Here is a 55631-nt window from a genome sequence, read left to right as displayed (position 1 = left end):
CAGACAACATCCGCTACGGCCCGCAGGGAACGCCGGTGGAATGGGTCGAGGAGGAGAGCTATTTCTTCCGCCTTTCCGCCTATCAGGACAAGCTGCTGGCGCTTTACGACAACCAGCCCGACTTCATCGGCCCCAACGAGCGCCGCAACGAGGTTGCGAGCTTCGTTCGCTCGGGGCTCAAGGACCTGTCGATCTCGCGCACGACCTTCGACTGGGGCGTGCCGGTGCCCGGCGACGACAAGCATGTGATGTATGTCTGGGTCGACGCGCTGACCAACTACATCACCGCCCTTGGCTATCCCGACACGAGCGCAGAGAAGTGGGCCTACTGGCCTGCCGTGCACATTATCGGCAAGGACATCGTGCGTTTCCATGCCGTCTACTGGCCGGCCTTCCTGATGTCCGCGGGTATCGAGCTGCCCAAGCGGGTGTTCGGCCACGGCTTCCTGTTCAACCGCGGCGAGAAGATGTCGAAGTCGCTCGGCAACGTCGTCGATCCGTTCACCATGGTCGAGCATTACGGCCTCGACCAGGTGCGCTACTTCCTGCTGCGCGAAGTGCCGTTCGGCCAGGACGGCAGCTACAGCCATGAGGCGATCGTCAACCGCACCAATGCCGATCTCGCCAACGACCTCGGCAACCTGGCGCAGCGCTCGCTGTCGATGATCGCCAAGAACTGCAACGGCGTGGTGCCGCAGCGTGGCGAACTGGCCGATGCCGACAAGGCGATCCTCGACCAGGCCACCGCTGCACTGGCCACCGCTCGCAAGGCAATGGCGGAGCAGGGGATCCACCACGCGCTGGCGGCGATCTTCGCCGTGGTCGCGGAAGCCAACCGCTACTTTGCCGCTCAGGAGCCCTGGGCGCTGAAGAAGACCGATCCGGCGCGCATGGAAACGGTGCTGTGGACGACCGCCGAGGTGATCCGGCGCGTCGGCATCATGTGCCAGCCCTTCATCCCGGGTTCGGCCTCGAAGCTGCTCGACCTGCTTGCCGTGACCGAGCGGGATTTTGTCCACGTCGATGCCGCGCATGCGCTGGTGTCGGGTGCGCCTCTGCCGGCGCCGCAGCCGGTGTTCCCGCGCTATGTAGAGCAGGCGGCGGAAAGCTGAGGCTGTCGAAAAATGCTGGTCGACAGTCACTGCCACCTCGATTTTCCCGACTTCGCCGAGGAGCGCGCGGAGATCATCGCGCGCGCCAAGGCGGCAGGCGTCGAACGCATGGTCACCATCTCGACGCGTGTCAGGAAGTTCGATCAAGTCCTTGCAATTGCTAAGGAATATGATGAAGTCTATTGCTCGGTCGGGACCCATCCGCACAATGCCGCCGAAGAACTCGACGTAACCGCAGCCGATCTCATCCGGCTGTCGGCGCATCCGAAAGTCGTGGCCATCGGCGAGGCGGGTCTCGATTACCACTACGACAAGTCGCCGCGTGATGCCCAGGCAAAGGGCCTGCGGGTCCATATCGCGGCTGCGCGCGAGACCGGCTTGCCGCTGGTGGTCCACGCTCGCAGCGCCGACGAGGACATGGCGGCGATCCTCAGGGAAGAATCAGGGAAGGGCGCGTTCCCCTTCATCCTGCATTGCTTTTCCTCGGGCGCCGAGCTTGCACGCATTGGCGTCGAGCTTGGCGGCTACGTCTCGTTCTCGGGCATCGTGACCTTCAAGAATTCCGGCGAGTTGCGCGACATCGCCAAGGAGGTGCCGCGCGACCGGCTATTGGTCGAAACGGATGCGCCGTATCTTGCGCCGATCCCGCATCGCGGCAAGCGCAACGAACCGGCCTACGTCGCCAACACCGCCGCCGTGCTTGCCGAGACCATCGGCGTGAGCGCTGCCGAGATCGCCGACATCACCACGGCCAATTTCTTCAGGCTGTTCACCAAGATGCCGAAGCCGGTCTGATGCCGGATACGCTGCGCCTCACCATCCTGGGCTGCGGCTCGTCGCCAGGCACGCCGCGCATCACCGGCGACTGGGGCGCCTGCGATCCGGCAAACCCGAAGAACCGGCGCATGCGCGCGGCGGCCATGGTCGAGCGCATTTCGGCTTCCGGCACGACGCGCGTGATCATCGATACGGGACCGGATTTCCGCACCCAGATGCTGGCCGCCGGCGTCAGCCGCATCGATGCCGTGGTCTACACGCATCCGCATGCCGACCACATCCACGGCATCGACGATCTCCGGGGCTACGTGCTCGAGCGCGGCAGGCTGATCGACATCCATGCCGACGACTTCACGCTCGGGCGGCTGAAACTGGCCTTCGGCTATTGCATCGAAACGCCGCCGGGAAGCTCGTATCCGCCCATCGTGCGGCCGAGCGTGATCGAACACGACAAGCCGTTCACGATAGCGGGAGAGGGGGGCCCCCTCACCTTTTTGCCGCTGCCGCAGGTCCATGGCGACATCGTTTCGCTCGGTTTCCGCGTCGGGACGATCGCCTATTGCTCGGATGTCAGCGACTTCCCGGAAGCCACGGTGGCGCGCATGGACGGCCTGGATCTCCTGGTCGTCGACGCGCTGCAATACAAGCCGCATGTCAGCCATCTGTCGCTGTCGGAGGCGCTGCAATGGATCGAGCGGCTGAAGCCCAGGCGCGCGGTGTTGACTCACATGCACGTGCCGCTGGACTATGCGACTGTCATGTCGGCAACGCCGGCACATGTCGAGCCCGCATATGATGGCATGGCGATGGAAGTTACATATATTTCAAAGTGATATTGATGAACGATAAGGCCGCTCGGAAGAGGCTCGCGCGTGGGCTCTTCATTGCCATCGCACTGCTGATTGTTACCTTCGACTATGTCTGGAACCAGCCCCACGCGGCACTCGTCGCGGCATGGCTGGTAATGGCGTTGGTGCCGCTGCTGGCGGTTGCGTATCAGTGCTCTCGGCTTTGTGCGCGCACTTGGCTCACCCAAGGCAGACGGGAGCCTCGATACAGTCTTCTGGATCGTCTTTCTCGCTGTTCCGTCGGTTCTTTGGGGCGTCTATTGGGTGTGCTCGTATTTGCGGTACTTACTGACCGGTCATATGCTTTAGTTCCATAATCTATCTTATGCGATCATTGTATGTCCCTCCATCGTCGCGCGGTAGCGACGCGATTGTTGTGAATGGCAGCACACATCAAAAGGCAGCGTCGTAGTCTACGACAACCCCATCAGGTCCCGGTCGCGACTGGCACGTGAGCACGAAGCCCGCCTCTCGCTCCCAGGGTTCAAGAGCGGCTTGCGAGATGGTGTCGGCAAATCCATCAACCAACTTGGCGACGCAGGAACCGCATGTGCCTCCGCCACAGGAATATGGCACCTTGATGCCGGACCGGCGGGCGGCGTCGACGATCGTTTCTGCCGGGCGCGCGTCGATGACGAAGCTGCGCCCGTCCAATCGGATTTCGATCTGGCGAGGTGGCTCATCTGCCTCCTGTGCGCGCCCAGGCGAAGCCGAAACTGGAGCGACCACGGCATGAAAGGATTCGGCGTGGATGCTGCCTGGCGACAGGCCAGCCACATGCAGGGATGCGCTCAGATGCGAAACCATGTCGGGCGGCCCGCACAGCAGCGCGTGATCGATGGCTGAGATCGGCATGGCGCATTCGCCAAGGACGGCGGCAAGCTTTACGCCATCAATTCTCCCCTCCAGAAGCCCTGCCCCAACCGGCTCGCGCGAAAGAACATGGCGCACCACAAGACGGGGCGCGAAATCCTCGGCAAGCTTGTCTATCTGGCTTCGAAAGAGGATGTCCTGCTTTCTCCGGTTGCCGCAGACAAGGACAAACTGGCTGTGGGGTTCGCGGGCAAGCACTGTTCTTGCAATCGACAGAACCGGCGTGATGCCGGAGCCGACGACGACAGCAAGGAAAACCCGATCATTCTTGCGTGCCGGCGGCACGATGAAGCGCCCCCTCGGCTGCGCCACGCCGAGGATGCTGCCAGCTTCCAGGCCGCGATTGGCGAAAGTCGAGAAACGCCCACCCTCGATCCGTTTTACCGCCACGCGGATCTCGCCGTCGTCCAACCCCGAACAGATCGAATAGGAGCGCCTTACCGGCTCGCCATCGATCTCGGCTTCCAAGGTGAGGTATTGGCCGGGGGTAAAGGCAAAACGCCCGGCCAATGCCTTGGGAATATCGAAGACGAGAGAAACCGCATCAGCCGTTTCGCGGCGGACTTGGCTCAAGGTCAATCGGTGCAGCATGTCGACAGCCATTGCTCCTTGCGCGGGGAGCGGCAGCAAACCGCCCGCCCCTTGCATCCCCGCATTTGCGGTTGCTCTCAGGCCGTTTCCGAGGTCGCGGGCATCACATACCCCCTGCTCGGCCGCTGCCTCCGCGGCGCCACGGCCGGACGCTCACCGGTAATGAGGTGCCGCATGTTGGAGAGATATACCTCGACGAAAGAGGCTGTCTGGGTCTCCAGCGCGGTGTAGGGGCCGGGCCTGTAGGCCCTTGAGGCAACGCCATCGGCATTGTGTTCGGTGATCGTCTTGTCTTGCACGGTCGTCACGTCCCACATCCACGTAATGGCATCGACATCGATGCCGGCATCCGCGTCCGCGTCGACGAGCCAGGTCAGGATGACGTCGGTTTCCGTCGGACCGCGCGGTATCATCTGAAACAACGTGACGTAGTCGTTCGCCGAACTTACGAACGACATCCGTCCGAGCAGGAACCCGGTCTCGCCACCATCATAGGATGTGCGCCCACCCATCAGGCACGAGACGGGCTGGCCATCGTCGGAAAGGGTCATGCGGCCGGGACCGATCGGCTTGCGGTACATGCCATACGGGGCCGTGTCGATATCTCCGGATTCCCATGCCCCCTTGTTGAATTCGGCGTCACCAATGACGCTATGCCAGGCTTCAAGTTCCTCCTGCCATTGTACTGCCTTGTCCTCGTCGCGCATGGCGGTGACCTTCACATGGGCGTTGACCCTGAAGTATTCCGGATGCGCCGGCCGGCAGTGATAGCATTCGCTGAAATTCTCGAGCACCAGCTTCCAGTTGGCCTTGGTCGGATATGTCTTGCGGGCCGCGATGCGCGCCCGGTCGATGCCGTTCTGGCGCAATCCGTCGATCAGCGCATCGGCGACAGGCTGGACATCGGGCAGGCAGGCCTTGTCAAGCCCGCACAGCACAAGGCCGCCGATGCATTTCGACGGGACGCGATGCAGACCGAGCGCTTCGGGGTCGACACCCTCCGGAAGATCCTGCCGGGTCTGCAACTCCCCGGTCAGCCTGAAAGACCAGGCATGGTACGGGCAGACCAAAAGCCTGCTGCGACCATCCTTGGTGCACAGGCGCGAGCCGCGATGAGTGCAGACATTGTAGTAGGCCGCGATGTCGTCTTCGCCGTCGCCAAAACGAACCACGATGATTTCTTCGTCAAAAAGCTGCCGCACGATGTAGCGCCCCTTCTCCGGCACCTCGCTGGCATGGGCCACCAGCGACCATTCCCTCGGGAACAGCAGTTCGCGCTCCAACTCATAGACGGCAGGGTCGACATAAAACGGCTGCTCAAGTGACCAGTTGGGGCGGCTGCGATCGATCAAACCGACGATCTTGGCGCGGTCAGGGTGAAGTCCGTTTGTTGTCGCAGCTGACACCTGGCAACTCCTTCGATCTGAATTTGTTATGACTCTCAGTCAGGAAATTGCGAGATATCTTGTTTTATTGCAAATATGTAAGCGGCATCTTATCATAACAAAAAGGCATTCTTTGCGAGACAAACTGGCGCCCAACCATGAAGACATTGAAGACCTCGGTGCCGCTTCTCAATGCCATGGTGGTGTTCGAATCGGCCGCGCGGAATGGCGGGCTCACGGCGGCAGCGGAAGAGCTCAACATCGCGCAGTCAGCGGTCAGCCGTCATGTCGCCAACCTCGAGCGCCAGCTGTCCCTCACCCTTTTCGCTCGCAAGGGCAACCGGGTCTTCCTGACCGAAGCCGGCAGCACGCTTGCCGAAGCGATCCGCGACGGGCTGGGCACCATACGTGACGCGGTAGAGCGACTGCAGCTTCCGGACCGGGACACATTTGTGGTCGGCTGCAGCTTCGACATAGCCCAAATGTGGCTGATGCCCCGCTTCGACCTGGTGGCGTCACGTGTTCCCAATGGCCAGGTGATGTTGCTGACATCCAACGACTACAAGGACTTCGACCAAGCCGATGTGGCACTGTCGATACGGTTTGGAACCCCTGAGGATTGGCCGGGACTGGCTGCCAGGAAGCTGTTCGACGGAGAATGGTTCCCGGTCTGCTCGCCAGCCTTTCTGGCGCGGCATCCGCTTGCGTCGGGGTTTCCGCAGGCGTTCCTCGACATCCCTCTCCTGCACCTGATCACCCAGCCCGGAGCCGTCGACAGCTGGCAGTCGTGGATCGGCACCGATCGGACCCTCGATGGACCGCGGTTCACCAGCTATCTGGCGATGATGCATGAGACCATCGCCGGGCGGGGCGCTGCCCTCGCCTGGGCCGGCTTCGTCGAGGAACATCTGCGGCTTGGCCAACTGGTGCGCCTGACCAGCACGTCGCGGCGGCACCGCGGGTCGTTCTACATAGTGACGCGCACGAAAACGGGCCCGGCCATCCAGGCAGTCGTACAAGCACTTGTCGGCTCCGTCACTGACGGAGCACCTGCAGAGCTAGGGTGCAACTGAGGCCGAACTGGTTGCGCAGCAAGTGCTGCGCAACCTTGGTCAATCGGCGCCTGCCCGGCTACGCCTCCAGCCAGGCGCGCGATGCGACGTAGCCGTTCGACAGATCGTTGCCGACATCGTGGACGTAGCCCTTGAGCTGCTTCGTGGCGGCAAGGAGGTGGTCGTTGAAGACCGGGATGATCGACCCGCCTTCATCGCGCACCATCACTGCCGCGGCATGATAGAGCTCGTTGCGTTTGGCTTCGTCGGCCTCGACGCGAGCCTGCTTGATCAGCGTGTCGAAGTCAGGCCGATTGAAATTGGTCTCGTTGGCAGGCGAGTCCGAGACGTGCTCGGTCGAATACATCAAATCCTGGGACAGGCGGCTGCCGTAGTAAGACATGCAGAACGGAGTTGCGCGCCAGACATTGGTCCAGTAGCCATCCGCGGGTTCGCGCTTCACCTCGATGGCAATGCCAGCCTTCTTGGCGCTTTCCTGATACAGCAACGCGCCGTCGACGGCGCCGGCGTAGACACCCTCGGACGTTCTGAGCACGATCGGCCCGTCATGACCGGACTTCTTGAAGTGGAAGGCAGCCTTGTCCGGATCGTAACTGCGCTGCTCGATATCGGCCGGGAAGTGCGGGTAGCTGGAATTGATCGGGAAATCATTGCCGATCGTGCCGTAGCCGCCAAGAACGGTCTGCAGCATGGCTTCCCGGTCGATGGCATATTTGAGGGCGAGCCGCAGGTCGTTGTTGTCGAACGGTGCCTTGTCGACCTGCATCGGAAAAGTGTAGTGGCCGCGGCTCGGCGTGTTCAGGATCTGCACGCCCGGCGCCCGCTTGAGAAGCGGAACGGTCTTGGCGCTGACGCTGTTGATGAGATGGACACGTCCGGCCGAAACCGCCGCGATGCGGGCGGTTGGGTCGTTCATCGCGATGATCTCGAAGCTGTCGACATAGCCGCGCTCGCGCCAGTCGTTCTTGTTCTTCTCAAACAGCGCCCGCACACCCGGTTCGAAACTGACCAGCTTGTATGGACCCGTCCCGACGCCCTCGCCCGGGTTGTCGTAACCGCCGTTCGGCTGGATCACCAGATGATAGGCGGTGAAGATCAACGGCAGGTCGACATTGCTCTCGGAGAGCTTCACGACAAGATCATTGCCGCTGCCCTCGATCGAGGTGATCGCCCGCAGAAAGCCGAGCGCGCCCGAACGCGACTTCTCATCGCTGTGGCGCTGCAGCGTTTTGACGACGTCGTCGACAGTGAGCTTCTTGCCGTTGTGGAACTGGACGTCGTTGCGGATCTTGAAGGTCCAGGTCTTGGAATTGTCGGAGGACTCCCAGCTCTCGGCGATGGAAGGTATAGCCCTGCCGGTCACCGGATCGCTTTCGACCAGGTGGTCGCCGAAGCTGCGGGCAAGGCAGAAGGCGATGGCACTGATGTAGGCGGCCGGGTCGAGGGAATCGGTGGACGATCCGCCATCAAGACCGAGCTTGAGATGGCCGCCCTTGACCGGCGTGCCGGCCTGCTCGGCCTGGGCCCATGCAGTGCCCATCCCGCTGCCCAGCAGCAGGCCCGCACCGATCGAGCCCTTGAGGAAGTCGCGGCGGCTTGCCGCGAGGTCCATTCCGAAAAGTCCTGGTTTCTTCATAACTCTCCCCATTGTTTGATCTGACGAATTCAACTGGATAGGTTCAGCACGGGCCCTGCGGCGGGCACGCGGCGTTCAAATTGGCATCCGCCGGGACACGTCCTGAGAGCTGGTCCGCTATTTCCAGACCTGGCGCGCGAGGCGCAGGAAATTGTCGCCCAAGACCCCGCGCACCGTCCCGTCGGAATGGCCGCGTCGAAGAAGGATCTCGGTCATCTCGGCGAGTTGCGCAGGCTCGGCGTAGACGGTGGGTGTCGTGCCGTATCCCTCGCTCAGCGGCCAGAACTGAGGATTCGCCGCCAAAATCTCCTGGATGCCCGCCATGTCCACCGGGAAAGCGTAGTCGAGGCCGATGCCGACATGCGCCGGTCCGGCGACGTCGAGCAGATATTCGACATGGTCGGCCAGGCTGTCGGAACTGGCCTTGTCGTCGCCCAGGAATTTGCTGAGACCGACGATGCCGACGATGCCGCCCGTTTTTGCGCATGCCCTGATCTGGTCGTCGGTGATGTTGCGGCCATGGCTGCACAGAGCCTTGGGATTGGAATGCGAAAAGATGACCGGCCGGTCGGAATACTCCATCACATCCATGGTGGTGCGGTGACCGCAGTGGGTTACGTCGACGAACATGCCGAGACGGTTCATCTCATCGATCACCTTCCGGCCAAAAGCGGTCAGGCCGCTATCGTCGTCGTGGCAGCCGCCGCCGGCGAGATTGTTGCGATTGTAGGCGAACAGCATCTGGCGGACACCGAGATGGTGGTAGAACTCGACCATCTCGATGCGGCCGTCGAGCGCGTTCATGCCCTCGAGGTCGAAGGTGATGCCGAGCTTGCCCTGCGCCTTGGCCTGCAGCGCCTCGTCGGCACTGGTCACCAGCGTATAATGCTCGGGGTGGGCGTTGATCCAACGACGGAAGGCGGCCAGCGTCCTGACCGTGTCCTGCCACGACATCAGGTCAAAGCCGACATCGATGGACAGATAGTTGACGCCGGCGTCGCGCCAGATCCGGAGATTGTTCAGGTCGGCGACCGGGTCGGGCATGAAGCCGGAATGCGTGTCCCAGACAAGTGCGTCGGCGTAGAGCTTCCGGGCTCGCTCGCTGATGGTCATCTCAGTCATGATCTCTCCAGTTCTATGGCTGCGCCGGGCACCTGGGGGACGGCACGGCGACCGTCCAGGACACGTTCCAACCAACCAATTTCCATTTCAGGCACCGACCTGAGCAGCAGGTCGGTGTAATCGTCGAAGGGGGGCGACAGCACCGCCGACTTGACGCCTTCGCGCACCACCTTGCCGCGATGCATGACCGCGACACGGTCGGCGATGGCACGCACGATGGCGATGTCGTGGGTGATGAACAGGTAAGAAACCGCGGTCTCCGCCTGCAGGCGCAGCAGCAGTTTCAGGATGCCCTCCGCCACCAGCGGATCGAGCGCCGACGTCGGCTCGTCGCACAGGATCAACTCGGGCTTGGCGGCGAGCGCGCGGGCGATGGCGACCCGCTGTTTCTGTCCACCGGACAGCTCGGCCGGGAAGCGGTCGAGGAACTGCGGACCCATCTCGATCTGGTCGAGCAGTTCCTTGACCCGCTCTGTCTTGGCCGTGCCGCGCATGCCGAAATAAAGCGTCAGCGGACGGCCGACGATGTCGCGGATCTTCTGCCGCGGGTTCATTGCCGTATCGGCCATCTGGTAGATCATCTGGATGCGCCGCAACTGCTCGCGTGAGCGGTCCTTGCGTGCCGGCGGCAACGCTGCACCGTTAAACGAGACCGTCCCAGCCTTCGGCGGCAAGAGGCCGGTTATGACGCGGGCCAGCGTCGACTTGCCCGAACCGGATTCGCCAACGACGGCGAGCGTCTGGCCCCTGGGCAGGACCAAGGATACATCGTGCAGGACATCCATCGCGGAATAGCCGGCCGTCATCCCGTCGACGCGCAGTTGTGCATCGTCGGAGGGGCGCGCCTCCTGCCGCGTGGTCTGGCGGATGCTGACCAGGGCCTTGGTGTAGTCTTCGCGCGGTGCTTCGATGATCTGCCGCGTCGACCCGTATTCCACCGTCTTGCCGTGGCGCAGCACCATGATGTCGTCTGAAATCTGCGCCACCACGGCAAGATCATGCGTGATGTAGAGCGCTGCGGTCTGCGTCTCGACAATGGCGTGCTTGATTGCGGCGAGAACCTCGATCTGCGTGGTGACGTCGAGTGCCGTGGTCGGCTCGTCGAAAACGATGAGTTCAGGATTGGCGCACAGAGCCATGGCTGTCATGGCGCGCTGGAGCTGACCGCCGGAAACCTGGTGCGGAAAACGCTCGCCGAAGGTATCGGGGTCAGGCAGGCCGAGGATGCCGAACAGATAGGCAGCCCGTTTCGTCGCCTCCGCCCGGGTCATGATGCCATGGCGGATGCTCGCTTCGATCACCTGCCGTCCGAGCTTGTGGGCCGGATTGAAGGCGGCGGCTGCCGACTGCGCGACATAAGCGACGCGCGCGCCGCGAACGGCGCGGATGCCGCGCAGCCCAAGCCTGGCGATGTCCTGCCCGTCGAGCAGGATTTGTCCGCTTTCAATACGCACCCCGCCCCTGCCGTATGCCAGCGCCGACAGCCCGATCGTCGACTTGCCGGCACCCGACTCGCCGATGAGGCCGAGCACCCTTCCCTTGCCGACGTCGAACGAAACATCGTCGACCAGCACCAGATTGGTCGCGCTGCCATCGGTCTGGCGTGCGGTGACCTCGATACGCAGATTCTTGACGGACAGCATCTCAGGCATTGTCGCGCGCGCCCTTCAGGCTGGACGTGGTGTTGATCAGCCAATCGACGACGAGGTTCACGCAGACGACGAGGAAGGCGATGGCAGCACCCGGCGTGAGCGACGCCGAGACACCAAAGATGATGCCGTCCTTGTTGTCCTTGACCATGCCGCCCCAGTCAGCGATCGGCGGCTGAATGCCGAGCCCCAGGAACGAGAGTGTCGACAAGAACAGGATCGAGAAGGCGAAACGCAGACCGAACTCGCCCAGCAGCGGCGCCAGCGTGTTGGGCAGGATCTCGCGGAAGATGATCCAGAGCTTGCCTTCGCCGCGCAGCCATGCGGCCTCGACGAAATCCATGACGCTGACATCGAGGGCGACGGCGCGGCCGATGCGATAGACCCGCGTCGAGTCGATAACGGCCATGACGACGATCAGGATCCAGATGTTCTGTGGCAGAACCGCAAGCACGACCAGCGCCAGGATGAGTGCGGGGACCGACATCAGAAGATCGTTCAGTCGCGACAGCACCTGATCGACCACGCCGCCAGAGACCACTGCGGTGAAGCTCAAGAACATGCCGATCGAAAACGAGATCACCGTTGCCGACAGCGCCACGAACAGCGTTGCCCGCGCGCCGTAGATCAGTCGCGACAGCAGATCGCGGCCAAGGTTGTCGGTGCCGAGAAGGAAGTCGCCGCCCATCGGCGCCCAGACTTCGCCGACAATGGCGCTTTCGTCGTAGGGCGCGATGATCGGAGCGAAGATGGCGCAGGCAAAGACGAGCAATATGCCCGCAAGGCCGATCCGCGCGCTGATTGGCATTGATCGCAATGTCATCGTGGATGCCTCAGTCGTGGATTGGCCAGGATCGAGACGATGTCGGCGACCATGTTGAGCACGATGTACAAGGCAGCGAAGATGAGCCCGCAGCCCTGAACGACGGGCATGTCGCGCACCGTCACGGCATCCACCATGTACTGGCCGATGCCGGGGTAGACGAACACCACCTCGACGACGACGACGCCGACGACGAGCGCGGCAAGATTGAGCGCAATCACGGTCACGACCGGCGCGACCGCGTTGGGCGCGGCGTGCTCGGCAATGATGCGCAATGCCGAAAGCCCCTTGAGTTCGGCGGTCTCAACATAAGGCGATGACATGACGTTCATGATCGCCGAGCGGGTCATGCGCATCATGTGCGCCAGCACGACGATGACCAGAGTCATCACGGGCAACACTATCGTTGCAAGCCGCTCGCCAAGCCCCATGCCGTCATAGACGGTGGCCGGGAAGGACGCGAAACCGAGCTGGACCGTGAAGAACTGGATCAGCAGATAGCCGATGAAGAATTCGGGCAACGAGATCGCGGCCAACGACAGGAGGCTGATGACCCTGTCGGGGATGCGGTTGCGGTAGAGCACCGCGACCATGCCAAGTGCCAATGCCAACGGGATGGCGATGAGCGCTGCAACGCCTGCAAGCAGGAGCGAATTGCCGAGCCGCTTCCATATCTGGTCGCCGACCGAGTTGCGATTGGACCAGGAGGTGCCGAAGTCGCCCTGGGCGATGCCGCCGAGCCAGCTGAGGTACCGCTCGGCCATCGGACGATCGAGACCAAGTTCCTCGCGAATGTTGGCAATGGCCTGAGGCGTGGCGTCCTGTCCGAGATAGGTCGACGCGAAATCACCCGGCAAGGCCTCGACGCCGCCGAAGATGAGCATCGATGCCGCGATCAGCAACCCGAAGCCAAGGAGAATGCGGCGCGTGATCAGCCGTCCGAGCGAATTGCCCCGGCGCGCCTGCCGGACGGCGGATGGCACCGGCCTGACCGAGGCCGGCTCTTCGATGGACGATGTCATTGCGCGCCAACGCCTCCCTGCAGGCATGCAATCAACGTCGTTTCCCTGTCGACACAGAAGTCTTCCAAACCACCCTCCTCGTCCCGGCCGCGAGGTTACGGGCGCAGGCCCGACCCTCGTCATTGGCGGTTTTGTTGTTGTTGCCAACCAGCCAGAAACTGGAAGCTAGCGGCACTGTTCACATATGTCTAGTACGATCAGTACCAAACGCGCTGCTTTGTGCAATTGAGGAAATTGCGTCTGCTGCCGCTACGAAACCGGGCCCGCCGGCTGGTGCCCGGACCAAGCAGGCAGGGCAGCCGCAATCTCGGCCTCGGTCGCGTAGGAATCGCGCGCAAAGCGGTCGAGGCGGAAGCGCGTCGTGTCGACAAAAGGCTTCTGGCCGAGGATCAACTCGGCGGAAAGCCGACCGAGGCCAGGACCGTGGCTAACACCGGTTTCGTTGTCGCCGCCTACCGCCACGACGTTGGTGGTGCCTGGGACGTGACCGACGATCAAGCCACTGTCCGGTGTGTAGCAAGGCACGCCCTGGGCCCAGCTCGACACCTTCGAACCGCGAAGCGGCGGGAAGATCTTCTGGAGCTGTGCCAGTTCGACGTCGTCCATCGCCTGCATCAGATCGGCATTGCGCGGCTGGCCGGGTTCGATCCAGTCGTCGCCGGTCTGGTAGTATGGCTGGTAATGGCGGCCGGTGCCCCACATGACCGCGCCGAAACTTTCGCGCAACCAAAGGCGCAATTCGCGGCACTGCACGGTCGGCAGCGTGGATGGAAGTCCACGGCCGTCGGTGACGATGCGTGTCGCCATCACTCTGAGCAGCGGCAAACGCCAGCCGAGGCCGCTAAGCACTTCGTTGTTCCAGGCGCCAGCAGCGACGACGACGCCATCGACCTCGAATTCGCCCTTGTCGGTTTGGATCTTCACATGGCTTCCGGCATCGTAAATGCCAGTGACTGCCGTTCCATTGCGGAACACGCCACCCATCTTGACGATCTCGTCGACCATCACCCCGGTCGCAAGCCTGGTGTCGAGCTGTATGCCGTGCGGATTGAAAGCGCCGGAATGCACCTGGGTTGCGTCGATCAGGCCCCTGGTCTTCTCGCCGATCTGCCGGGCGGTCAGATCCTGCATTTCCGCTGGCGCATGGGGTGAATCCAGGACGGGGCGAACGAAGCGTTCCCGGCCTGCTTCAGTCAGCGCCATCATCAGAGTACCGTTCGGGCGATAGCCGATCTCGACGCCGACCTCATGGATCGCGCGATAGAAGTCGAGGCCGTATTGCTGAAGCTGCAGCCCCTCTTCGCCAAGCGGGAACATGCCGGCGGACCAATGCGAGACAAACCCGGCGCCCGCCCCAGTGGTTGCGGCGGCTGGTTCGCGCGCTTCGATGATGGTGACCTGCCGCGCCCCCGCCTTCAGCAGATGAAACGCTGTCGAGCAGCCGATGATGCCGGCGCCGATGACGGCGATGCGCTTGCCAGCGTGCCCCACTTCGGCGGAACCTGTCGTTGAAGCCAATTTTTCCTCCCTTGTCGCTGCGCCTGGCTAGTTGGCCGGTCGCACATGCTGGTCGAGCCACCACAGGATGCGGGCGGCACTGTCGAGATATTCCGGGTAGCTGCGGATGCTGTGGCCGGCATTCGGATAGACGACGAGCGAACTTGGCGCGCCGGACCGGATCGCCGCGAAATGGCATTCCTCGGCCTGGCCGCCCGGCGTGCTGCGGTCGAGGGCTCCCGCCATGACCAGCATCGGAACCGGGATCTTGTGCTTGAAGAAGGCGGGGCTGCGCGAAAAATAGGCACCGTCGGCCGCCCAGGGCGACGCCTCGAGCATGATCTCGTCGAATTCGGGGATCTGCGACGTCCGATGCTGGCTATACCAGTCGCCGACGGGCGAAATCGGTATGGCGGCAGCGAAGCGATCGCTTTGCGACGGCAGCCACGCGGACATGAAGCCGCCATAGCTGGTGCCGGTGACGGCGATCCGCCTGTCGTCAGCCCATCCCTTGGCGACCAGCGCGTCGATGCCGCTGATGATGTCGAGCGCGTCGGCACCACCCATGTCGCCCTTGACCGCGCGGGCGAAGGCATCGCCCCTGCCCGTGCTTCCCCTGGGGTTGGGCAGGAAGATCGTCCATCCCCGGCTGGCCAGCAGCGGAGCTGCGCGCATCCTTGCCATCCAGCGATTGCGGTGCGCCGAGATCGGGCCGCCATGGATGTCGACCAATAGCGGCGTCGGACCTGTCGCGCCGTGGGGCCGTACGACCCACCCCAGGATTTCCAGCCCGTCCGGCGCGCTCCAGCTGACCGGTTCGACCTGCCCACAGTCCGACATCGCCTCTTGCGCCCGGGGTGCCGCCAACGATGCAACCTCGCGAATGGTGCCGGAGACAATTTCGGCCAGGAAAGGCGCGCGCGAATAGGATTCGGCGACGAACAGGCTGCCACTCGCTCCGATCGGATAAGAACTGGGGACCCATTCTCCATTGGTGACATCGCTGGACGACCAGCTTTCGGCGGCGACGGAACGTTCGAGGTCGTAGTCGCCGGTCGCCGTTTGGTGACCGCGCGCACCCGCGAAATGAATGACCGTCGGCGAGCGCCATTCGATCGACGTCACGTCGATGCCCAGAGTATCGGCGGTTTCGACCTTGCCGGTTTTCAGATCGAAGATGGTCAGCCGCCCGGAGACCAGGCCCCGGTCGCTGCAGAATGCCTCGATGAAAGCAATGCTGCCGCCGTCTGCAGCGCCCCTGGCGCAACCTAGCTGGTCGACAGGCGTGTGGAGCGCCGTCACAGCTCCCGACCCCACATCGACAAGCGAAAGGCCGGCCTCGTACCAACTGCCTTCGCTGTGACGATCGCTTGCTATGGCGGCAATCGTGCCGTTGCCGCACCAGCTGGCTTCCCACACATTCAGAGGTGGCTTGGTGAGGCGCTGCGGTTCGCCCTTGCAGTCCCATGTCCAGACGGTACGCCAGAGTTCGTCACCCTGCTCGGAATGTACCTCTGGCAGCCATGCCGGACCGTTGGACATCACCTTCTGGCTATAGCCACCGTGGATGCCGGCAAGGTCTGCAGCCGCGCCGGCAACCACCACAAGCAAGGACGCGCCATCCGGCGACCAGTCGATCTGCTCGATGCGCCCCGGCACTGCCTGCGCCTTTATGTGCGCATCGGCCGACCACAGCTCAATCCGGTCAGCTGCAGGATCGTCGCCGGCGCATGCCACCGCCAGGATCTGGCCGTCGGGAGAGAGCCTGATCTGCCGTGTCTCGCGCTCATTGAGGCATTCGAGGCCGCCGCCATTGCGAACCGTCCGGCAAAGCCTGCTGGTCACGCCCTCTTCCAGGGATTTCGCGAAACTCTGGCCGATGAAATAGAGATGCCTTGCATCCTCGTGGCCGCACAAGGAACGGGCGCCGAAGACGTGCCCACCCGGCGCCAACAGCGCGCCGTAAAATGTCTGTGTCGCCACATACTCAGGCGACGAGCGAAAATCGCGGTCCATCAGGCTTCCCCCACCGACGGCATCATCACCTCGGCAAGGGTCACTTCCCCCTCACCCGCTAAGGCTTCGCCACGTCAGCGAGGCAACATTGCAGCCAATTCGATCGCTGTCTAGACATATGTGTACTTTCGCGCCATGTCTGGGAAGAAAGGTTGCTGCAGCGGCATGGAATGCAGGGCGCAGTCACTCCGAACGAGCCGCGACCTTGCACAAAATAGTCGATGCGAAGAGCCAACAGTTGCTCGTATAACGATGAAAACCAAAGGGGAGCGCCAGTGCCATCATCGCAAAGCAAGGAACCGGAACAGACTGTGTCGCAAGACGTCGATGCCACTGGCGACAGCTCGTCGCGAACCAGCAAGAACGACTGGCTGAACCTGGCTATCAAGACGCTGATCGATGACGGGATCGACGAGGTCAAGATCCAGGTGATGGCCAAGAAACTCGACGTCTCGCGCTCGAGTTTCTACTGGTTTTTCAAGAGCCTGCAGGATCTTCATGACCAACTTCTGCAGAATTGGTTGCAAAACAACACCGCCCCGATCATCGAACACGCGATGCGTCCCGCGCCCACCATCAACAGGGCCATCTTGAATGTCTTCGAGTGCTGGGTGGACGAGCGCCTGTTCGACCCGAAACTCGACATCGCCGTGCGGTTGTGGGCGCGACGCGAACCGGCTGTGCGTGCCGTGGTGCATGAAGCGGACAGGCGGCGCATCGACGCCATCAAGTCGATGTACCTGCGCTACGGTTACGACGACGAAAATGCCTTCATCCGCGCCCGCGTGCTCTACTACATGCAGATCGGCCACTACACACTCGACCCGGACGAAACGCTCGATGCCAGGGTCTCGCACGTTCCGGCCTATCTGCTGGCCTTCAGCGGCCAGGAGCCCGGCCCCCAAGACATCGACATATTCGACGACTTCATCGCCCGTCTGAACAGCTCCCGATCGGGTCCGGAGGACTAACTTTCAGGCTTGCGCGGCTATCAGGTTGCCGCTGACGGTTGCTGCCCAGGTCCAGAAATAGGCCGCAAGGCCGCGATCGACATGGACGCGCAGCCTCTCGCCATGGCGATAGACGACGGCATTCATGCCGGCAAACGAGATCGCCGCCGAGGCGCTTGCCTTGCCCGGGTCAAGAGTGGTGGCGCGCGCGACAAGGTCGGCTGCCGCGGGACCTTCGATGTCGAAAATCATTAGCCCCGCGCTTACGGTGGTTACGGCGAACCCTTGCTCGTGCCAGCCTTGAGCGACAGGGGACGGAACCGCGGAAACGACCAGCAGTCGGTCACGCGCGACCTGAATCGTGCAGGTATCACCCGTTGCCGTGCCGAATGCGCCTACCGGCTGGAGGGGTATGCGCGACGCCTTGCTCCAGGCCACGAGATCGCCGCTGACCAGAAACTGGTGCAAGCCGGTCAGCGAACGGATCGCTAGCCCGGGCGTGTCGATAACCGCAGTCCGCCAATCCGGCATGGCTGTCCATTTTTCGGCAAGATTACGCATTGAGCCGCTCTCCTGAAGGATCGAAGGCGCAAGGGCCGGTGATCGTCGCACGCCTCACCATGCCGAGATGCTGGATGTCGACGGCCTCGCCATGGCGGGCCGCCCCGCGCTCGATCAGGCCAAGCGCTATCGGTCGACCCATCGTCGGGCTGTGATAGCTGGATGTCACGAAACCCTGGCTCCTGAGCTTGCCGCCGTCGCGCGAGATCGCGTGCGCGCCGGTGGCCAGCGGCTCTTCGCCTCGGGCAACGGCAAGGCCGACCAACTGCTGCCGGTTGCCAGGCATGGCCACGTCGGTGAACAACGAACGGCGGCCGACATATTCGCCATTGCGCTTGGCACGCGGCCCATCGACACCGAGGTCATGCGGCAAGGTGGTGCCGTCGGTATCCTTGCCTATGACGATATAGCCCTTTTCGGCGCGCAGGATCATCAAGGCCTCGAGCCCGATGGTCACCGCATCGAACGCCATGCCGGCTTCGTGCATGCGTGCCCACAAGGGCTCCGCCCGGTCGGCGCGGATCGAGACCTCATAGCTGCGGTCGCCGGTGAAGCTGACGCGGGCGACACGGACCGGATCTGTCTCGAACATGCCCTCGCCCATCGCCATATGGGGCAAGTCGGCGTCATCGAGCGACAGGCCAAGATCCAGCGTCGCCAGCAGTTTCTTGGCGTTCGGCCCGGAAACGGTCAGCGTCGCCATCTCCGAGGTGGCGTTGTGGATATAGACGGCATCACGGCCGAAGCGATCCTGCCGCCATTCCTCGAGGCGGGCATGCACTGAAGCGACATGCGAACTCGAGCAGGAAACGACGAAGCGGTGCTCGTCCAGCCGCACAAGAATGCCGTCATCGAAGACGACGCCGTTTTCCGCCAACATGAAGCCGTAGCGGCAGCGGCCCGGCTTCAGTGTCGACATGGTGTTGTAGTAGATGAAATCGACGAATTCCGCCGCCTTCGGTCCCATGACCTCGATCTTGCCGAGCGTCGAGCCGTCGAACAGGGCAACCGACTGCCGGGCACGCCCGGCTTCGTCCTGGATCGCGCAGTCCGGGTCGGCATCCGCGCCGCCGTAATGGGCAGGCCGCAGCCAGCCGCCATATTCCTGGAAGACAGCGCCTCGGGCACGATGGACGTTTTCAAGCGGCAAACGGCGCACCGGCGACATCAGTTCGCCGCCGCGCGCACCGGCAAAACTTGCCAGCGGCACCGGGGTGAAAGGTGGGCGGTAGGTGGTGGTGCCGACCTCGGGCACCGTGCGCCCGGTAACGGCGCCCATCAACGCAAGGCCGGCAAGGTTCGACGTCTTGCCCTGGTCCGTCGCCATGCCAAGCGTGGTGTAGCGCTTGAGATGCTCGACCGAGATGAAGTTTTCGCGCGCAGCGAGTTCGACATCCTTGGCGGTGACATCGTTCTGGTAGTCTATCCAGACGCGGCCCCTGGCATCCGGGATCGGCCAGGCAGCAAGGATACCGCCGGTCGCTTCCACACCCGTGCTGCGCGGCGCCGCGGTCGCGCCGGGCATCGCCTTGGCGGCACTTTCAAAAACACCAGACAGCGAGATCGCGCCTGCCGCCGCACCTGCGACGGCCATGCCCTCGACCGGATCGCCTGGCAGGAAGGCAGCCTGCGCCTCGCTCCAGGCGAGCTTGCCCCTGGCCTGGCAAAACAGATGGATGGTCGGCGTCCAGCCGCCGGAAACCACCAAGCAGTCGGCATCGAGCAACGTGCCTTCATCCAGGACGGCACCCTCGACGCGCATCTTTCCACGTGCTGCAGCGACGCGGCGGCCAGCCACCAGGCTGACGCCCTCGGGCACTGCGGGAGTTCCGTCCTTGCGGCTGTCGACAAGGGTCACATCGGCGCCGGCTTCGGCCAACGCGCCTGCGACCTCGTAGGCGCTGTCGTTGTTGGTGGCAACGACCACGCGCCGGCCAACGAGCACGGCAAAGCGCCTGAGATAGACCAGCGCCGCATCGGCCGACATGATGCCCGGCAAATCGTTGTTGGCGAAAGGCAAAGGCCGCTCGATGGCGCCGGTCGCAAGCACGATCCGGCGCGGCCTGACCCGCCAGAGCGTATCGGGCCTGCCGTCGCCGTGACGCTGGTTCAGCCCGACGAGATTATGGTCGTAGATGCCGAAAGCGGTGGTGGACGGCAGCACAGTGTGCCCAGTCGCAGACAGTGCGCCAATTGTCTCGGCGGCCCAGGCTATGGCGGGCCTGCCGTCGATTTCGCCGGTGCGATGGTTGAGCGATCCGCCAGGCTCATGCTGGTCATCAACCAGAATGACCGACTGGCCGGCACTGGCGGCGAGCTTTGCCGCAGCAAGGCCGGCAGGTCCGGCACCGACTACCAGCACGTCGCAATGACGGTTGATCTGGTCAGCAGCAGCAAGCGATTGCCAGCGTGCGTCGACCTCGCCCAACCCCGCGACCGCCCGGATGCGCGGCTCGAACAGGTGCCAGTCCGGCCACATGAACGTCTTGTAGTAGAAGGCGGCAGGAATGAAGCGCGAAAAGCGGTCGATGAAAGCGTTGCGGTCGGCAGCAGCGTTCGGCGACGCGTTGACGCTGTTGGCGATCATACCTTCGAGGACCAACTCGGTGGTGGCGCGCGTGTTTGGTGTCCTGGCCACACTGCCCCCGACGTCGACCAGCGCGTTGGGCTCTTCGACGCCAGCGCCCCAGATGCCTCGCGGGCGATGGTACTTGAAGCTGCGGCCGACCACGGCGACATCGCTCGCAAGCAGGGCGGAGGCGATGGTGTCGCCTTCAAATCCCTGCAGTTTGCGGCCGTCGAAGCTGAACGAGACCGGGCGGGAGCGGTCGATGGAACTGCCGCCGGAGGACAGGCGCGTGGCGGTCATCGTGCGTGCCCCGCGCCATCAAGCGACGTCGAGGATACGACCTCGTGGCCGACACTGTCGCGCTCCATGACAAAGAACTCGCCGCAGTTCATATGCACCCACACTTCCCGGACCGCACCCTTGGGATTGTCGCGCATGTAGAGATAATTTGCCCAGCGATCAGCCGGCACGTCGGCGCCATCGGGCCGGATGTTTCCGGCTTCACCGCCAAAATGGAACTCGGTCTCGTCGCGGGTGCCGCAGAACGGGCAGTGAAAAAGCTGCATGGTTTACTCCAGGTCGACGACCTAATGGGCGATGCCGGACCCGGCGGCTTCGTCCAGCAGGCGGCCGGTGGCGAAGCGATCCAGATCGAAGGGGCGGCTGATGTCGTGATGCTTGCCGGTTGCCAGGAGATGGGCGAGCAAGACGCCACCGGCGGGAATGGCCTTGAAGCCTCCTGTGCCCCAACCGCAATTGAGGAAGAGGCCGGGCAGCGGCGACTCGCCGATGATCGGCGAAGAGTCCGGCACCACATCGACGATGCCGGCCCATTGCCGCATCAGCTTGAGCTGGCCGAAGGCCGGGAACATTTCGAGCAGACCTGAAATGACGCCCTCCAGCGTCGGCAGGTTGCCGCGCTGGCCATAGGATGGAACGCGGTCGAGCGCGCCGCCGATCACGATCTCGCCCTTGTCCGACTGGCTGACATAGACACCGGTTCCCGGCGACAAGACAACGGTGTCGAGCACCGGCTTGACCGGTTCGGAGACGCAGGCCTGAAGCGCATAGGAGTTGATCGGCAGGCGGAAGCCGGCCTTGGCTGCAAGCACCGAGGAATGGCCTGCGACCGCCATGCCTATTCGGTCGGTGCGGATCGTGCCGCGCGACGTGTGCACGCCGCGACAGCGTCCGCCCTCGACGATGAAGTCGGTGACCTCGCAATTCTGGATGATGTCGACACCCAGCGCGCTGGCAGCACGCGCATAACCCCAGGCCACCGCGTCGTGGCGGGCCGTGCCTGCCCTGCCCTGCCAGACGCCGCCGAACACCGGAAAACGCGCATCGGATGCCAAGTTGAGAAGGGGTGCCACGCGGCGGACATCGTCAACCGAGAACATCTCGGCGTCGACGCCATTGATCTGCATCGCATTGACCGTGCGTGCGCCAATCTCCAATTCGCCGGTGCTGTGGCACAGGGACACCATGCCGCGCTTCGACAGCATGACATTGTAGTTCAGTTCCTTCGAGAGCCCTTCATAGAGCCGGTGCGCAAGGCCGTAGATCGCCACGCTCTCGGGATAGTAGTAGTTGGAGCGCACAACCGTGGTGTTGCGGCCGGTGTTGCCGCCGCCGATCCAGCCCTTTTCAAGCACGGCGATGCTGGCGATGCCGTGGGTCTTGGCGAGATAGTAGGCAGTCGCCAGCCCATGACCGCCGCCACCGATGATCACTGCGTCATAGGTCTTCTTGGGCTCCGGAGAGCGCCAGGCAGGCTGCCAACCCTTCTGGCCGGTCAAACCTTCCTTGATCAGCGAAAATGCGGAGTAGCGGCGGGTCATTGAACCATTCCTGGAAAACTTCCGTGTTGTGCCCGATCCGGATGTAGCGAAGCTTACATCCGCAACCCGAGGCCTTGCGGATCATAGACCGAGGGTTGGACCATGTGGGCTGCACGCTCGGTCAGAACGACATCCGTCCAAACGCAGTTCGCCAGATGAAAAATCACCGAGGCGCCAGCCGCGCCTTCGCCGATCGTCACCGCCCTGGATTTCATCGCAGCGCTCCCCCGTTTCCGGTAGGACTAACGATAATAGACATTTATGTCCAGATGCTGGGCGCAACGGGAGTGGATCGATGTTGTCAGCCCTGCTGGCGCGGTGGCATCCACCGCGTGCCCGCGCAAACATGTCGTCGCCTGCACTGCTGGCAACGTTACCTGTCGGCAAGGATCATCTCCGACGCCTTTTCGGCGATCATGATGACGGGCGAGTTGGTGTTGCCCGAGACAATCGACGGCATGATCGAGGCGTCGACCACGCGCAGGTCGGACAGGCCATGGACTCGAAGCCGCCCGTCGACCACCGATGTGGGGTCCGAGCCCATCTTGCAGGTGCCGACGGGGTGGAAGATCGTGGTGGCGATGTCGCCGATCTTGTTCAGCACGTCAGCGTCGCTGGCGATGGCCGGTCCGGGCAGGATTTCCTCGGGCGCGAAACGCTCGATGGCCTTTGTCGACATCAGCCGGCGCACATGGCGAATGGAGGCCACGGCAACATTGCGGTCGCCTTCGGTCGACAGGTAGTTCGGGCGGATCGCGGCCGGTGAGCGCGGATCGGCGGAAACGGCATGCACCGTGCCGCGGCTTTCGGGCCTGAGGTTGCAGACGGAAACCGTCACCGCCGGGAAGCGGTGCAGCGGTTCCCCCAGTCGATCGGTGCTGAGCGGCTGGACGTGATATTCGAGGTCGGGCGTCTCAAGCCGCGGGTCGCTGCGGGCGAAGATGCCGAGCTGGCTCGGCGCCATCGACAGCGGGCCGGAGCGCTTGAGCGCATATTCGATGCCCATGCCCGCGCGGCTGAAGAGATTGTGGTAACGCTGGTTCAGTGTCGAGGCGTTCCGGACCTTGAAGACGGTGCGGATCTGCAGATGGTCCTGCAGCCCCTCGCCCACGCCATCGAGCCGGTGCGCGACATCAATGCCGAGCTCCGACAGCACATCGGGCCGGCCGATGCCCGACAGCTCCATGATCTTGGGCGAGTTGATGGCGCCGGCCGCCAGGATCGTCTCGCCGGCCTTGGCCTCAAACAGCTTGCCGTCCAGGCGGAAGACGACGCCGCGCACCTGACGCCCGTCGAGCACCAGCCGCTCGGTCTCGGCGCCAGTGACGACGCGCAGGTTTGGCCGGTTGAGGATCGGCCGCAGGAAGGCCTTGGAGGTGTTCCAGCGCACGCCCTTCTTCTGGTTGACCTCGAAATAGCCGGAGCCCTCATTGGTGCCCCGGTTGAAATCGTCGGTGCGCGGAACGCCGATCTCCTCGGCGGCATCGCGGAAGGCGTCGAGGATCGGCCAGGACAGGCGCTGGCGCTCGACTCGCCATTCGCCGCCCTTGCCGTGACCGGCGGACGCTGGACCGTGATAGTCCTCGGACTTCAGGAAATAGGGCAAGACGTCGTCCCAGCCCCAGCCGACATTGCCGGCCTGGCGCCAGCCGTCATAGTCGGCGGCCTGGCCGCGCATGTAGATCATGCCGTTTATCGACGAGCAGCCGCCCAGAACCTTGCCCCTGGGATAGTTGAGGGCACGGCCATTGAGGCCCGGTTCGGCCTCTGTCTTCATCAACCAGTCGGTGCGCGGATTGCCCATGCAGTAGAGATAACCGATCGGGATGTTGACCCAGTGATAGCGATCGCTGCCGCCGGCCTCGAGCAGCAGCACGCGGTTTTTCGGATTGGCAGACAGGCGGTTGGCGAGCACGCAGCCGGCCGAGCCGGCTCCGACCACGACGAAATCATATGTGCCGAAGTCGTTTGCCGCCGTCATACCTCAACCTGTTCGCTCGCCATGCTCTGCCACAGAGGCGTCATCGCCTTGTTGATCTCGCCATAAAGCCGGTAGCGCCGTCCATAGGCCAGCGCCACCCCGCCATTGGGCTGATAGTGGCGCGCCACAGCCGTCATGGCTGCCGCGCCCTCGGCGAAGTCCCTGAACACGCCAACGCCAGTGGCGGCGGCGATGGCAGCACCGAGCGCACCCGTCTCGCGGCTGCGCGCAACGGTCACCGGCAGGCCCAGCACGTCGGCGAAGATCTGCGGCCAGATGGCGCTGCGCGAGCCGCCGCCCGACAGCACCGCCTCGTCGATCACCGCACCTGCGGCGCGTAGCGTTTCGACGTGACGCCGATGCTCGAACACCACGCCTTCGAACAGCGCCCGCAGCAGATGGGCTCGGCTGTGCCAGCCGGCGATGCCGTAGAAGCCGGCGCGGGCCTGGCCATTGACCTGCGCGCCATAGAGATAGGGATGGTAGATCGGCACATCACCGGTGGGATCGACCGAGGCGACCAGCTCACCGCAGAGTTCGAAGGGCGAGCGGCCGGATTCGTGTTCGTGCTCGAAGAATTCGCGCACGATCCATTCGAGATTGGCGGCCGATGTCGCGCTGGACTCGATCACCAGGTACCGCGCGGGATCGTAGGTCGACAGCATGAAGATCGAGGGGTCGCGGATCGGCTCGTCGGTGATCACCTGGTTGATGCTCCAGGTGCCGGCGATGATCGATGCAGCCCCCGTGCGGGTGACGCCCGAGCCGATCGCGCTGGCAACCACGTCGAACAGCCCGGCGATGACGGGCGTGCCGTCCGCCAAACCGGTCAGGCGTGCAACCTCAGGCGAAATGCGACCGGCGATCTCGGCCGATTCCAGCACCGGCGGAAGTATCGGCTCACATTCCCCGAGGCCGTAGGCGGCGAGTAGCCGGCCGTCATAACGACGCCCGGGCATGGCCAGCAGGCCGCAACCCGACATGTCCGTGGCGTCTGTCGAGCGTGCATCGGTCAGCCGGTTGACGACGAAATCCTTGCACAGGAACACGGTGCCGATGCGCCCGTAGAGCATGGGATCGTGGCGCTTCAGCCAGGCCAGCAGGGTCGGCGTCTGCGCCGCCCAGGGCTTCTGCAGGCAATAGGGATAGGTGCGCTCGCCGACACCCTGCCTTTGCCATTCCGAGACGAGCGTTGCGGCGCGGGTGTCGAGGGACTGAATGCCGACAAGCGGTTCGCCGTCGCTGTCCAACGCATAGAGCCCGTTGCCGTGGCCGGCGCAGCCGACGGCCAGGATCTTGCGCGCATCGACACCGGCACGCGTGATGCACTGACCGATGACCTCGACGGCATTGCGCCACAACTCGCCCAGATCGCGCTCGACGTGACCGGGCTTGGACATGCACGACTTGCCGTCCTTGGCGGCCAGTGCCAGTTCGCGGCCTTCGAGGTCGAACAGCACGGCCTTGATGACGGTGTTACCGGCATCGAGGCCGAGAATGTATCCTGCCATGAGTCCCTCCCAAGGCCTTCGAGCCGATCCGCCTCCATCGATGGGGACCAGGCTCCGTTTGTCTCTCGAATGCGCGCAAGCCCTTTCCCGGCTCGCGAGTCCTCGGCCTAGCTTACGCTGCTGTAGCGATCCCATGCGGTAGCGCCATCGGCACCCTGATGGATAATCGCCATCAGGCCGGCGACAACCGCACGCGGATTGGCGTGCTGGTAGATGTTGCGGCCATAGACCATGCCGTGGGCGCCCTGCGCCATCAGCGCCGCCGACTTGTCGAACACGACCCGCAGATCCTCCTTGCCGCCGCCGCGCACAAGAACCGGACAGCGCGCGGCCTCGACGACGCGGTGGAATTCGGCTGCCTCGGTGGTCGGATCGGCCTTGACGATGTCGGCGCCCATCTCGCGCGCAAGCCGCGTCAGCGTCACGATCTTCTCGGCATCGCCATCGACCATGTAGCCTCCGCGTTCGGAGTTGGGCAGCATCGCCAGTGGTTCGATCATCAGCGGCATGCAGTATTTGTCGCAGTCGGCGCGGACGCGCGCAATGTTCTGCACGCACTGGCGGAACAGGTCCGGCTCGTCGGGCAGCATGAACAGGTTGACCACCACGCAGGCCGCATCCATCGCCAGCGCGCCGATCAGCGGCTCGTGCTCGTTCTGCAGCAGCGCCCACATGTGGCGATGACGGGTCTTGTTGTAGGGATTGCCCATGTCAATGCGCATGACCAGCGCCGGCTTGTCCTTGCCGGGACGCTCCTGCAACAGGTCGGCCTGACCGAAATTCATCTGGATCGCATCGGGGCGGGCCGCGACCAGCTGGTCGACTACGCCGGCGACATCTTCCAATCCGTCGAGGAAGGACGGTTCGTTGCAGACGCCATGGTCGATGGCGACGTCGAGGCAACGCCCGTTGGCGAACAGGCGGTTCATGCGGACTTTAGGGCTGATGCGCATTCTGCGCTCCTTTCGGATCTTGCTGAGAGCTTGGTGGCGTCGAGCCCGTGCCGGCTTTCCAGCAGGGCGAGGAAATCGTCGCGCTCACGGGCGCGGCGGGCGGCATCCCAGCCCTTGGCCGCCGCGAGGATGTCGATGGCCTCGGCGATGAGGTCTGACGTGAGCTTGCCGGTCACGCCGATGGTGGTGCGCCGAAGAAGCAGATCGTCGAGTTTTTCGACATGCTCGCGCGCAATCAGCTGCCGGAGCTCGCCAACCGAATAGCTGCAGCCTGAAAGCATCTCGTCATCGCCGAGACCGCCGGCGACTGTCGCAGCGTCGGTGCCATAGCGCTCGAACAGCTCGCGCATACGCGGCATTGCCAGTCCCGAAAGTGCCGCTTTCTTGGCGATCCAGCGTTCAGCATCGGCAGGAAAATCACGGCCGCCGCCGATCGCCATATCCTCGGTGTTGCTGACCCGCTTCATGCCAAGCCGTTGCAGCGCCATGTCGGCCGCCAACGCGCCGAAGGAGCGGAAGGTGGTCCACTTGCCGCCGATCATGCACAACATTTCGGGCAACGCGCCGTTGCCCGGCACCGCCTCGCAGAAATGGTCGCGCGGGATGCGGCCGGTGAAGCTGTCGTCGCTGGCCGGAAGCGGACGCACGCCGGCGAACTGGAAGACGATTTCCTCGGGCGCGATGCGAATATGTGGAAAAACGAAGGCCAGCGACTGCAGGATGTAGTCGCGCTCGTCGGTCTCGCAGCGCACCTGGTCGGGATCGTCGACACGGATGTCGGTCGAACCCACCAGCACGTTGCCGAGATAGGGAAACAGGATACAGATGCGCCCGTCCTCGTTCTCGTAATAGATCATGTGGCCTGAGAGCGCGTCGTGCAGTTCGCTGTTGGCGACGATCAGATGCGAGCCCTTGGTGCCGCCCATCATTTTGGGCATCGAAGCGCCTAGGCCCGCATTGGTCAGGTCGATCCAACCGCCTGTCGCGTTGACGATCAGCTTCGGATGGAGCCGGACCGTCTCGCCGGTCAGCGTATCGGTCAGCACCACGCCGTCGGCGTCGCCGCTGACTTGCGCATGGTTCAGCGCCCGCGCCGCGGGATTGGCCGCCAGCGCGTCGTTCAGCATCTCGACACCCAGCCGTTCGGGCCGGCTGACCCAGGCGTCGTAGTAGGTCGCCGAATTGCGGATATCGGAATTGATTGCGGGCCAGGTCTTCAGTGTCTCGGCCCGGCTGCGGAAAATGTGCTTGGGCATCAGCCTACGGCTGGCGGTCAGCATGTCATAGACGGCAAGGCCGGCCTTGATGACCACCGCACCCCGCCGGCCCGGCCGGCGGGTCAGGCCGAGGAAGCGGAAGGCACTGTTGGTGATGCCGGACAATACGTCGAAGATCGGCACTGTCGTTGGCAGAGGTGCCACGAAATGCGGGGCATTTTTCAGCAGCCTGTCGCGCTCCAGCAACGACTCCCGCACCAGCTTGAACTCGCCGTTCTCGAGATAGCGCAGGCCGCCATGCACCATGCGCGACAGGGCCGCACTCGCCCCCGAGCAATAGTCGCCCTTTTCGGCCAGGAGCACATCGACGCCCTGCAGCGCCAGCTCGCGGAAGACGCTGATGCCGTTGATGCCGCCCCCGATCACGAGCACGGCGGGGCCGTTCCGGCCCTTGAGGCCGGCTATGGTTTCGCTGCGATTCATGGTGAGGATGGCTTCCTTCGGTCAGGCGTCCATGGCGACGAGATGCCTGGAAATGGCGTTGTCGAGGGCTGCCAGATCGTCGGCATCGAGCCTGATCTGGCCGGCCCGCGCATTGTCGAGCGCCTGCGCCGGGTTGCGGGCGCCGCACAGGGCGAAGGTGATGCCGGGCTGGGCCAGCGTCCAGGCGATCACCACCTGCGCCATGCTCGCCTTGTGGCGGTCGATGACAGGCATGATCGCAGCCTTGAGTTCCGCCACCTTCTGCCTGTTGGCTTCCGAGAAGCGCGGATTGTCCTTGCGCTGATCGTCGCCCTCGAACCGCCTAGACGGGTCGATGGCGCCTGAGAGCAGGCCGAGCGCCAGCGACGAATAGCTGAGAGTGGCGACATCGTTGGCCCGCGTGATCGGCAAAAGCGTGCCCTCGATCTCGCGATCGATCATCGAGTAACGCTCCTGGATCGCGTCGAGCTGGCCAGCGGCGATATAAGCCTTCATCTCATCTGGATCGACATTGCTCGCGCCGATGGCGCCGATCTTGCCTTGCTGCTTGAGCCGCAGGAGCGTGTCCATCGTCTCGGCGACCGGCGTCGTCGGGTCCTGCCAATGGGTGATGTAGAGGTCGATGCGGTCGGTGCCGAGACGGCGCAGGCTCTGCTCCACTTCATGGGCGATGCCGTCGGCGCCGAGATAGCGATGAACAGACAGCCCGTCCTGATCGAAAAAATGGTTGCCCTTGCCGGAATGCCAGTTGAGCCCGCATTTGGTGGCGATCACCACCTTGTCGCGCCGGCCGCGGATGGCCTTGCCGACAATCTCCTCGCTGCGCCCAAGGCCGTAGGCGGGCGCGGTGTCGATCAGCGACACGCCGGCGTCGATGGAGGCCTGGATCGCGGCAATCGAGGCCTCCTCGTCGGTCCCGCCCCACATCCAGCCACCGATGGCCCAGGTGCCGAGACCGACGCCAGATGCGGCGATGCCCGAGCGACCGATGTTGCGAACAAGCTGGCTCATGGTCTTTTTCCTTCGGCGAGTTCCAGGACCTGCAAGGCCGTGGCTTCGTCGGTAACGATGGTTTCGAGGTGGTGGCCGCGCATGGCGCTGAGGATGGGGGCGACCTTGCTTGTGCCGCTGGCGATGCCGATGGTGCGCGGGATGGTGGCAAATTCTTCGAGCGTCAGCGACACCAGGCAACGGTTGAGGCTGTAGTCGCAGACCTTGCCGTCGGCATCGACGAGATGGGCGAGAAGCTCGCCCGCCGCGCCTGAGCGTTCGATGGCCTGCCGGTCCGTGCTCGACATGGGATGCAGGTCGTAATAGCTGGAATCGTCGGTCAGGATCGAGCCTATGCCGACCACCGCGACATTGGCCTCGCGCGCCTTGCGGAACACGTCGGAGACGGAGCTGACCCCCATCAGCATGTTGCGCTGCTCGGGGCTGTCGGCAAACAGCGGCGCGTGCACCTGATAGGCGCGGCCGCCGAGCTTGTCGGCCAGCAGCGACGCCACGTGGTTGACGTCGGTATAGTGCTTGCCCTGTACCAACCCGGTCGCCGGGATGACCTCGACCTTGACCTGGCGGCCACCGTTCAACCCGGCGACCACGGCCGAAACGCCCTTGCCGCCGGTGATGGAGATGGTGTCGCCATCCTTGATCGTATCCTGCAGCAGTGTTGCCGCCGCTTCGCCGACACGTTGCAGCGCGGTCTGCGGATTGTCGCCGAGCGAAGGAACGACCACAGCGCGCTTGAGCCCGCCCAGCGCCACCAGCCTTGCCTCGATGTCGACCAGATGCTCGATCGGCGATTTGATCCTGATCTCGACCAGACCCATCTGGTGGCCGCGCTTGATCAGGCGGTTGACGGTGGCGTGCGAGATGCCGAGTTCGTGGGCGATCTCCGCCTGGGTCTTGCCCTCCATGTAGTGGAGCACGAGCGCCTGGTGCATCTGGCGGGCGCTGGAGATTTCGTCGCGTGAGCTGCCGTTGGCCATTGTCCGTCTCCCCTTCACGCCTTCCTGCGGTGAAGCAGGTGGTCGATGGAGACGGCGGCGAGCAGGATGCAGCCCTTGATCATGTCCTGCCAGTAGACCGAGATGTCGAGCAGGATCAGCGAGCTGGTGACCACCGACAGCAGCGCCATGCCGAGGATGGCGCCGAAGATGGTACCCGAGCCGCCATTGAGCGATGCCCCGCCGATGACGGCCGCGGCGATGATGTTGAGTTCCATTCCGGCGCCGAAGGTAGGCGTGGCAGCACCAAAGCGGGACATGTAGATGACGCCGGCAAAGCCTGCGAGCGTGGAGCTCAGCACCGTCACCCAGAACTTCACCTGCTTGGTGCGGATGCCGGAATACTGGGCCGCCTTCTCGTTGGAGCCGGTGTAGAACACCTTGCGGAACGCGGTCGCGCGGCGCAGCAAGAAGTCGAAGACGGCGACCACCACCACGAAGATGATGATGACATAAGGGACGCCCTGGAAGCTGCCCTGGCCGATCGCCTTGAAGGCCGGCGGCAGGGTGAACAGCGACAGCGGCGTGCCCTTGGTGACGATCAGGCACAGGCCGCGCACGATCACCATCGCCGCCAGTGAGGTGATGAAGTGGTTGAGCCCGACCACGGTGACGAAGAAGCCCATGACCGCACCGATCAGCGCACTGACGGCGATGCCGATGAGGCTCGCCGTCCATGGATCGAGCCCGGCCAGGAACAGCGCGCCGGACACGACCATCGAAAAGGCGACGACCGAGCCGACCGACAGGTCTATGCCGCCGACGATCAACAGGATGGTCATGCCGACGACGACGATGCCCTCGATGGAGAAACTCATCAGCATGGCGCGGAAGTTGCCCCATGTCAGGAAGTGCGGCGAGGCGAACGACATGGCTATGCACAGCGCCAGGATGATGACGATCAGCCCCGCCTCGCGCATCGAGCCCAGCCGCGCCAGGTTCCAGCGCGCGCCCTGCCCTTCGGTCTTGATCTGAGCCGTCATGATCGGTGCTTCCGCTTCCCTAGGCGACATTTTGAGCCTGCTGCTTGGTGTTCTGTGAGTTTGAAACGCCGGAGGCGAGCATGATGATGGCTTCCTCGCTGAGTTCGTCGGCCGCGAGTTCGCCCGCTACCCTGCCCTCGCGGACCACCAGCACGCGGTCGCACAGGCCGATGAGTTCAGGCATTTCGGAGGAGATGACGACGATGCCGACGCCGCGCCTGGCAAGGTCGCGCAGCAGGCGATGGATCTCGGCCTTGGCGCCGACATCGATGCCGCGCGTCGGCTCGTCCATGATCATCACCCTGGGGCCGACCGACAGCTGCTTGGCGATAGCCACTTTCTGCTGGTTGCCGCCGCTGAGCGTCGAGACGGCCGCACCCACGCCCGCCATGCGCACGCCAAGCCGCTTCGCCAGTTCCGTTGCCTGGGCGGTTTCGGCACGACGGTCGAGCAGGCCGAGCTTTCCCGTGAGCTTGCCAAGGTCGAGTGCCGAAACGTTGGCCGCGATCGACATGTCGAGGAAGACACCCGAGCCCTTGCGGTCCTCGGAGAGATAGACCAGGCCGGCCTTCACCGCGTCGGCATATGCAGAAATCCGAACAGGCTTGCCGTCGATTTCGACGGCGGCTGAAGCCGATGGCCTGAGGCCGCACAGCGTCTGCGCCATTTCGCTGCGGCCCGAGCCGATCAGGCCGCCGATGCCGAGGATCTCGCCAGCACGGAGCTCCAGGCCGACGTCGAAGCAGCGGCTGCCGTCCGACAGGTTGGAAACCTTCAGCAGTGGCTGGCCAGGCGCTTCGTCCGCTGCGAGCTTGTCGGGATAAAGCTGGGCGATCTCGCGGCCGACCATCTTGCGCACGATCTCGTCGGGCGACGTCGCCGCAATCTCGTCGGTGGCGACGTAGCGGCCGTCGCGGAACACCGTCACCCGATCGCACAGCGAGAATATCTCGGCCATGCGGTGGCTGATGTAGATGATGGAGATGCCTCGCGACCTGAGTTCGCGGACGATAGCGAACAGGCGCTGCGCTTCCGGCTCGGTCAGTGCCGCCGTCGGCTCGTCGAGGATCAGCACACGGCAGTCGAGCGTCAGCGCCTTGGCGATCTCGACGAGTTGCTGGTTGGAAATGGAGAGGTCACCGACCTTGGTGCGCACCGGGATGGGCGCCAGAAGATCCATCACCTTCTGCGCCTCGGCCTGCAGGGTGCGGAAATTCATCAGAGGCGCGCGGCGGGTGTTGATCGCCGGCATGAAGATGTTCTCGGCCACCGTCGCATCGGGGCAGAGCGCGATCTCCTGGTGCACCAGTGCGATGCCAAGCCGCTGGGCTGCGGCTGGATTGGCAATCACGGCGCGCTCGCCTGATATGCGGATATCGCCCTCGTCGGGCTGGAGCACGCCGGCAATGATGTTCATCAGCGTCGACTTGCCGGCGCCGTTCTCGCCGCAGAGCGCGTGCACCTCGCCGGGGGCGAGCGAGAAATCGATGCCGGTCAGCGCCTTGATGGCGCCGAACGACTTCGAAACTCCTGATATCTCGAGAATGGGCGTCGACATCGGTCAACCTTTGCGGGTCTGCGATGCCGGGGCAGGACGCCCCGGCGGTCTGTCAGCAAGGCATGAAAGGACGGGGAAATCTATTCCTCGATGCCCTTGGTGCCGCGGCGCTTGAGATACTTGTCCCAGTAGAAGTCGTCGGCGTTTTCGGCTGTCACGATGGAGAAGCCGTTGTCGACGAAGGGCACGCTCATGCCGTTGGCACCCGAACGCTTGGTGTCGTTCATCGGATCGATCAGTTCGGGATGCTTGGCCAGCCACAGCAGCATGAAGCCCATGTAGCCCTGCATGCCCTGGTTGGGGTTGACCGAGCCGTAGATCTCGCCGGCCTTGATCATATCGAGGATCTTGGCGTTGACGTCGGCCAGCATGACCTTGATCTTGCCGCCGCCTTCCTTGGCCGCCTGGGCCGCGCCGATGGCCGAATTGGCTTCCGGCATGAACACGGCGCCGAGGTCGGGGTGCGCCTGTGCGAGGCTGAGAACGGCCTGATAGGCCTTGGTCGGATCCTGGTTCGAGGCAGCGCGGCCGACCAGCTTCATATCCGGCCACTTGGCTTCCATGCGGGCGACGAAGGCGTTGACGCGCTTGTCGTGATTGTCCTGACCGGGGTTTTCGAGCACGGCGTATTCACCCTTGCCGTCCATCGCCTTGGCAACCGCATCGGCGGCATAGGTGCCTTCGGCCAGGTTGTCCGAGGTGATGAAGGAGACGCGCTTGGAATTGGGCGAGTCGGCGGCGAAGGTGACGACGGCCGTGCCCTGCTCGATGGCACGATTGATAGGCTCGATGAAAGGATCGGAGTTCATCGGGTGCACCAGGATGCCGGCCGGCTTCTGGGCCAGCGCCTGGTCGAAGGTGGCGATCTGCTTGTTGACGTCATATTCCGGCGTGCCGGTATAGGCCGTCTCGCAGCCGAACTGCTGGCCGGCCTGCTTGAACATCTCATAGACCGGGAACCAGTATTCGACGCCCGACACCATGACGTTCATGACGTATTTTTCACCGGGCGCGCATTTGAACGGGTTTTCGGCCGCCTGGGCATGGCCCGCGCCGAGAATGGTCGAGAGTGCGGCCGCGGCCGCGAAAGTGCTCAGAAATCTACGCAAGTTCCCTCCCTTGGCCGAAGCCAGATCAATGACCTTCGCCAGCACCTGAAGTGCTGTGCCATATGGATTGATTGTCCGAACTTCCTCCCGAAGCCCGGTGACAGTGAGAATTGCAGCCTTGCGGCGTGATGTCAATAAAATTCACTATATGAAATATATTTCATGCATTAACCGAGCTCAAGACTGTTTCAGCCATCACCACACGCCAGGGAGCTTGGCCACTGCCCCGTTCCAGCGTTAGGCTGCTCCAACAGAGTGGAGCATCATGGCTTGAGCGACGCCCGCACATCCCACTGGGACAACATCTACCGCATCAAGGCGGAAACCGACGTCAGTTGGTTTCAACAGACTCCCGAACCGTCGCTGACGTTGCTCGGGCTCGCCGGCGCCAAGCCGTCGTCGGCGATCATCGACATCGGCGGCGGCGCTTCGCATCTGGTCGACGCGTTGCTCGGCCAGGGGTTCGGCGACATCTCGGTGCTGGATATCTCACAGGCCGCGCTCGATGCGGACAAGGAGCGGCTTGGTGCTGCGGCGCAAAACGTCCACTGGATATGCTCGGACGTGACTGCGTGGCGGCCGGAGCGACGTTACGACGTCTGGCACGACCGCGCCGCTTTCCACTTCCTGACCGATCCGGCCGACCAGGCGGCCTATGTGTCAGCCCTCAATGGTGCGCTCGTGGCCGGCGGCCATGCGATCATCGGCACCTTTGCCCCGGACGGGCCCGAGAAATGCAGCGGCCTGCCGATCGTCCGGCACGATGCCGACAGCATCGGCAAGCTTCTGGGCGACGACTTCGTATTGCTCGACAGCCGTCGCCACGAGCACAGGACGCCATGGGGGAGCGTGCAGCAATTCCAGTTCAGCACCTTCCGCAAGCGGACCTGACAGGCGCTGGCCGGAAACGAAATCAGGCGGACGCCGCAACCCTGCGTGCCGCCGTCATTCGTGCCAGCCACATGCCGAGAAACATCATCGGCACGAAGGCATAGGTGCCGACAGCGCCCATGCTCACGGCAGTCAGCGCCGGACCTGGACAGAACCCGCCAAGACCCCAACCGATGCCGAAGATTGCCGCCCCTACAAGCAGCTTGCTGTCGATGGATGTGTTCGTCGGCACATGAAACGACGCGCTCGCCAGCGGCTTGGGCTGCCTCAAGACAAGGCGATAGCCAAGGAAGGCGGTGACGACGGCGCCGCCCATGACGAAGGCCAACGATGGATCCCAGGTGCCGGACAGGTCGAGGAAGTTCAGCACCTTGGCCGGATCCGACATTCCCGAAACCACAAGGCCAATACCGAAGAGCAGGCCGAGCGCGAGATTGACTGCGAAGGACATGATCAGACCCCCAGCACGTGCCGAACGGCAAAGACGGTGGCGAAGGCCGTGGCCATGAAGGTGAGCGTCGCCACGAGCGAGCGCAGCGAAAGACGCGACAGACCACAAACGCCGTGGCCGCTGGTGCAGCCATTGCCGTAGACCGAGCCGAAGCCGACTAGCAGACCGGCAAGCGCCATCAGCGGCAGGTTCGAGGAGACGGTCTGGACCACGTCCGTGCCTCTCACTGCGGCATAGGCCAGCGGTGCGGCGACCAGGCCGATAACAAAGCCGAGTCGAGAACGGAAGGCGCCATCGAGATAGGGCGGCAGCAGGCGCGCGGCAATGCCGCTGATGCCGGCAATGCGCCCTTCCCAGGCCATCAGCAGGACAGCCGAAAGCCCGATCAGGACGCCGCCGACGGTGGAGGCGATGGGGGTAAACTCAGTCATGTCTTTGCCTTGTCGTCGGGCCTGTGCCGCCTAGCGTAGCTTGCCGTCGCCGTTCGGATCGCAAAACAACGTGTAGAGCAGCGAGACGACAGCCCTCACCCGCTCGTCTGCGAGGCGGTAGAAAACGGATTTCGATTGCTTGCGGCCGACGATCAGGCCGGCATCGCGCAACTCGGCGAGTTGTTGCGACAGGCCGGGCTGCCTGATGCCGAGCCCATCTTCCAGCTCACGCACCGAGCGCTCGCCTTCGACGAGCGCGCAGGCGATCATCAGCCGGTTCGGATTGGCGAGCTTCTTCAGGAATTCCGATGCCTCTCCTGCCCGATCGAGCAAATCGGAAACCGGCTGCGGTCCCTCGGCCATGTCGCTACCCCCAGTTTGCGCCCTGCAGGGCGTCGAGCGGGAACTTCAGGTAACGCTTGCCGTCGGCTTCGGGCTCCGGCAAGCGTCCGCCATTGATGTTGATCTGCAGCGCATGCAGGATGAGCTTCGGCATCGGCAGCGTCCTGTCGCGCGCCTCCCGTACAGCGACGAAATCCGCCTCGGTCAAAAGCTTCGAGATGTGCGTATTGCGCGCCTTCTGCTCAGCGACAGTGCTTTCCCATTGCGGCTGGCGCCCGCCCGGCTGGTAGTCGTGCCCGGTGAACAGGCGCGTGTCGTCGGGCAACATCAGGATTTCCTGGATCGATTGCCAGAGCCGCTTGGCGCTGCCACCGGGGAAATCGGCACGTGCGGTGCCGCTGTCGGGCATGAACAGCGTGTCGTGGATGAAAGCGGCATCGCCGACCACATAGGTGATCGAGGCCAAGGTGTGCCCCGGCGAAAACAGCACACGCCCTTTCAGTTCGCCAATGGAGAAAGTCTCGCCCTCAGCGAAAAGCCTGTCCCATTGCGAGCCGTCCTCGCTCAACTCGGGCCAGTTGTAGATGGCCTTCCAGAGCTTCTGGACGTCGACGATGCGCGCGCCAATGGCCGTCGGCGCACCAGTCTTCGACTTGAGATAGCGAGCCGCGGAGAAATGGTCGGCATGCGGGTGGGTGTCGAGGATCCACTCGACGGTCAGCCCCTGTTCCTCGATGAAGTCGAGGATGCGGTCGGCATTCGTTGTCGCCGTCGAGCCCGATTTCTCGTCGAAATCAAGCACCGGATCGATGATCGCGCACCTCTTCGAGGCCGGATCGGCGACGACATACTGCACCGAGAAAGTCTGAGGATCGTAAAATGCGGTCACTTCGGGTTTCAGAGTCATGGCAAGCCCCACCGTGATCCGGTTCGAAAGTCAGGAATTGCTGCGCAGCCAATCCTTGGCGCCGGCAAAATTGATGCCGAGCCGCTGGCCGACCGCGTCGAGTTCGTCAACCGACATCCTGTTGTCGAGCACTTCGCCGATCGCCCACAGGGTGGCCGAGCGCGTGCCGCCCTTGCAATGAGCGAGAACTGGTCCCTGCGCCTCGGCCACGGCCTTCTGGAAGGCGCGCACAGCCTCCAGCGTGTAGCGCCCCGGCGCGACCGGGATGTTGACGAAGTCCATGCCCGCCCGCGCTGCGCGCTCGGCAGCTTCGGCCATGCTCGGCTGGGTCGGATCCTCATGCTCGGGACGGTTGTTGATGACCTTGCGGATGCCGGCCTCACCGGCCGCGATCACGTCGGCGTCGGTTGGCTGGCCCGAGACCCAGAGTTTGTCGGTTACCTTGATCATCGCACATCCTCTCGAAATCGCCACGGACTGCCGCCTGCCCAATGGGGTCTCGCGCGGCCTTCTACGACCAGATATGCATAATTGCATTTTTTTGCAATAATAACTCCGTAACCATCAGGCAGACGAATGCCGGCCTAATCCTCGCGGTCGTGGCGCCGCTTGTTCCAGTAGTCGAGGCGCTTCTTGATATCGCGCTCGAAGCCACGTTCGTTCGGCGTGTAGAAATCCGGCCGGTTGGCACCGGCGAGCTGGTCGGGCATGAACTCCTGGCCCGAGAAGGCGTCGGGATAGTCGTGGTCGTACCGGTAGCCTTCGTGGTAGCCGAGCTCCTTCATCAGCTTGGTCGGCGCATTCAGGATGTGCTTCGGCGGCGCCAGCGACCCGGTCTGCTGGGCCAGGGCGATGGCCTGGTTGAAGCCCATGTAGGAAGCGTTCGACTTGGGTGCGGTGGCGACATAGGTGATCGCCTGCGCCATGAACAGCCGGCCTTCCGGCCAGCCTACCCGCTCGAAAGCGGTCCAGGCAGCCACGACCTGCGGCATCGCCTGCGGGTCTGCCATGCCGACGTCTTCCGAAGCGGCACAGGCCAGCCGGCGAAAAATCGTTCCGGGGTCCTCACCGCCGACGACCATGCGCGCAGCCCAATAAAGGGCTGCCTGCACGTCGCTGCCGCGCAGACTCTTATGGAAGCAGCTCAGCAGGTTGTAGTGCTCCTCCTGCCCCTTGTCGTAGACCGGTGCCCGCTTCTGGACGGCTTCGGCAAGGGCGGCCACGTCCAGCATCGTGCCGTCGGGCAGCGCCAGCAACTCCTCGCAGAGGCCGATCAGGTAACGCCCGTCGCCGTCCGCCATCGTCAGCAGCGTGTCGCGTGCGGACGGATCGAGCGGCAGCTTCTTGCCGGAATGCGCTTCGGCACGCTCGGCCAGAATGGCGAGGTCTTCCTTTTCGAAGCGCTTGAGCGTGTAGACCTTGGCGCGTGACAACAGGGCCGCCACCAGGCTGAAGCTCGGGTTTTCGGTCGTGGCGCCAATCAACACGATCGTGCCGTCCTCGACATGCGGCAGCAGGGCATCCTGGGTCGTGCGGTTGAAGCGATGCAACTCGTCGACGAAGACCACGGTCTGCCGCCCTGCTCCGCTCCGCAGCTGCTTGGCGGCATCGATGACTTTGCGCAGGTCGGCAACACCGGACAGCACCGCCGAGAGCTGTACGAAGTCGAGGCCGACTTCCTTGGCGACCAGCCGGGCGATGGTCGTCTTGCCGACGCCGGGCGGTCCCCAAAGGATGAAGGAGGATACCTTTCGCGACTTGATCATGCGACCGATGGGGCCGTCGGGACCAAGCAGATGGTCCTGGCCGATGACCTCGCCGATGCGTTGCGGACGCAGCGTTTCGGCCAGCGGCCGGGGCACGGCCTCGTCGAAAAGGGAACTCAATACGTCAGCCTCCCGGCGATCCGGCTGCCGCGCAAGCGGCAGCCCCTAGTCCACGCACGATCCTGCAACAATCAGTAGCGCAGCATCTGCCGCATGATGCGGCCATCGCGCTCGACAGTGAAGCGCCACCAGCGCGTGTCTTCTTCGGCAAGCTGTTTCAGCTTGGCCGCCGTATCGACGGTCTCGCCGTTGACCTCGCGGACGATGTCGCCCGGCTGGAAGCCGAAACCGGCTGCCGGCGAGCCGCCGTCAATACCGACGATCGCCACGCCCTTGGTGTCGGTGGCAACACGCAGGCGCTGAGCCAGGCGCGGCGACAATTCGGCCACCTTGGCGCCGGCAAACGGGCTGCGGCCACGCAGCAGAACCTCATTCGAACTGGTGCCTTCAGGCGCGCGCTCGAGCGCAACTTCGACGGATTTCTCCTCGCCCTTGGTCAGCACAGACAGGGTGGCCTTGCCGCCGACCGGCTGCGTCGCCAGGCGGTAATCGAGCCCTTCCATATGTTCGATGGCAGCGCCGTTGAACGCCAGAACGACATCTCCTGGCTTCAAGCCGGCGCGCGCCGCCGGGCCATTGGCATCGACCGAGGAGATCAGTGCGCCTGCCGGATGATCCATGCCGAGCGACTCCGCGATCTGGGGCGTCACCGGCTCAAAGGAAGCGCCAATGAAAGGCCGCTCGAAGAACTCGGCCCCACCCTTGGCCGCCTCGGTGAAGGCGCGCACCATGTTGGAGGGGATGGCGAAACCAATGCCGATCGAGCCGCCGCTGCGGCTGAAGATCGCCGTGTTGATGCCGACGAGCTGGCCGCCCATGTTGATCAGCGCGCCGCCCGAATTGCCCGGGTTGATGGCAGCATCGGTCTGGATGAAGAAGCCGGAGTCCGACACGCCGATATGCGTGCGCGCGAGCGCCGAGACGATGCCGCTGGTCGTGGTCTGACCGACGCCGAACGGATTGCCGATGGCGAGCACGAGGTCGCCGACCTGCAGCGCGTCGGAATCGCCGATGGCGATGGTCGGGAACGGCTTGTCGGAATCGATCTTGAGCACCGCCAGGTCGAGCGTCTCGTCCTTGAGCAGCACCTTGCTGGTGAATTCGCGGCCGTCGGAAAGCGCAACCTTCACCTGGTCGGCGTCCTGGACGACATGGTTGTTGGTGACGACGATGCCGCTGGGGTCGACCAGAACGCCCGAGCCCAGCGACGACCGGTTGCGCGGCCCGGAGCGGCCGAAAAACTGCTCGAAGAACGGGTCACCCTCGAAGGGCGAGCGGACCTTCACCTGCTTCGAGGCGTAGACATTGACCACCGCGGCCGCCGTATCCTTGACCAAGGGCGCAAAGGAAAGCTGCATCTCCTCGCGGCCAAATGGCACACGGCGATCGGGACCGGGGGTCGCGGCCCCGCCGCCCTTGCCGCCATTCAGCAGATCCGTCAGCACATCCGACAGGCCGGGATCCTCGGTGGTCGTCGCCTCCTGGGCCACGGCGCCGCCGGCCAGCGCCATCCAGGCGCACAGCGCAAGCGACAAATATCGTTTCGCACGCATGGCGAATCCTCCAACGCATAGTTGGCGCCATTGTCGCGACGATTGTGCAAATTGAAAGGCTGGACCGGCGCGAAAAGCGGTTATTTCCGCTTGGTTGGCCCCAGTTGCGGAAGAAGAGCTGAAACTCCGCCCTGGCCGGGAAAGCAGGCCGGACCACCCGCCCAAAACAAAAGGGGCCACGAGGGCCCCTTCGGTTCATAAAACGATGCGGAACGCTTATGCAGCTTCAGCTTCGTTGACAGATTCGGCTTCCAGGCGGGCGCGGTCGCCGGCGCCCTTGGCCGAGGTGTCGCGATCGACGAACTCGATGACAGCCATCGCGGCGTTGTCGCCGCGGCGGAAGCCGGCCTTCATGATGCGCAGGTAGCCGCCGTTGCGGGTGGCATAACGCGGCGCGACGACGTCGAACAGACGCTTCACGACGTTCTCGTTGCCGATCTGGGCGATCACCTGGCGGCGGGCATGCAGGTCGCCACGCTTGCCGAGCGTCACCAGCTTCTCGACGATCGGACGCAGGTCCTTCGCCTTTTCGAGCGTGGTCACGATCTGCTCGTGCTCGATCAGCGAGACCGAGAGGTTGGCGAACATGGACTTGCGGTGGCTTACGCTGCGGGCGAAGCGACGGCCTTTGAAACCGTGACGCATGGCTCTTTTCCTTCTTCAGTTGTTCAAGAGGCCACGGCCTCTGATGGTTTTCCGCAAGGCCGTCGGACCGGAATATCCGGTCCTCGGAACCATGCTCGACTAGGTCGTCTCAGTACTGATCTTCGTATCGCTTGGCGAGGTCTTCGATGTTTTCCGGCGGCCAGTCCTGCACTTCCATACCGAGGTGCAGGCCCATTGCGGCCAGAACTTCCTTGATCTCGTTGAGCGACTTGCGGCCAAAGTTCGGCGTACGCAGCATTTCTGCTTCCGTCTTCTGGATCAGGTCGCCGATGTAAACGATGTTGTCGTTCTTGAGGCAGTTGGCCGAACGGACCGAAAGCTCCAACTCGTCGACCTTCTTGAGCAGCGCCGGGTTGAAGGCGAGCTCGGTGACGGCCTCGGCTGCAACTTCCTTCTGCGGCTCGTCGAAGTTGACGAACAGGGCGAGCTGGTCCTGCAGGATGCGAGCAGCGAAAGCGACTGCGTCCTCGCCGGTGATCGAACCGTCGGTCTCGATAGTCATGGTCAGCTTGTCGTAGTCCAGAACCTGGCCCTCGCGGGTGTTCTCGACCTTGTAAGAAACCTTCTTGACCGGCGAGTAGAGGCTGTCGACCGGGATAAGACCGATCGGAGCGTCTTCTGCGCGGTTGCGCTCAGCCGGGACGTAGCCCTTGCCGGTGTCGACGGTGAACTCCATACGGATCTCCGCGCCCTCGTCGAGCGTGCAGATGACGTGATCGGGGTTCAGGATCTCGACGTCGCCGACCGTCTGGATGTCGCCGGCGAGCACGGCACCGGGGCCCTGCTTGCGAACGACCATGCGCTTCGGGCCGTCGCCTTCCATGCGGATGGCGATTTCCTTGATGTTGAGCACGATGTCGGTGACGTCTTCACGAACGCCGCCGATCGAAGAGAACTCATGCAGCACGCCGTCGATCTGCACCGCGGTCACGGCAGCGCCGCGAAGCGACGACAGCAGCACGCGACGGAGCGCATTGCCGAGCGTCAGGCCGAAGCCACGCTCAAGCGGCTCGGCGACGAGCGTGGTCAGCGTCTTCTTCTTGGACGAGAACTCGATCTTGTTCGGCTTGATCAGTTCCTGCCAGTTTTTCTGGATCATATTCGCTTCCTTCCGTAGCCCCGCCACCATCCAATCGTGACGGGCGACCTGGAAACCGCAAACGAGCGCACCAGGCGCTCGCGCGGAGTGAAATATTAGACGCGGCGCTTCTTGCGCGGGCGGCAGCCATTGTGCGGGATCGGCGTCACATCGCGGATCGATGTGATGGTGAAACCCGCAGCCTGGAGCGCGCGCAGAGCCGATTCACGACCCGAACCCGGACCGCAGACCTCGACCTCGAGCATGCGCATGCCGTGTTCCTGGGCCTTCTTGGCGCAATCTTCAGCAGCCATCTGGGCAGCGAACGGGGTCGACTTGCGCGAGCCCTTGAAGCCCTGGGCACCAGCCGACGACCAGGCAATCGTGTTGCCCTGTGCATCGGAGATGGTGATCATGGTGTTGTTGAAGGTCGAATTCACGTGGGCAACGCCCGACGAGATGTTCTTGCGTTCGCGACGGCGAACGCGAGCGGCTTCCTTAGCCATGGTAGTCCTTTCAGTTGATCTCTTCACCGCCGTAATACCAGCGGCTACACCAGCCTGCATTTAAAGTGTCAGGCCGAACACCCGCCCAAAAAAGGCGAAACCGGCGGGCCGAAACCCGCCGGGAACGAAATTACTTCTTCTTGCCGGCGATTGCCTTGGCAGGACCCTTGCGGGTGCGGGCATTGGTGTGCGTGCGCTGACCGCGGACCGGCAGCGAACGACGATGGCGCAGGCCGCGGTAGCAGCCGAGATCCATCAGACGCTTGATGTTGATCGAAACTTCGCGGCGCAGATCGCCTTCGACCTGGTAGTCGCGGTCGATCGTTTCGCGGATCGACAGCACTTCGGCGTCGGTCAGCTGGTTGACGCGGCGCTCAGCCGGGATGCCGACCTTCTCGACGATCTCCTGGGCGAACTTCTTGCCAATGCCATGAATGTACTGAAGCGCGATCACAACGCGCTTGTTGGTCGGAATATTAACGCCGGCTATACGAGCCATCTTTTCACTCCATTTGGGCCGGACCATGCCGGCGCTTCAAGTTGCCCCGCGTCCGGTGGAGGCCGGCCCTTGCGGGTTTTCCGTTTCAATATGACCTTGCGCCCTTACGGGCAAACATCATCATGCCTGAATGGAAGACGGGCCGCCATACTCCGGATCGGCCCGTCCGTCAAGTCCACGTGCAGCGATTAGCTGGCGACAGTCGCCAGAACCGCTTCGATCTGTGCCGTCACTTCGTCCATCGGCGCCATGCCGTCGACCTGCTGAAGCAGATCGTTGGCGTAGTAATAGCCGATCAGCGGAGCGGTCTTCTTGTAGTACTCGCGAAGCCGCTCATCGAAGATCTCGGCATTGTCGTCCTTGCGCACCGGCTGGCCGGCCGCCTTGGCTTCCTCGGCGCGCTTCAGGATGCGGCCGACAAGCGCCTTGTCGTCGACGACGAGCTCGATCACCGTATCGAGGTGCATGCCACGCTCGGCGAGCATGTCGGCAACGGCATCGGCCTGTGCCAGCGTGCGCGGATAACCGTCGAGGATGAACCCTCCGGCGCAGTCGTCCTGGTCGATACGTTCGGCAACGATGGCGTTGACGATCTCGTCGGAGACCAGTTCGCCGGCGTCCATCACGGCCTTGGCGCGCTTGCCGACTTCCGTTTCCGCCTTGACCGCTGCACGCAGCATGTCGCCGGTGGACAGTTGAGGAATGCCGTGCTTCTCGACCAGCCTCTGAGCTTGCGTCCCCTTGCCCGCTCCCGGCGGTCCAAGCAATATCAGCCTCATCTTCCCCTCTTACCTCCACGGAGCTTCGACTTCTTGATCAGCCCTTCATATTGATGGGCGATCAGGTGACCCTGAATCTGCGCCACCGTATCAAGGGTTACATTGACCACGATCAGAAGCGAAGTACCACCAAGGTAGAATGGAACGCCGGTCGCCGAGATCAGGAACTCCGGCAGCAAGCAGATAGCGACGAGATAGGCTGCACCGATGACCGTGACGCGGGTCAGCACGTAATCGATGTATTCCGCGGTGCGCTCGCCGGGGCGATAGCCGGGAATGAAGCCCGAATGCTTCTTCAACTGATCGGCGGTGTCCTTCGGATTGAAGACGATAGCCGTATAGAAGAAGGCGAAGAAGATGATCATCGCCGCGTAGAGCGCCATGTAGAGCGGTTGGCCGTGGCCAAGCGCGGCCATGATCGTGCTCACCCAGCCTGGCAGCGTGGCGGTGTTCGAGAAGCCCGCGACGGTCGCCGGCAGGAGCAGCAGCGACGACGCGAAGATCGGAGGAATGACGCCGGCGGTGTTGAGCTTCAGCGGCAGGTGCGACGTATCGCCCTGGAACATGCGGTTGCCGACCTGACGCTTCGGATACTGGATCAGAAGGCGGCGCTGGGCACGCTCGAAGAACACGATCAGGGCGATGACGACGATCGCCAGCACGATGATCGCGAGAATCAGACCCGTGGAAAGCGCACCAGTGCGGCCGAGTTCCAGCGTGCCGCTGATGGCGCTGGGCAGACCGGCGACGATGCCGGCGAAGATGATAAGCGAAATGCCGTTGCCGATGCCGCGCGCGGTGATCTGCTCGCCGAGCCACATCAGGAACATCGTGCCGCCGACGAGCGTGATGACCGTCGAGGCGCGGAAGAACATGCCCGGATCCGTGACGATGCCGTTGCCGCTCTCCAGCCCGACCGAAATGCCGTAGGCCTGAACGAGCGCCAGGAGCACGGTGCCATAGCGGGTGTACTGGTTGATGACCTTACGGCCCTGCTCGCCTTCCTTCTTCAGCGCTTCGAGCGACGGAATGACCGACGTCATGAGCTGCATGATGATGGAGGCGGAGATGTAGGGCATGATGCCAAGTGCAAACAGCGCCATGCGCTCGACTGCACCACCGGCAAACATGTTGAAAATACCGAGAACGCCGCGGCTCTGCTGGGTGAAAGCCTGCGCGAATGCATCGGGGTTGATGCCGGGCAGCGGAATATAGGTACCGAGGCGGTAAACCAGCAGCGCGCCGAGGGTGAACCAGATTCGTTTCTTGAGATCTTCGGCCTTGGCGAAGGCTGCGAAATTCAGATTGGATGCCAGTTGTTCAGCAGCCGATGCCATTCAGGGTACTCCGCTTGGTCACGCCGCAATGCCGCAGATGGGCGCGGCGCGTGTCACCGAAGCCACGAGATAGGCTCCGGACGGCAAACATGCAAGCGGCGGTATCTCTACCGCCGCTTACTTTGCAAAGCCTTTTACTCGGCTGCTGCCACTTCCGGCAGCTTCACCGATCCTCCGGCCTTTTCGATCTTCTCGATCGCCGGCTTGGAAGCGCCGGCAACGTCAAAGGCCACCTTGGCCTTGAGTTCGCCGTCGCTGAGGATGCGGACGCCGTCCTTGACGCGGCGAATCACGCCGGCCTTGACGAGGACCTCCGCCGTCACAGTCTCCTTGGCATCGAGCTTCTTGGCGTCGATCGCAGCCTGGATACGGGCCAGCGAAACGGTGACGAAGCTCTTGGCGAAGATGTTGGTGAAGCCGCGCTTCGGCAGGCGACGATAGAGCGGCATCTGGCCACCCTCGAAGCCGTTGATCGCGACGCCCGAACGGGCCTTCTGACCCTTGACACCGCGGCCGCCGGTCTTGCCGGAGCCGGAGCCGATGCCACGGCCAAGGCGCTTCTTGGAGTGCGTCGCGCCGGTGTTGTCACGCAGATCGTTGAGTTTCATGTTCTATCTCCTGCGATCGGCCTACGCCTCGTCCACGACGCGGACGAGGTGCTGGACAGCTGCGATCATGCCGCGCACCGAAGGAGTATCCTCCAGGGTGCTCTTGCGATGCATCTTGTTGAGGCCGAGGCCGATCAGCGTGGCACGCTGCTCCTTCGGCCGGCGGATCGGGCTACCGATCTGCTCGACGGTGACGGTCTTGGTTGCTTTCTTGGCCATGGTCATTGTCCCTGGTCAGCTCGAGCGACTATTCTTCAGCCGCAACGGCGGTGCCGCGGCGGGCCTGAAGCGTCGAGTACTTGATGCCGCGCTGTGCAGCCACATCCTTCGGATGCATCTGGTTCTTCAGCGCATCGAAGGTCGCACGAACCATGTTGTAGGGGTTCGACGACCCCATCGACTTGGCGACGACGTCGTGCATGCCGAGCGTCTCGAAGACAGCGCGCATCGGGCCGCCTGCGATGATACCGGTACCCTGCTTGGCAGAGCGGAGCAGAACACGACCAGCGCCCCAACGACCTTCAACGTCGTGGTGCAGCGTGCGGCCCGAGCGGAGCGGCACGAAGATCATGTCGCGCTTGGCCGATTCGGTTGCCTTGCGGATCGCTTCCGGCACTTCGCGCGCCTTGCCGTGACCAAAGCCGACGCGGCCCTTCTGGTCGCCGACGACGACGAGTGCTGCAAAACCGAAACGCCGGCCGCCCTTGACGACCTTGGCAACGCGGTTGATGTGTACGAGCTTGTCGACGAATTCGCTGTCGCGCTCTTCACGGTCACGGCTACGCTCGCGACCGCCTTCCCTACGTTCTTGTGCCATATTCCTATCCTTGTTTTTTTCCGGAAGCACGGGGGTTAAAAACCAAATCCGGCGTCTATAGCGTCGCCGGATTTATTTCAACTGGTCAGTGATGCGGCGCAGCGCCACGCGCTACGCCGGTACCTGCATCAGAAGTTCAGGCCACCTTCGCGGGCAGCTTCGGCAAGCGCCTTGATGCGGCCGTGATAGATGTAGGCGCCACGGTCGAAAACGACGTCCTTGACGCCAGCCTTCGAGGCGCGCTCGGCGATCAGCTTGCCGACCGCAGTCGCGGCGGCCGTGTCGGCGCCGGTCTTCAGCGAGCCCTTGAGATCCTTCTCGAGGGTCGAAGCGGCAGCGAGCGTACGGCCATTGGCATCGTCGATGACCTGGACGTAGATGTTCTTCGACGTGCGGTGAACCGACAGGCGCGGACGGCCGTTGGCGACCTTCTTGATCTGGCGGCGGATGCGCGCCGAACGACGCAGAGTGGTTTCTTTCGAAGCCATAGTACTGGTTCCTTGCCTTCTGAAACGGGCGCGGCCATCTGCGGTAAGCCGAAATGCTTCCCGCGACCGCGCACCGCGGCGTTGTTATTACTTCTTCTTGCCTTCTTTGCGGACGATCTTCTCGCCTGCATAGCGGACGCCCTTGCCCTTGTAGGGCTCCGGACCGCGGTATTCGCGGATCTCGGCGGCGACCTGGCCAACCTGCTGCTTGTCGATACCGGTCACGACGATCTCAGTAGGCTTCGGCACCGAAATGGTGATGCCTTCCGGCGTCTGATAAACGACGTCATGGCTGAAGCCAAGGGCCAGCTGCAGGTTCTTTCCCTGGAGCGCGGCACGATAGCCGACGCCGGTGATCTCAAGCCTCTTTTCGAAGCCGTCCTTCACACCGGTCAGGATGTTGACGATCTGGGTCCGCGACATGCCCCACTTGGAGCGGGCGTCCTTGGACTGGTCGCGCGGCTGAACGGCGATCTCGCCTTCTTCCATCTTGACCAGAACTTCGTCGTTGACCACGAACTTCAGCTCGCCCTTGGGGCCCTTCGCCGTCACGGTCTGGCCGTTGACGGTCGCGGATACGCCCTGCGGAAGCTGAACGGGTTTCTTGCCAATACGAGACATTGTCTTGTCCTCGCCTTTCTTGTTTCAGCCTACGCAGATCAGAAGATCTGGCAGAGGATTTCCCCGCCGACGTTCTGTTCGCGCGCTTCGTGGTCGGCCATCACGCCCTTCGGGGTCGAAAGGATCGAGATGCCCAGGCCGTTGGCGACCGGCGGAATCGACTTGGACGAGACGTAGACACGGCGGCCCGGCTTGGAGACACGCGCGATTTCGCGGATCACCGGCTGGCCGTCGAAGTACTTCAACTCGATTTCGATCTCGGACTTGCCGTTTTCGAAATCGGTCTGGCTGTAGTCGCGGATGTAGCCTTCCGACTTCAGCACGTCGAGAACACGGGCGCGCAGCCTGGACGCAGGCGTCGACACCGTCGACTTCTTGCGGCCATAGGCATTGCGGATGCGGGTCAGCATATCGCCGAGAGGATCACTCAAAGACATGTCAAATGCTCCTTACCAGCTCGACTTGACCAGGCCCGGGATTGCTCCCGTCGAGCCCAGATCACGAAGCGCGATACGCGACATCTTAAGCTTGCGATAGTAGGCACGGGGACGACCGGTGACTTCGCAGCGATTGCGGATACGGATCTTGGCCGAGTTGCGCGGCAGCGCGGCGAGCTTGAGCTGCGCGCGGAAGCGTTCCTCGATCGGCTTGGACTGATCCATGATGACGTCCTTGAGGGCCTTACGCTTGGCAGCGTACTGGTCCACAAGCTTGCGGCGCCGGTTGTTCTTCTCGACTGAGCTGGTCTTTGCCATTTCAGATTTTTCCTTTGCTCGCTGCCGTTACTGCCGGAAGGGGAAGTTGAAAGCCTTGAGCAGTGCCCGGGCTTCGTCGTCCGTCTTGGCGGTCGTGCAAACGATGATGTCCATACCCCAGATCTGATCGACCTTGTCGTAATTGATCTCGGGGAACACGATGTGTTCCTTGATGCCCATAGCGTAATTGCCACGGCCGTCAAAGCTTTTCGGGTTCAGGCCGCGGAAGTCGCGAACGCGCGGGAGAGCGATGTTCACGAGGCGGTCAAGGAACTCGTACATGCGCTCCTGGCGGAGCGTGACCTTGGCGCCGATCGGCATCTGCTCACGCACCTTGAAGCCGGCGATCGACTTGCGGGCGCGGGTCACAACCGGCTTCTGGCCGGCGATCATCGCCAGGTCCTCGGCAGCAACGGTCGGCTTCTTCGAATCCGCGGTTGCTTCGCCGACACCCATGTTGAGCACGATCTTGTCGATGCGCGGGATCTGCATGACGTTGTCGTACTTGAACTGTTCCTGCATCGCCGAACGGATGGTCTCTTTGTAGACCGTCTTCAGGCGTGGCTCGTTGGTTGCGTTAGCCATTGATGACTTCTCCCGAGCGCTTGGCGACGCGCACCTTCGTGCCGTCCTTCTGGACCTGGAAACCGACGCGGGTCGGCTTGCCGTCCTTGGGGTCGGTGAGCGCGAGGTTCGACAGGTGGATCGGCGCTTCCTTGGTGATGATCCCGCCCTCTTGGGTCTGGGACTGCTTCTGGTGGCGGCGGATCATGTTCACGCCGCGGACAATGGCCTTGTCTTCCTTCGGCTGGACAGACAGCACCTCGCCGGTGCGGCCCTTGTCCTTGCCGGCCAGAACGACAACCTTGTCGCCTTTACGGATCTTCTGCATTGTTCCGGCTCCTTACAGCACTTCGGGCGCGAGCGAGATGATCTTCATGTGGTTCTTGGCGCGGAGTTCGCGCGGAACCGGCCCGAAGATACGCGTGCCGATCGGTTCTTTCTTGTTGTCGACAAGAACGGCCGCGTTCTTGTCGAAACGGATCACGCTGCCGTCCGGACGACGGATGTCCTTGGCCGTGCGAACCACGACCGCCTTCATCACGTCACCCTTCTTAACGCGGCCGCGCGGAATGGCTTCCTTGATCGACACCACGATGATGTCGCCAACGGAGGCGTACTTCCGCTTCGAGCCGCCCAGCACCTTGATGCACATGACACGACGAGCGCCGGAATTGTCCGCGACGTCGAGGTTTGTTTGCATCTGAATCATGACTGGCCGCCTTCTTCTTTTCTAACGGGACGGGCTACCGCCCTCCCCGGCTTGTCCAAAATTCGTTGTTACGCCTGGTCCGGGGTAATGACGACCCAGCGCTTATCCTTGGAGATCGGCTTCGATTCCTGGATAGAGACCTGATCGCCTACCTTGTGGGCGTTGTTTTCGTCGTGCGCCTTGTAGTTCTTCGACATACGCACGGTCTTCTTCATCACCGGGTGCGTGAAGCGACGCTCGACCTTGACGACGACCGTCTTCTCGTTCTTGTCGCTGACGACCGTACCCTGCAGGATGCGCTTTGGCATGGTTTTCGTCCTTAAGCCTTCTTGCCGGCCGACTTTTCGGCGGCGATGGTCTTGATACGCGCGATATCCTTACGGACCTGTTTCACGCGCGCCGTCTTTTCCAGCTGACCGGTCGCCTTCTGGAAGCGCAGGTTGAACTGCTCCTTCTTGAGGCTGGCGAGCTCGTCGGTGAGCTGGTCCTGGGTCTTCGTCCTGATGTCCGAGGCTTTCATGATTCAGCCCTTCCTTATTCTGCGATGCGCTGAACGAAACGCGTCCTGACCGAGAGCTTGGCGGCGCCGAGACGCAGCGCTTCACGCGCAACTTCCTCGGAAACACCATCGATCTCGAACATCACGCGGCCCGGCTTGATGCGGCATGCCCAGTAGTCGACGGCGCCCTTGCCCTTACCCATGCGGACTTCGGTCGGCTTCGACGTCACGGGAACGTCCGGGAAAATACGGATCCAGACGCGGCCCTGACGTTTCATTTCGCGGGTGATCGCGCGGCGGGCCGCCTCGATCTCACGCGCGGTGACGCGGTTTGGCTCAAGCGCCTTCAGTCCGAAGCCGCCGAAATCCAGGTTGGTGCCACCCTTCGCGGTACCGTGGATGCGGCCCTTGAACTGCTTACGGAACTTTGTGCGCTTTGGCTGCAGCATCGTTCTAACTCCAAATTCCTATGCGTGTCAGGCGTTTTCGCGACGGCGGCGCTCAGGGCGCTCGCCAGCATGCGAATGATCGCCTTCGGTTGCGCGACGCTCGGAAGCCATCGGATCGTGCTCGAGGATCTCGCCCTTGAACACCCACACCTTGACGCCGCAGATGCCATAGGCGGTCTGGGCTTCGGCCGTGCCGTAGTCGACGTCGGCGCGCAGGGTGTGCAGCGGAACGCGACCTTCGCGGTACCACTCCATACGAGCGATTTCAGCGCCGCCGAGACGGCCCGAGCAGTTGATGCGGATGCCTTCGGCACCGAGGCGCATGGCCGACTGCACGGCGCGCTTCATGGCGCGGCGGAAGGCGATACGGCGCTCGAGCTGCTGAGCGATCGACTGGGCGACCAGGGTCGCGTCGGTCTCGGGCTTGCGAACCTCGACGATGTTGAGGTGCGTCTCGGACTTCGTCATCTCGGTCAGCTTCTTGCGGAGCTTCTCGATGTCGGCGCCCTTCTTGCCGATGATCAGGCCCGGACGGGCGGCGTGAATGGTCACGCGGCACTTCTTGTGCGGACGCTCGATCACGACCTTGGAGATCGCAGCCTGTTTCAGCTCTGCCTCAAGATACTTGCGGATCTTGATGTCTTCATGAAGCAGCTGGCCGTATTCGCCGGTGTTTGCGTACCAGCGCGAGTCCCAGGTGCGGTTGATGCCGAGGCGGAGACCGATCGGATTGATTTTCTGGCCCATTATGCGGCCTCCCCTTTCTCTTCGACTTCACGAACGACGATCGTGAGGTGCGAAAACGGCTTCTCGATGCGGCTGGCGCGGCCGCGGCCACGAGCGTGGAAACGCTTCATGACGATCGACTTGCCGACAAAGGCTTCCGCCACCACCAGCGCGTCGACATCGAGGTCGTGATTGTTTTCCGCGTTGGCGATAGCCGATTCGAGGGTCTTCTTGACCGTACCGGCGATGCGCTTGCGCGAAAATTCCAGATCCGAAAGCGCGGTCGCTACCTTCTTGCCGCGGATCAGCGCGGCAACGAGGTTGAGCTTCTGCGGGCTGACCCGGATCGTGCGGAGGACCGCACGTGCCTCGTTGTCAGCAAGCCTGCGCGGAGCTTTGGCCTTGCCCATGTTACTTCCTCTTTGCCTTCTTGTCCGCGCCGTGACCGTAGTAGGTCCTGGTGGGAGCGAACTCACCGAACTTGTGGCCGACCATGTCCTCGTTGACCGAGACCGGGACGTGCTTCTGGCCGTTGTAGACACCGAAGGTGAGGCCGACGAACTGCGGCAGGACGGTGGAGCGACGGCTCCACATCTTGATCACCTCATTGCGACCGCCTTCACGAACCTTCTCTGCCTTCTTGAGCAGATAGCCGTCAATGAACGGGCCTTTCCAGACTGAACGAGTCACTGGCGTTACCTCTTCTTAGCTCTTGCGCTGATGGCGCGAGCGCAGGATGAACTTGTCGGTCGCCTTGTTGGACCGCGTCTTCTTGCCCTTGGTGGGCTTGCCCCACGGGGTCACCGGATGGCGTCCGCCCGAGGTGCGGCCTTCACCACCGCCGTGCGGGTGGTCGACCGGGTTCATGGTCACGCCGCGGTTGTGCGGACGCTTGCCACGCCAGACCGTGCGACCAGCCTTGCCGTCGTTGATGTTGCCGTGGTCCGGGTTGGACACGGCACCGACGGTGGCGATGCAGAGACCGCTGACGACGCGCTGTTCACCCGAGTTGAGGCGAAGGATCGCCATGCCCTGGTCGCGGCCGACGAGCTGGGCGTAAGCACCAGCCGAACGGGCGACCTGGCCGCCCTTGCCGGGCTTCAGCTCGATGTTGTGGACGATCGTGCCGACCGGCATCGATGCGAGCGGCATCGCGTTGCCCGGCTTCACGTCGACCTGCTCGCCGGCGATGATCTTGTCGCCAGCCTGCAGACGCTGCGGCGCAATGATGTAGCTCAGCTCGCCGTCGTCGTACTTGATCAGCGCGATAAAGGCGGTGCGGTTCGGATCGTACTCGAGACGCTCGACCGTGCCGACGACGTCGAACTTGCGACGCTTGAAGTCGATGATGCGGTACGAACGCTTGTGACCGCCGCCGATGAAGCGAGCCGTGATGCGACCGTAGTTGTTGCGGCCGCCCGACTTGGTCAGGCCTTCGGTCAGACCCTTGACGGGCTTGCCCTTGTGCAGGCCCGAGCGGTCGACGATGACCAGCTGGCGCGTGCTCGGCGTTACTGGCTTGAATTTCTTAAGTGCCATTGTCCTGTCCTCTCAGCCTAGCTCAGAGACCGGTCGCGACGTCGATCGACTGACCATCGGCCAGCGTCACTACCGCCTTCTTGACGTCACTCTGGCGGCCGATCGTGCCGCGGAAGCGCTTCACCTTGCCCTTGCGGACCAGGGTGTTCACAGCAGTCACCTTCACGCCGAACAGCGCTTCGACGGCAGCCTTGATCTCAGGCTTGCTCGCCTTCTTGGCGACGTTGAAGACGACCTGGTTCTGCTCAGATGCCATGGTCGACTTTTCGGTGATCGCCGGGCTGACGATCACGTCGTAGTGGCGGAGATCCGTCATTTGAAGCGCTCCTCGAGAGCCTCGACGGCGGCCTTCGAGAGGACCAGCGTGCCGCGGCGCAGAATGTCGTAAACGTTGATGCCCTGGATCGGCAGGACATCGATGTTCGGGATGTTGGTCGCTGCGCGCTTGAAGTTGAGGTCAAGCTCGGCGCCGCCGATCACCAGGGCGTTGGTCAGGCCCAGCGTCGCGAAGTTCGCGATCAGTGCCTTGGTCTTGCCTTCGGCGAGGGTCAGCTCGTCGACGATGATCAGGTTCGATGCCTTGGCCTTGGCCGACAGAGCGTGCTTCAGGCCGAGAGCGCGGACCTTCTTGGGAAGGTCGTGCTCGTGGCTGCGGACAACCGGGCCGTGGGCCTTGCCGCCGCCGCGGAACTGCGGAGCGCGTGCCGAATGGTGACGAGCGCGGCCCGTACCCTTCTGCTTGTACATCTTGGCGCCGGTGCGCGCGATTTCCGCGCGGCCCTTGGCCTTGTGCGTGCCCTGCTGCTTCTTGGCGAGCTGCCAGCGCACGACGCGCTGGAGCACGTCTTCGCGCGGGTCGAGGCCGAAGATCTCTTCCGAGAGCTCAACCTTGCCGGCATCCTTGCCTGCGAGGGTTGTAATCTTGAGGTCCATTATTCCGCTCCCTCGTTGGCCGGAGCCTGTTTGCTGACGGCGCGGATCGCGGCCGGCTTCGGCGCATTCTCAGGCAGCGCAATCTTGGCGGCGTCGCGAACCAGGATCCATGCACCCTTCGTGCCCGGAACCGCACCGCGGATCAGGATCAGGCCGCGGTCGGCGTCGGTCGAGACGACTTCGACGTTCTGGGTCGTGACGCGGACGTCGCCCATGTGGCCGGCCATCTTCTTGCCCTTGAACACCTTGCCCGGATCCTGGCGCTGGCCAGTCGAGCCGTGGGTACGGTGCGACACCGAGTTACCGTGGGTCGCACGGCCACCACCGAAGTTGTGCCGCTTGATGACGCCCTGGAAACCCTTACCGGTCGAGGTGCCCGTCACGTCGACCTTCTGGCCGGGGACGAAGTGCTCGACGGTGATCTCGGAGCCGACATCGAGCATGTTGTCGGCGGAGACGCGGAATTCGGCGACCTTCGACTTAGGCTCGACGGAGGCGGCAGCGAAATGACCGCGCATCGCCTTCGACGTATTCTTCACCTTGGCGAGGCCGACGCCGAGCTGAACGGCGGTGTAGCCATTCTTCTCCTGCGTGCGCTGCGCCACGACCTGGCAGTTCTCCATGCGGAGAACGGTGACGGGAACGTGCTCGCCAGCGTCATTATAGACGCGGGTCATTCCCACCTTCTGTGCAATTACACCTGAACGCATCGGTTCGTTTTCCTTCAGAGGAGCCGTTTGGATCTGCTCGCGCGGCTCATGTTAGCTCTTAGAGCTTGATTTCGACGTCGACACCTGCGGCGAGGTCGAGCTTCATCAGAGCATCGACGGTCTGCGGGGTCGGATCGACGATGTCCAGCAGACGCTTATGCGTGCGCATCTCGAACTGCTCGCGGCTCTTCTTGTCGACGTGCGGCGAGCGGTTCACCGTGAACTTCTCGATCCGCGTCGGCAGCGGGATCGGGCCGCGAACGTTGGCGCCGGTGCGCTTTGCGGTCGACACGATCTCGCGGGTCGAAGCGTCGAGAACCCGGTGGTCAAACGCCTTGAGGCGGATGCGGATATTCTGTCCGTTCATGGTCACTTCCTTGTTCTGGCGCGGCGCGGGCGTATTCCCGCCCGCGACAGATCGTTATTCGGATTATTCTTTGATCGAAGCGACGATGCCGGCACCGACGGTGCGGCCGCCTTCACGGATGGCGAAGCGCAGCTTCTCTTCCATGGCGATCGGAACGATCAGCTCGACGTCGACGGTGATGTTGTCGCCGGGCATGACCATCTCGGTGCCTTCCGGCAGCGACACGATGCCCGTCACGTCCGTCGTGCGGAAGTAGAACTGCGGACGGTAGTTGGTGAAGAACGGCGTGTGACGGCCACCCTCTTCCTTGGTCAGGATGTAGGCTTCAGCCACGAACTTCTTGTGCGGCTTGCCACGAACTTCTTGTGCGGCTT

At 63.3% G+C, this 55631-nt stretch carries 61 protein-coding genes and 2 pseudogenes (1 of these 63 running past the window's edge); 6 read left to right on the top strand and 57 right to left on the bottom strand.

Translation table 11 applies throughout. The features are described 5' to 3' along the window. The 3 genes in view from metG to ASC75_RS14375 are tightly spaced (at most 12 nt apart) and all read left to right on the top strand, a layout consistent with a single transcriptional unit that may run on beyond the window. Window positions 1-1112, top strand: partial view of a methionine--tRNA ligase gene (gene metG, locus ASC75_RS14385; RefSeq protein ID WP_055976566.1) — the 3' portion only. The gene continues 430 nt to the left of window position 1, outside the view; 1112 of the gene's 1542 nt are visible here — the last part of the coding sequence; its start codon lies off the left edge, out of view; it ends in the stop codon at window positions 1110-1112. Window positions 1113-1124: 12 nt separating this feature from the next. Further along, a complete protein-coding gene (locus tag ASC75_RS14380) occupies window positions 1125-1907 on the top strand; it encodes a TatD family hydrolase (RefSeq protein ID WP_055976563.1) in 783 nt (260 codons plus the stop codon). Continuing rightward, on the top strand, window positions 1907-2722 hold the full coding sequence (locus ASC75_RS14375; RefSeq protein WP_055976560.1) for an MBL fold metallo-hydrolase: 816 nt from the start codon (window positions 1907-1909) through the stop codon (window positions 2720-2722). The genes ASC75_RS14380 and ASC75_RS14375 overlap by 1 nt, the downstream gene beginning before the upstream one ends. A 408-nt stretch (window positions 2723-3130) precedes the next feature. Here ASC75_RS14375 and ASC75_RS14370 read toward each other — a convergent pair whose 3' ends face one another. Then, on the bottom strand, window positions 3131-4213 hold the full coding sequence (locus ASC75_RS14370) for a 2Fe-2S iron-sulfur cluster-binding protein (protein ID WP_156381266.1): 1083 nt from the start codon (window positions 4211-4213) through the stop codon (window positions 3131-3133). A gap of 65 nt (window positions 4214-4278) precedes the next feature. Then, complete coding sequence (locus ASC75_RS14365) at window positions 4279-5607, bottom strand: aromatic ring-hydroxylating dioxygenase subunit alpha (RefSeq protein WP_082496603.1); 1329 nt, start codon at window positions 5605-5607, stop codon at window positions 4279-4281. A gap of 137 nt (window positions 5608-5744) precedes the next feature. Between ASC75_RS14365 and ASC75_RS14360 the strand changes: the two genes are divergently transcribed. Then, window positions 5745-6659, top strand: coding sequence for a LysR family transcriptional regulator (locus ASC75_RS14360; protein ID WP_055976549.1), 915 nt, complete (start codon window positions 5745-5747; stop codon window positions 6657-6659). A gap of 58 nt (window positions 6660-6717) precedes the next feature. Here ASC75_RS14360 and ASC75_RS14355 read toward each other — a convergent pair whose 3' ends face one another. The 7 genes from ASC75_RS14355 to ASC75_RS14325 all read right to left on the bottom strand — a co-directional run bounded on the left by ASC75_RS14355 (window position 6718) and on the right by ASC75_RS14325 (window position 16424). Further along, entirely contained in the window at window positions 6718-8271 is a 1554-nt protein-coding gene (locus ASC75_RS14355) for an ABC transporter substrate-binding protein (RefSeq protein WP_244487844.1), read from the bottom strand. A 141-nt stretch (window positions 8272-8412) separates the two neighbouring features. After that, complete coding sequence (locus tag ASC75_RS14350; protein WP_082496602.1) at window positions 8413-9417, bottom strand: dipeptidase; 1005 nt, start codon at window positions 9415-9417, stop codon at window positions 8413-8415. Next, window positions 9414-11069 (bottom strand): ABC transporter ATP-binding protein, encoded by a 1656-nt coding sequence (locus tag ASC75_RS14345; RefSeq protein WP_055976540.1) that lies wholly within the window; start codon window positions 11067-11069, stop codon window positions 9414-9416. The genes ASC75_RS14350 and ASC75_RS14345 overlap by 4 nt, the downstream gene beginning before the upstream one ends. Further along, window positions 11062-11889 carry an ABC transporter permease gene (locus ASC75_RS14340; protein ID WP_055976537.1) on the bottom strand — a complete coding sequence of 276 codons (828 nt, stop codon included), beginning with the start codon at window positions 11887-11889 and terminating at the stop codon, window positions 11062-11064. The genes ASC75_RS14345 and ASC75_RS14340 overlap by 8 nt, the downstream gene beginning before the upstream one ends. Then, window positions 11886-12911, bottom strand: coding sequence for an ABC transporter permease (locus tag ASC75_RS14335; RefSeq protein ID WP_244487843.1), 1026 nt, complete (start codon window positions 12909-12911; stop codon window positions 11886-11888). Before ASC75_RS14335 ends, ASC75_RS14340 begins: the two co-directional genes overlap by 4 nt. A gap of 249 nt (window positions 12912-13160) precedes the next feature. Continuing rightward, window positions 13161-14429, bottom strand: coding sequence for an FAD-binding oxidoreductase (locus tag ASC75_RS14330; protein WP_055976534.1), 1269 nt, complete (start codon window positions 14427-14429; stop codon window positions 13161-13163). 27 nt (window positions 14430-14456) lie between these two features. Further along, the gene (locus ASC75_RS14325; protein WP_055976531.1) at window positions 14457-16424 is read right to left on the bottom strand and encodes a prolyl oligopeptidase family serine peptidase; all 1968 of its coding nucleotides are present in this window, start codon (window positions 16422-16424) and stop codon (window positions 14457-14459) included. 311 nt (window positions 16425-16735) lie between these two features. Here ASC75_RS14325 and ASC75_RS14320 point away from each other — a divergent pair, with 311 nt between their 5' ends. Further along, a complete protein-coding gene (locus ASC75_RS14320; protein ID WP_055976529.1) occupies window positions 16736-17395 on the top strand; it encodes a TetR/AcrR family transcriptional regulator in 660 nt (219 codons plus the stop codon). A gap of 3 nt (window positions 17396-17398) precedes the next feature. Here the strand turns inward: ASC75_RS14320 and ASC75_RS14315 are convergent, their stop codons facing one another. The 14 genes from ASC75_RS14315 to ASC75_RS14255 form a co-directional block, all read right to left on the bottom strand. Continuing rightward, window positions 17399-17935 carry a hypothetical protein gene (locus tag ASC75_RS14315; protein ID WP_055976526.1) on the bottom strand — a complete coding sequence of 179 codons (537 nt, stop codon included), beginning with the start codon at window positions 17933-17935 and terminating at the stop codon, window positions 17399-17401. After that, window positions 17928-20804, bottom strand: a complete 2877-nt coding sequence (locus tag ASC75_RS14310) for a sarcosine oxidase subunit alpha family protein (protein WP_055976523.1) — start codon at window positions 20802-20804, stop codon at window positions 17928-17930. The genes ASC75_RS14315 and ASC75_RS14310 overlap by 8 nt, the downstream gene beginning before the upstream one ends. Continuing rightward, entirely contained in the window at window positions 20801-21070 is a 270-nt protein-coding gene (locus ASC75_RS14305; protein WP_055976520.1) for a sarcosine oxidase subunit delta, read from the bottom strand. Before ASC75_RS14305 ends, ASC75_RS14310 begins: the two co-directional genes overlap by 4 nt. A gap of 21 nt (window positions 21071-21091) precedes the next feature. After that, window positions 21092-22345: a sarcosine oxidase subunit beta family protein gene (locus ASC75_RS14300; RefSeq protein WP_055976517.1), complete on the bottom strand. Its 1254-nt coding sequence runs from the start codon at window positions 22343-22345 to the stop codon at window positions 21092-21094. Between the two features lie 53 nt (window positions 22346-22398). Beyond that, window positions 22399-22560: a hypothetical protein gene (locus ASC75_RS26080; protein WP_156381264.1), complete on the bottom strand. Its 162-nt coding sequence runs from the start codon at window positions 22558-22560 to the stop codon at window positions 22399-22401. Between the two features lie 158 nt (window positions 22561-22718). Next, complete coding sequence (locus ASC75_RS14295) at window positions 22719-24326, bottom strand: GMC family oxidoreductase (RefSeq protein ID WP_055976514.1); 1608 nt, start codon at window positions 24324-24326, stop codon at window positions 22719-22721. Continuing rightward, the gene (locus tag ASC75_RS14290) at window positions 24323-25837 is read right to left on the bottom strand and encodes an FGGY-family carbohydrate kinase (RefSeq protein ID WP_055976512.1); all 1515 of its coding nucleotides are present in this window, start codon (window positions 25835-25837) and stop codon (window positions 24323-24325) included. Before ASC75_RS14290 ends, ASC75_RS14295 begins: the two co-directional genes overlap by 4 nt. A 107-nt stretch (window positions 25838-25944) precedes the next feature. Continuing rightward, window positions 25945-26790 (bottom strand): aldolase, encoded by an 846-nt coding sequence (locus ASC75_RS14285; RefSeq protein ID WP_055977636.1) that lies wholly within the window; start codon window positions 26788-26790, stop codon window positions 25945-25947. Continuing rightward, the gene (locus tag ASC75_RS14280) at window positions 26763-28490 is read right to left on the bottom strand and encodes a glycerol-3-phosphate dehydrogenase/oxidase (RefSeq protein ID WP_055976510.1); all 1728 of its coding nucleotides are present in this window, start codon (window positions 28488-28490) and stop codon (window positions 26763-26765) included. The genes ASC75_RS14285 and ASC75_RS14280 overlap by 28 nt, the downstream gene beginning before the upstream one ends. A gap of 21 nt (window positions 28491-28511) precedes the next feature. Then, complete coding sequence (locus ASC75_RS14275; protein WP_055976507.1) at window positions 28512-29501, bottom strand: aldo/keto reductase; 990 nt, start codon at window positions 29499-29501, stop codon at window positions 28512-28514. Continuing rightward, entirely contained in the window at window positions 29498-30478 is a 981-nt protein-coding gene (locus ASC75_RS14270; protein WP_055976504.1) for a sugar-binding transcriptional regulator, read from the bottom strand. Before ASC75_RS14270 ends, ASC75_RS14275 begins: the two co-directional genes overlap by 4 nt. Before the next feature lie 14 nt (window positions 30479-30492). Beyond that, complete coding sequence (locus ASC75_RS14265; RefSeq protein ID WP_055976500.1) at window positions 30493-31479, bottom strand: ABC transporter permease; 987 nt, start codon at window positions 31477-31479, stop codon at window positions 30493-30495. A 19-nt stretch (window positions 31480-31498) separates the two neighbouring features. Next, complete coding sequence (locus tag ASC75_RS14260; protein WP_055976497.1) at window positions 31499-33037, bottom strand: sugar ABC transporter ATP-binding protein; 1539 nt, start codon at window positions 33035-33037, stop codon at window positions 31499-31501. A gap of 80 nt (window positions 33038-33117) precedes the next feature. Then, window positions 33118-34146: a substrate-binding domain-containing protein gene (locus ASC75_RS14255; protein ID WP_055977634.1), complete on the bottom strand. Its 1029-nt coding sequence runs from the start codon at window positions 34144-34146 to the stop codon at window positions 33118-33120. Window positions 34147-34416: 270 nt separating this feature from the next. Between ASC75_RS14255 and ASC75_RS14250 the strand changes: the two genes are divergently transcribed. After that, complete coding sequence (locus tag ASC75_RS14250; RefSeq protein ID WP_055976494.1) at window positions 34417-35037, top strand: class I SAM-dependent methyltransferase; 621 nt, start codon at window positions 34417-34419, stop codon at window positions 35035-35037. A gap of 22 nt (window positions 35038-35059) precedes the next feature. Here ASC75_RS14250 and ASC75_RS14245 read toward each other — a convergent pair whose 3' ends face one another. The 34 genes and pseudogenes from ASC75_RS14245 to tuf form a co-directional block, all read right to left on the bottom strand. Then, the gene (locus ASC75_RS14245; RefSeq protein ID WP_055976490.1) at window positions 35060-35488 is read right to left on the bottom strand and encodes a DUF6691 family protein; all 429 of its coding nucleotides are present in this window, start codon (window positions 35486-35488) and stop codon (window positions 35060-35062) included. Between the two features lie 2 nt (window positions 35489-35490). Beyond that, complete coding sequence (locus tag ASC75_RS14240; protein ID WP_055976488.1) at window positions 35491-35919, bottom strand: YeeE/YedE family protein; 429 nt, start codon at window positions 35917-35919, stop codon at window positions 35491-35493. A 30-nt stretch (window positions 35920-35949) separates the two neighbouring features. Then, the gene (locus ASC75_RS14235) at window positions 35950-36282 is read right to left on the bottom strand and encodes a metalloregulator ArsR/SmtB family transcription factor (RefSeq protein ID WP_055976485.1); all 333 of its coding nucleotides are present in this window, start codon (window positions 36280-36282) and stop codon (window positions 35950-35952) included. Between the two features lie 4 nt (window positions 36283-36286). Then, window positions 36287-37618: pseudogene (gene blh, locus ASC75_RS14230) on the bottom strand (bifunctional sulfur transferase/dioxygenase Blh). 134 nt (window positions 37619-37752) lie between these two features. Next, the gene (locus ASC75_RS14220; protein WP_055976473.1) at window positions 37753-39054 is read right to left on the bottom strand and encodes a replication-associated recombination protein A; all 1302 of its coding nucleotides are present in this window, start codon (window positions 39052-39054) and stop codon (window positions 37753-37755) included. 71 nt (window positions 39055-39125) lie between these two features. Next, entirely contained in the window at window positions 39126-40607 is a 1482-nt protein-coding gene (locus ASC75_RS14215) for a DegQ family serine endoprotease (RefSeq protein ID WP_055976470.1), read from the bottom strand. Between the two features lie 216 nt (window positions 40608-40823). Continuing rightward, a complete protein-coding gene (gene rplQ, locus ASC75_RS14210) occupies window positions 40824-41252 on the bottom strand; it encodes a 50S ribosomal protein L17 (protein ID WP_055976466.1) in 429 nt (142 codons plus the stop codon). Window positions 41253-41361: 109 nt separating this feature from the next. Next, window positions 41362-42372 (bottom strand): DNA-directed RNA polymerase subunit alpha, encoded by a 1011-nt coding sequence (locus ASC75_RS14205; protein ID WP_055976463.1) that lies wholly within the window; start codon window positions 42370-42372, stop codon window positions 41362-41364. A gap of 95 nt (window positions 42373-42467) precedes the next feature. Beyond that, entirely contained in the window at window positions 42468-42857 is a 390-nt protein-coding gene (rpsK, locus tag ASC75_RS14200; RefSeq protein ID WP_055976460.1) for a 30S ribosomal protein S11, read from the bottom strand. A gap of 130 nt (window positions 42858-42987) precedes the next feature. Further along, window positions 42988-43356, bottom strand: coding sequence for a 30S ribosomal protein S13 (gene rpsM / locus ASC75_RS14195; protein WP_055976458.1), 369 nt, complete (start codon window positions 43354-43356; stop codon window positions 42988-42990). Window positions 43357-43544: 188 nt separating this feature from the next. Then, a complete protein-coding gene (locus ASC75_RS14190; RefSeq protein WP_055976456.1) occupies window positions 43545-44135 on the bottom strand; it encodes an adenylate kinase in 591 nt (196 codons plus the stop codon). Beyond that, window positions 44132-45472: a preprotein translocase subunit SecY gene (gene secY, locus ASC75_RS14185; RefSeq protein WP_055976453.1), complete on the bottom strand. Its 1341-nt coding sequence runs from the start codon at window positions 45470-45472 to the stop codon at window positions 44132-44134. Before secY ends, ASC75_RS14190 begins: the two co-directional genes overlap by 4 nt. 134 nt (window positions 45473-45606) lie before the next feature. Further along, window positions 45607-46080, bottom strand: coding sequence for a 50S ribosomal protein L15 (gene rplO / locus ASC75_RS14180; protein ID WP_055976451.1), 474 nt, complete (start codon window positions 46078-46080; stop codon window positions 45607-45609). A gap of 21 nt (window positions 46081-46101) precedes the next feature. Next, window positions 46102-46299, bottom strand: a complete 198-nt coding sequence (rpmD, locus tag ASC75_RS14175) for a 50S ribosomal protein L30 (RefSeq protein ID WP_055977631.1) — start codon at window positions 46297-46299, stop codon at window positions 46102-46104. A 28-nt stretch (window positions 46300-46327) separates the two neighbouring features. Then, a complete protein-coding gene (gene rpsE / locus ASC75_RS14170; protein ID WP_055976448.1) occupies window positions 46328-46897 on the bottom strand; it encodes a 30S ribosomal protein S5 in 570 nt (189 codons plus the stop codon). 128 nt (window positions 46898-47025) lie between these two features. Then, window positions 47026-47385, bottom strand: coding sequence for a 50S ribosomal protein L18 (gene rplR, locus ASC75_RS14165; RefSeq protein WP_055976445.1), 360 nt, complete (start codon window positions 47383-47385; stop codon window positions 47026-47028). A gap of 87 nt (window positions 47386-47472) precedes the next feature. Next, the gene (gene rplF, locus ASC75_RS14160; RefSeq protein WP_055976442.1) at window positions 47473-48006 is read right to left on the bottom strand and encodes a 50S ribosomal protein L6; all 534 of its coding nucleotides are present in this window, start codon (window positions 48004-48006) and stop codon (window positions 47473-47475) included. A 38-nt stretch (window positions 48007-48044) separates the two neighbouring features. Further along, window positions 48045-48443 carry a 30S ribosomal protein S8 gene (rpsH, locus tag ASC75_RS14155; RefSeq protein ID WP_055976439.1) on the bottom strand — a complete coding sequence of 133 codons (399 nt, stop codon included), beginning with the start codon at window positions 48441-48443 and terminating at the stop codon, window positions 48045-48047. Window positions 48444-48455: 12 nt separating this feature from the next. Next, window positions 48456-48761, bottom strand: coding sequence for a 30S ribosomal protein S14 (rpsN, locus tag ASC75_RS14150; RefSeq protein WP_055976436.1), 306 nt, complete (start codon window positions 48759-48761; stop codon window positions 48456-48458). A gap of 27 nt (window positions 48762-48788) precedes the next feature. Further along, the gene (gene rplE, locus ASC75_RS14145) at window positions 48789-49346 is read right to left on the bottom strand and encodes a 50S ribosomal protein L5 (protein ID WP_055976433.1); all 558 of its coding nucleotides are present in this window, start codon (window positions 49344-49346) and stop codon (window positions 48789-48791) included. Then, the gene (rplX, locus tag ASC75_RS14140) at window positions 49339-49653 is read right to left on the bottom strand and encodes a 50S ribosomal protein L24 (RefSeq protein WP_055976430.1); all 315 of its coding nucleotides are present in this window, start codon (window positions 49651-49653) and stop codon (window positions 49339-49341) included. Before rplX ends, rplE begins: the two co-directional genes overlap by 8 nt. Before the next feature lie 12 nt (window positions 49654-49665). Continuing rightward, window positions 49666-50034, bottom strand: a complete 369-nt coding sequence (gene rplN, locus ASC75_RS14135; RefSeq protein ID WP_006205457.1) for a 50S ribosomal protein L14 — start codon at window positions 50032-50034, stop codon at window positions 49666-49668. Between the two features lie 68 nt (window positions 50035-50102). Continuing rightward, the gene (gene rpsQ / locus ASC75_RS14130) at window positions 50103-50342 is read right to left on the bottom strand and encodes a 30S ribosomal protein S17 (protein WP_055976426.1); all 240 of its coding nucleotides are present in this window, start codon (window positions 50340-50342) and stop codon (window positions 50103-50105) included. 11 nt (window positions 50343-50353) lie between these two features. Next, on the bottom strand, window positions 50354-50554 hold the full coding sequence (gene rpmC, locus ASC75_RS14125; protein ID WP_018427849.1) for a 50S ribosomal protein L29: 201 nt from the start codon (window positions 50552-50554) through the stop codon (window positions 50354-50356). A 14-nt stretch (window positions 50555-50568) separates the two neighbouring features. Next, window positions 50569-50982: a 50S ribosomal protein L16 gene (gene rplP / locus ASC75_RS14120; RefSeq protein ID WP_055976423.1), complete on the bottom strand. Its 414-nt coding sequence runs from the start codon at window positions 50980-50982 to the stop codon at window positions 50569-50571. 27 nt (window positions 50983-51009) lie between these two features. Further along, window positions 51010-51729 (bottom strand): 30S ribosomal protein S3, encoded by a 720-nt coding sequence (rpsC, locus tag ASC75_RS14115; protein WP_055976420.1) that lies wholly within the window; start codon window positions 51727-51729, stop codon window positions 51010-51012. After that, window positions 51729-52118, bottom strand: a complete 390-nt coding sequence (rplV, locus tag ASC75_RS14110) for a 50S ribosomal protein L22 (RefSeq protein ID WP_055976417.1) — start codon at window positions 52116-52118, stop codon at window positions 51729-51731. The genes rpsC and rplV overlap by 1 nt, the downstream gene beginning before the upstream one ends. 1 nt (window position 52119) lies before the next feature. Further along, the gene (gene rpsS, locus ASC75_RS14105; protein WP_055976414.1) at window positions 52120-52398 is read right to left on the bottom strand and encodes a 30S ribosomal protein S19; all 279 of its coding nucleotides are present in this window, start codon (window positions 52396-52398) and stop codon (window positions 52120-52122) included. Window positions 52399-52413: 15 nt separating this feature from the next. Then, window positions 52414-53247, bottom strand: coding sequence for a 50S ribosomal protein L2 (gene rplB, locus ASC75_RS14100; RefSeq protein WP_055976411.1), 834 nt, complete (start codon window positions 53245-53247; stop codon window positions 52414-52416). Between the two features lie 22 nt (window positions 53248-53269). Then, window positions 53270-53563, bottom strand: a complete 294-nt coding sequence (locus ASC75_RS14095; protein WP_018427843.1) for a 50S ribosomal protein L23 — start codon at window positions 53561-53563, stop codon at window positions 53270-53272. Beyond that, window positions 53560-54180: a 50S ribosomal protein L4 gene (rplD, locus tag ASC75_RS14090; RefSeq protein WP_055976408.1), complete on the bottom strand. Its 621-nt coding sequence runs from the start codon at window positions 54178-54180 to the stop codon at window positions 53560-53562. Before rplD ends, ASC75_RS14095 begins: the two co-directional genes overlap by 4 nt. Beyond that, on the bottom strand, window positions 54180-54890 hold the full coding sequence (rplC, locus tag ASC75_RS14085; RefSeq protein WP_055976404.1) for a 50S ribosomal protein L3: 711 nt from the start codon (window positions 54888-54890) through the stop codon (window positions 54180-54182). The genes rplD and rplC overlap by 1 nt, the downstream gene beginning before the upstream one ends. Before the next feature lie 58 nt (window positions 54891-54948). After that, on the bottom strand, window positions 54949-55257 hold the full coding sequence (gene rpsJ, locus ASC75_RS14080) for a 30S ribosomal protein S10 (protein WP_006205468.1): 309 nt from the start codon (window positions 55255-55257) through the stop codon (window positions 54949-54951). 63 nt (window positions 55258-55320) lie between these two features. After that, window positions 55321-55631, bottom strand: a pseudogene (tuf, locus tag ASC75_RS14075) (elongation factor Tu); the annotation flags it as partial.

Origin of the sequence: Aminobacter sp. DSM 101952, assembly GCF_001424795.1 — a bacterium.
GTDB lineage: Bacteria > Pseudomonadota > Alphaproteobacteria > Rhizobiales > Rhizobiaceae > Aminobacter > Aminobacter aganoensis.
Note: the sequence above shows the minus strand (reverse complement) of the source record. Positions and strands in the feature narration are given on the sequence as shown.

Coding starts and splice junctions, on each gene's coding strand:
- ASC75_RS14380 (WP_055976563.1), top strand. CDS start 1,125: ATGCTGGTCGACAGTCACTGCCACCTCGATTTTCCCGACTTCGCCGAG.
- ASC75_RS14375 (WP_055976560.1), top strand. CDS start 1,907: ATGCCGGATACGCTGCGCCTCACCATCCTGGGCTGCGGCTCGTCGCCA.
- ASC75_RS14370 (WP_156381266.1), bottom strand. CDS start 4,213: ATGGCTGTCGACATGCTGCACCGATTGACCTTGAGCCAAGTCCGCCGC.
- ASC75_RS14360 (WP_055976549.1), top strand. CDS start 5,745: ATGAAGACATTGAAGACCTCGGTGCCGCTTCTCAATGCCATGGTGGTG.
- ASC75_RS14355 (WP_244487844.1), bottom strand. CDS start 8,271: ATGGACCTCGCGGCAAGCCGCCGCGACTTCCTCAAGGGCTCGATCGGT.
- ASC75_RS14350 (WP_082496602.1), bottom strand. CDS start 9,417: ATGACTGAGATGACCATCAGCGAGCGAGCCCGGAAGCTCTACGCCGAC.
- ASC75_RS14345 (WP_055976540.1), bottom strand. CDS start 11,069: ATGCCTGAGATGCTGTCCGTCAAGAATCTGCGTATCGAGGTCACCGCA.
- ASC75_RS14340 (WP_055976537.1), bottom strand. CDS start 11,889: ATGACATTGCGATCAATGCCAATCAGCGCGCGGATCGGCCTTGCGGGC.
- ASC75_RS14335 (WP_244487843.1), bottom strand. CDS start 12,911: ATGACATCGTCCATCGAAGAGCCGGCCTCGGTCAGGCCGGTGCCATCC.
- ASC75_RS14325 (WP_055976531.1), bottom strand. CDS start 16,424: ATGGACCGCGATTTTCGCTCGTCGCCTGAGTATGTGGCGACACAGACA.
- ASC75_RS14315 (WP_055976526.1), bottom strand. CDS start 17,935: ATGCGTAATCTTGCCGAAAAATGGACAGCCATGCCGGATTGGCGGACT.
- ASC75_RS14310 (WP_055976523.1), bottom strand. CDS start 20,804: ATGACCGCCACGCGCCTGTCCTCCGGCGGCAGTTCCATCGACCGCTCC.
- ASC75_RS14305 (WP_055976520.1), bottom strand. CDS start 21,070: ATGCAGCTTTTTCACTGCCCGTTCTGCGGCACCCGCGACGAGACCGAG.
- ASC75_RS14300 (WP_055976517.1), bottom strand. CDS start 22,345: ATGACCCGCCGCTACTCCGCATTTTCGCTGATCAAGGAAGGTTTGACC.
- ASC75_RS26080 (WP_156381264.1), bottom strand. CDS start 22,560: ATGAAATCCAGGGCGGTGACGATCGGCGAAGGCGCGGCTGGCGCCTCG.
- ASC75_RS14295 (WP_055976514.1), bottom strand. CDS start 24,326: ATGACGGCGGCAAACGACTTCGGCACATATGATTTCGTCGTGGTCGGA.
- ASC75_RS14290 (WP_055976512.1), bottom strand. CDS start 25,837: ATGGCAGGATACATTCTCGGCCTCGATGCCGGTAACACCGTCATCAAG.
- ASC75_RS14285 (WP_055977636.1), bottom strand. CDS start 26,790: ATGCGCATCAGCCCTAAAGTCCGCATGAACCGCCTGTTCGCCAACGGG.
- ASC75_RS14280 (WP_055976510.1), bottom strand. CDS start 28,490: ATGAATCGCAGCGAAACCATAGCCGGCCTCAAGGGCCGGAACGGCCCC.
- ASC75_RS14275 (WP_055976507.1), bottom strand. CDS start 29,501: ATGAGCCAGCTTGTTCGCAACATCGGTCGCTCGGGCATCGCCGCATCT.
- ASC75_RS14270 (WP_055976504.1), bottom strand. CDS start 30,478: ATGGCCAACGGCAGCTCACGCGACGAAATCTCCAGCGCCCGCCAGATG.
- ASC75_RS14265 (WP_055976500.1), bottom strand. CDS start 31,479: ATGACGGCTCAGATCAAGACCGAAGGGCAGGGCGCGCGCTGGAACCTG.
- ASC75_RS14260 (WP_055976497.1), bottom strand. CDS start 33,037: ATGTCGACGCCCATTCTCGAGATATCAGGAGTTTCGAAGTCGTTCGGC.
- ASC75_RS14245 (WP_055976490.1), bottom strand. CDS start 35,488: ATGTCCTTCGCAGTCAATCTCGCGCTCGGCCTGCTCTTCGGTATTGGC.
- ASC75_RS14240 (WP_055976488.1), bottom strand. CDS start 35,919: ATGACTGAGTTTACCCCCATCGCCTCCACCGTCGGCGGCGTCCTGATC.
- ASC75_RS14235 (WP_055976485.1), bottom strand. CDS start 36,282: ATGGCCGAGGGACCGCAGCCGGTTTCCGATTTGCTCGATCGGGCAGGA.
- ASC75_RS14215 (WP_055976470.1), bottom strand. CDS start 40,607: ATGCGTGCGAAACGATATTTGTCGCTTGCGCTGTGCGCCTGGATGGCG.
- rplQ (WP_055976466.1), bottom strand. CDS start 41,252: ATGCGTCACGGTTTCAAAGGCCGTCGCTTCGCCCGCAGCGTAAGCCAC.
- ASC75_RS14205 (WP_055976463.1), bottom strand. CDS start 42,372: ATGATCCAGAAAAACTGGCAGGAACTGATCAAGCCGAACAAGATCGAG.
- rpsK (WP_055976460.1), bottom strand. CDS start 42,857: ATGGCTAAGGAAGCCGCTCGCGTTCGCCGTCGCGAACGCAAGAACATC.
- rpsM (WP_055976458.1), bottom strand. CDS start 43,356: ATGGCTCGTATAGCCGGCGTTAATATTCCGACCAACAAGCGCGTTGTG.
- ASC75_RS14190 (WP_055976456.1), bottom strand. CDS start 44,135: ATGAGGCTGATATTGCTTGGACCGCCGGGAGCGGGCAAGGGGACGCAA.
- secY (WP_055976453.1), bottom strand. CDS start 45,472: ATGGCATCGGCTGCTGAACAACTGGCATCCAATCTGAATTTCGCAGCC.
- rplO (WP_055976451.1), bottom strand. CDS start 46,080: ATGAAACTCAACGATCTGCGTGACAACACCGGCGCGACGCACTCCAAG.
- rpmD (WP_055977631.1), bottom strand. CDS start 46,299: ATGGCCAAGAAAGCAACCAAGACCGTCACCGTCGAGCAGATCGGTAGC.
- rpsE (WP_055976448.1), bottom strand. CDS start 46,897: ATGGCACAAGAACGTAGGGAAGGCGGTCGCGAGCGTAGCCGTGACCGT.
- rplR (WP_055976445.1), bottom strand. CDS start 47,385: ATGGCTTCGAAAGAAACCACTCTGCGTCGTTCGGCGCGCATCCGCCGC.
- rplF (WP_055976442.1), bottom strand. CDS start 48,006: ATGTCTCGTATTGGCAAGAAACCCGTTCAGCTTCCGCAGGGCGTATCC.
- rpsH (WP_055976439.1), bottom strand. CDS start 48,443: ATGTCTTTGAGTGATCCTCTCGGCGATATGCTGACCCGCATCCGCAAT.
- rpsN (WP_055976436.1), bottom strand. CDS start 48,761: ATGGCAAAGACCAGCTCAGTCGAGAAGAACAACCGGCGCCGCAAGCTT.
- rplE (WP_055976433.1), bottom strand. CDS start 49,346: ATGGCTAACGCAACCAACGAGCCACGCCTGAAGACGGTCTACAAAGAG.
- rplX (WP_055976430.1), bottom strand. CDS start 49,653: ATGCAGAAGATCCGTAAAGGCGACAAGGTTGTCGTTCTGGCCGGCAAG.
- rplN (WP_006205457.1), bottom strand. CDS start 50,034: ATGATTCAGATGCAAACAAACCTCGACGTCGCGGACAATTCCGGCGCT.
- rpsQ (WP_055976426.1), bottom strand. CDS start 50,342: ATGCCAAAGCGCATCCTGCAGGGTACGGTCGTCAGCGACAAGAACGAG.
- rpmC (WP_018427849.1), bottom strand. CDS start 50,554: ATGAAAGCCTCGGACATCAGGACGAAGACCCAGGACCAGCTCACCGAC.
- rplP (WP_055976423.1), bottom strand. CDS start 50,982: ATGCTGCAGCCAAAGCGCACAAAGTTCCGTAAGCAGTTCAAGGGCCGC.
- rpsC (WP_055976420.1), bottom strand. CDS start 51,729: ATGGGCCAGAAAATCAATCCGATCGGTCTCCGCCTCGGCATCAACCGC.
- rplV (WP_055976417.1), bottom strand. CDS start 52,118: ATGGGCAAGGCCAAAGCTCCGCGCAGGCTTGCTGACAACGAGGCACGT.
- rplB (WP_055976411.1), bottom strand. CDS start 53,247: ATGGCACTTAAGAAATTCAAGCCAGTAACGCCGAGCACGCGCCAGCTG.
- ASC75_RS14095 (WP_018427843.1), bottom strand. CDS start 53,563: ATGACGGATCTCCGCCACTACGACGTGATCGTCAGCCCGGCGATCACC.
- rplD (WP_055976408.1), bottom strand. CDS start 54,180: ATGGACCTCAAGATTACAACCCTCGCAGGCAAGGATGCCGGCAAGGTT.
- rplC (WP_055976404.1), bottom strand. CDS start 54,890: ATGCGTTCAGGTGTAATTGCACAGAAGGTGGGAATGACCCGCGTCTAT.
- rpsJ (WP_006205468.1), bottom strand. CDS start 55,257: ATGAACGGACAGAATATCCGCATCCGCCTCAAGGCGTTTGACCACCGG.